This window comes from Pseudomonas sp. P7779 (genome assembly GCF_013386315.1).
Taxonomy (GTDB): Bacteria; Pseudomonadota; Gammaproteobacteria; order Pseudomonadales; family Pseudomonadaceae; genus Aquipseudomonas.
In genome coordinates this window covers 1-54895 of record NZ_JACARZ010000037.1, presented here as the reverse complement: position 1 = coordinate 54895, position 54895 = coordinate 1, and the positions used below count along the sequence as shown (strand labels likewise).

Here is a 54895-nt window from a genome sequence, read left to right as displayed (position 1 = left end):
CACCCGAAAACATTATCGAACGCCTGCAAGGCGCGCAGGTGGCCATCAGCAACAAGATCGCGCTGAATGCCGAGACCCTGGCGGCCTGCCCCGAGCTGAAGCTGATCCTGGTGACCGCCACCGGCACCAACAACGTCGACCTCGCCGCCGCCCGCGCCCACGGCGTTACCGTGAGCAATTGCCAGGGTTACGGCACGCCATCGGTGGCGCAGCATACGATCATGCTGCTGCTGAACCTGGCGACGCGCCTGAACGACTATCAACGGGATGTGCAGGCGGGGCACTGGCAACAAGCCAAGCAGTTCTGCCTGCTGGACTACCCGATCGTCGAACTGGAAGGCAAAACCCTCGGGCTGCTGGGCCATGGTGAATTGGGCGGTGCCGTTGCGCGCCTGGCTGAAGCCTTTGGCATGCGCGTGATCCTGGGTGCGATTCCAGGCCGCCCGGCCCGCGCCGATCGCGTGCCGCTGGATGAGTTGCTGGCGCAGGTCGACGCGCTGACCCTGCACTGCCCGCTCAACGAACACACCCGCGACTTTATCGGTGCCCGTGAACTCGCCTTGCTCAAGCCCGGCGCGTTTATCGTCAACACCGCCCGTGGTGGCTTGATCAACGAACAGGCCTTGGCCGATGCCTTGCGCAGTGGGCACCTGGGCGGCGCGGCGACCGATGTATTGAGCGTGGAACCGCCGGTGAACGGCAACCCGCTGCTGGCTGGCGATATCCCGCGGTTGATCGTTACGCCACACAATGCATGGGGCAGTCGCGAAGCGCGGCAGCGGATCGTCGGCCAATTGATCGAAAACGCTCAGGGCTTTTTCAGCGGCGCCCCGCTGCGTGTCGTCAGTTGATAAACTGCGCCCCTTTTCAAGGAGCAGACCATGGATCCGCGCAGTGAAGTACTGCTTCGCCAGGCCGAACTTTTTCAAGGCGACGTGCTGCTGGTGGGCTTGCCCGCCGACGACCTGCTGGGCCGCCTGCCCAATGCCCATGGCTGGAGCTGGCACGCCGGCGACCAGGCCGCACTGGACGCACGTTTTGCCGAGCGCAGCCAGTTCGGTGTGAACGTGCCCGAGCGTTCGTTCGAGACCGCGGTGGTGTTCCTGCCCAAGTCCAAGGACCTCACCGACTACCTGCTCAATGCCGTGGCGGCGCGTTTGCCCGGCAAGGAGTTGTACCTGGTGGGGGAGAAGAAAGGCGGCATCGAAAGCGCGGCCAAGCAACTGAACCCGTTCGGCAAACCGCGCAAGCTCGACAATGCGCGGCACTGCCAGTTGTGGCTGGTGACGGTGGCCAACGCCCCCGAGCCGGTAGAACTGGAGAGCCTGGCGCAGGTCTTCGAGGTGCCGCTGGCTGAGGGCCCGCTCAAGGTGGTGAGCCTGCCGGGCGTGTTCAGCCACGGTCGGCTGGATCGCGGTACCGCATTGCTGCTGGAGCATCTGGACAAGTTGCCGAGCGGTCACTTGCTGGATTTCGGTTGTGGCGCGGGTGTGCTCGGGGCAGCGGTCAAGCGTCGCTACCCGCATAACACGGTGACAATGCTCGACGTGGATGCCTTTGCCGCTGCCAGCAGTCGCCTGACATTGGCGGCCAATGGCCTGGAAGCCGAGGTGTTGACCGGTGATGGCATCGACGCTGCTCCGATGAATCTGAACGCGATTCTGAGCAACCCGCCGTTCCACGTCGGGGTGCACACCGATTATTTCGCCACCGAGAACCTGCTACGAAAAGCGGCCAAACATCTGGCAAAAGGCGGCGAACTTCGCTTGGTTGCGAACAGTTTCCTGAAGTATCAGCCGCTGATCGAAGAGCATCTTGGGGTGTGCGCAATCAAGGCAGAAGGTCAGGGTTTTCGCATTTACCGTGCCAAGCGCGGCTGAGATCTTTTTCCAAAAGAAGGCTTGCCGAATGGATTTTGCCTAGGCAGAATCCGCTCCGTCCTAGGGGAGTAGTCTCCCACGAGCGCCACGCTCGTCCGGCATACGTCAACATACTTGGTCAACAGGCCATGGCGTATGCGACCCAGGAGTCCGCACAGACGGACCGGGGTTTGACAAGACCTATGACACGAACACCTTACCCGGGGCGGGAAGGCTGTACGTGTCATAGCCGTGTCGACCCGCCCCTGGAACTTACCTGATGCTGGATTCTCTGCTCGTCCCTACCGCAATCGTTGCCTTGGCCGAAATTGGCGACAAGACGCAACTGCTCGCGCTCATTCTCGCTGCACGCTTTCGCAAACCCTGGCCGATCATCGCCGGCATCGTCGCCGCGACCCTGGCCAACCATGCGGCCGCCGGTGCCGTGGGGGCCTGGTTCGGGAGTTTCTTCTCGGATGCGGTGCTGCACTGGATCCTCGCGGCGAGCTTCTGCGCCACGGCGCTGTGGACCCTGGTGCCCGACAAGCTCGACGATGACGAAGCCAGCACTTCCCGCAAGTTCGGGCCCTTCCTGACCACGCTGATCGCGTTCTTCCTCGCGGAAATCGGCGACAAGACCCAGATCGCTACCGTGATGCTCGCGGCGCAATACCCGGAACTGTGGCTGGTGATTATCGGCACCACCCTGGGCATGTTGATTGCCAACGTGCCGGTAGTGCTGGCGGGTAATTTTGCCGCGGACAAATTGCCGCTGACGCTGATTCGTCGACTGGCGGCTACGGCATTCTTCATCCTGGCCATTGTTGCGGTGTACAAGGCCATGCAGAACAGTGGCTGGATCTAAACGCAACCCCATATGGGGGCTGGGCTTTTGTGGGAGCTGGCTTGCCTGCGATAGCATCACCTCGGTGCAACTGACACACCGAGGTGCCTGCATCGCGGGCAAGCCCGACTCCCACACAAGCCGGGCCCCCACATTCAGATTTGCATTTCAGCCTTATAAATCAGGATTTTTTCGCCTGCTGATACAACGGCATCACCTTCGGAATCGCCGCCTGCAACGAGGCGATCCGGCTGTCGGAGGCAGGGTGGGTGCTCATGAATTCAGGTGGCGAGCCTTCCGAAGCCTTGGCCATTTTGTTCCACAGGGTAATCGCCGCGTTCGGGTTGTAACCGGCACGCGCCGACAACTCCAGGCCGATCAGGTCCGCTTCGTTTTCATTGCTGCGGCTGTTGGGCAAGGTCATGCCGTAGTTGGCCACGGTATCGGCCAGCGCCAGGCTGTCCTGACCGAGGCCGAACAACGCACCGGCCCCCTGCTTCGCCATTTCGATACCGTAGGCCTTGGACATGGCTTCGCGGCCGTGTTCACGCAAGGCGTGGGCAATTTCATGGCCCATCACGGCGGCGAGTTCGTCGTCGGTCAACTTGAGATTGTCGATCAGCGCGCTGTAGACAAAGATCTTGCCGCCAGGCCCGCAGTTGGCGTTCATCTCGTCACTTTTGATCAGGTTCACTTCCCACTTCCACTGCGCCGCATCCGGACGGAAGGTGGGCGCCTGGGCGATCAAGCGGTTGGCGATCGCCTGCACGCGCTTGGCGTTGGCGCTGGTCTTGTCCACCAGGCCCTTGCCGCTGGCTTCACCCAGGGTCTGCTGGTAGGACTGCGCATACATCTGGTCGACTTCCTGGCTCGACAACATGCTGAACATGTACTGCTTGCGCTCAACCCCCACGGCGCCGCCGCTGGTGGTGTTGACCGACTGACAACCGGCGAGCAACAAAGCCGCGCCCAACGCACATACCGCCACTGTCTTTTTCATCAACCTGCTCCCTGAAAACATGGCGCGTATCGTAGTCGGCCAATTGTATCGACGCCAGATACAACAGACGTATAGCCACCTGATTTCAGATACATCCCACACTGCCGCAAAAAATTCACAAACGCTGGCAACCATTCCATTTACGACATTCGCCCATCCGGCACAGCCATTTTGAGGTAATGGCCCTCATGTCTCCCCCGCCCGCGGCCGATATACACAAGCAGCCAATCTCCCCCTGCGTTCGGAGCCGTCATGAAGTTCAAGTCGATTCAATTTTCTGTCGCGGCACTGGCCGGGGCCATTGTCCTGAGCGTGGTGGCGGTGTTGGTGCTGTATGCCTTGTTCGCCGGGGCGCGCACCCAGGAGATGGTGCAGGAACGCACCCAGGGTCAATTCGAACAAATCATCGAGCAGCGCCTGACCGCCCTGGCGCAAACCCAGGCGACGCTGATCCAGCGCGAACTCGAAGCACCGCTGGTGACGGCCAAGGGCCTGGCCACCGCCAACGCCCTGATGGGCATGAAAGACGCCAACGGCAACCCGCAACTGGCGGTCTCCCGTGAACAACTGATCAACCTGATCCACGAAACCGTGGTGCGTAACCCGAAGATTCTTGGCGCCTATATAGGCTGGGAAGCCAACGCCATCGACCACAACGATGCTGCCTACGTGAACAGCCCGGTGGTCGGCATCGAAACCAACGGCCGCTTCCTGCCGTGGTGGTTCCGCAATGCCGACGGCAGCCTGGGCCTGGATAAACTGGCTGACGTGGCCGACCAGACCATCCTGTCCACCGGCGTGCGCGCCAGTGAGTACTACCTGTGCTCCAAGGAAAGCAAAAAGCCCTGCGCCATCGATCCGGCCCCTTATAAAGTAGGGAATGCGATGGTGATGCTCGCCTCGTTTATCGAACCAATCATGATCGACGGCACCTTTCAGGGCATCGTCGGCGCCGACCTGTCGGTGAACTTCATCCAGGAAATGCTCACCAAGGCTGATCAGAATTTGTACAACGGTGCTGGCGAGTTGGCGCTGATTTCCAGCAACGGCCGCCTGGTGGCCTACACCAAGGACGCCAGCAAGCTCGGGGAAAAGGCCAGCGACCTGCTGGACAGCAACGAACTGGCCAACCTCGGCCAACTGAAGATCGGCGAGGTGCGCTATGACGTGGACAAGCAACACGGGCATATCGAGCTGTTCCTGCCGTTCAACATCGGCCAGACCGACGCCCGCTGGACCCTGCTCCTGCAACTGCCCCTGAGTGCGGTAATGGCCGACCTGCAGGCGATGCAGCACGACCTCGACGCCCAGCGCAAAACCGATATTTTCGGCATGGCCGTGGCCGGGCTGCTGATCGCCGGCATCGGCTTGCTGGTGATCTGGCTGGTGGGCCACGGCATTGCCCGGCCGCTCAAGCAAATGGTGGCGATGCTCAATGACATCGCCCAGGGCGAAGGCGACCTGACCCGGCGCCTGACCAGTGATCGCGCCGACGAACTGGGGGCGATTGCCAGCGGCTTCAATACATTCCTGGCCAAGTTGCAGGGGATGATTACCCAGGTGGTGAGTTCGGTGCAGAAGGTCAGCGACTCGTCGGAGCACACCGCCGACATTGCGATTCGCACCAACCAGGGCGTGCACAAGCAAATGGTCGAGATCGACCAGGTGGCTACCGCCGTGCACGAGATGACCGCGACCGCACAGGACGTGGCGCGCAACGCCACCCAGGCCGCACAGGCCGCCAGCCACGCTGATCAAGCGGCGAGCCAGGGCATGCAGATTGTGCGCGACACCTCCACCTCCATCGGCGCCCTCGCCGAGGAAATCGGCAAGGCGGTCGGTGTGGTGCAGGCGCTGGCCAAGGACAGCGAGAACATCAATGCCATCCTCACGGCGATTCGCGGGATTGCCGAGCAGACCAACCTGCTGGCGCTCAACGCGGCAATCGAAGCAGCACGGGCCGGTGAGCAAGGGCGCGGGTTTGCGGTGGTGGCCGACGAGGTGCGCAACCTGGCGCAGAAGACCCAGAAGGCTACCGAAGAAATCCAGGCCATGATCCAGCAACTGCAGCAGGGCACCCGCGACGTGGTACGGGTGATGGAAGACAGCCAGAACCGCACCGATGAAAGCGTGCAGCACGCGGCCAAGGCGGCCCAGGCGCTGGAGACCATTACCCGGGCGGTGTCGGTGATCAACGACATGAACACCCAGATCGCCAGCGCCGCCGAGGAACAGAGCGCGGTAGCCGAGGACATTAACCGCAACGTGATCAATATCGGACAGGTGGCCAATGAAGTGGCCGGCGGAGCGGATGAGTCGAGCGCGGCCAGCGCAGACCTGACCAAGCTGGCGGAGCAGCAGCGGCGGTTGATCAATCAGTTCAAGGTTTGAGTCAAGCGGCGCCCTTTCGGGCGCCTTCGCGAGCAAGCCCGCTCCCACATTCGACCGCATTCCTTCAGTTGAAATGCAATCAAATGTGGGAGCGGGCTTGCTCGCGAAGAGGCCGGCCGATTCAACACAACGCTCAACCCGGCGTCAGGCACTCCGGTCCATTCAGCTTCGGATCGTTGACCATATTGGCCAGCACCCGCTCGCGCAACGCGGTGGGTTCACTGGCCAACAAGGCCTGCAAGGTGTGCAGCGGGGTCTCGGGGTTCAGCCAGGCTGCCTGCCCCGCCGCATCCAGAATCAACGGTCGGCGCTGACTCTGCGCCGCCTGGGTCACCACCGCCGTACTCAACCAAACCTGCTCCTGCACCGGATACGCCTCCCAGATCGCCGCAAAGAACAGCGTGCTGCCCTCCCCCGGCGTCAGCCAGTACGGGCGCTTGCGCTGGGTGCCGCGCCATTCGTAGAAACCATTGGCCGGAAGCAGGCAGCGGCGCTGGCGAAACGCTTCGCGAAACATCGGCTGTTCGGCAAGGGTTTCCGCCCGGGCATGGGCCGGTGTACGAGAGAGATCGGTCAGCCAGGGCGGCGTCAGGCCCCAGCGCGCCCGCGCCAGGGTGTGCTGGCCGTCGCTCAGGCGCTGGATCAGCACCGAGTCATTGGGAGAGATGTTCCACTGGGCCTGCTGGTCGGCCGGGAAGCCCGGCAAGGCAGCAAACGCAGGGTTCCAGCGAAACAGGGCATAACGTCCACACATGGGGCAACACGACTCTTGGAGAAACTGGCCGACAGCCTAACAGACCAGCACGTCGGGAAAGCTGTCGGGTTCATCACCGGGCAGTGGTTGCGCACCGTTGTAGGCGGTGATCAGCTCGCGGGCGTAGGCGGCCTGGTCGTTCTCCACCGCCAGCGCCAGCAGGCCATAGATCGGCAGTTCGCCGGTACCCCCGAGCAAATCGCGCCCCACCAGGTGCGCGGTGATGCCCTCGCTTTCGAGCATGCCTTGCAGCAGCTCGCCTTCCATCAGGTTTTCCGGCTCGTAGATTCGCTGCATGGGCGTACCTTTATTCGTTCTCGCTGCGCACGTTGAGCATCCATTCGTCGTCATGAACCTGCAGCTCGAAAACAATGGGCCGGCAGCACACCGGGCAGTCTTCTATATATTCCTGATCACCCCCGGACAGGTCCAGTAACGCCGTGACTACCTCTCCACAATAAGGACATTCGTACGACTCCTCTTCCATCGCGGTCTCCAAGGTGACTTGTGCGTATAATCGCCGGTCTATTTACAGGGCTATTTTTCGTCCCGGTCAATTGCCCGGACCACGCCCTGATATTTATTGTTCCAAACCTTTACTTACCCTAGCCGTTTCTAACAAGAGAGCATGATGGGCGAATTCGATACCATCCGACCTTACAACGACAGCGAAGTCCCGGCAGTGCTGGCCCGACTGTTCAGTGACAAGGCCTTTCTGGACATCCTGACCCACTTTCGCTTCCCGCGCTTTGCCGGCGCCTTCGGCTGGCTGCTCAAGCCGATGATCGCTCATAAACTGCGCCGTGAGTTCGCCGGCGTCACTACCGTGGCCACGCTGCAGGACAAAGTCGAGTTTTACGTCGACCACACCATCGAGCGGGCAACCGACGGCGTGACCTATACCGGCGTGGAGCAGTTCAAGTCCGGCAGCGCCTACCTGTTCCTGGCCAACCACCGCGACATCGTGATGGACCCGGCCTTCGTCAACTACGCCGTGTACCACGCCGGCCTGCCGACGCCGCGCATCGCCATCGGCGACAACCTGCTGCAGAAGCCGTTTGTCAGCGACCTGATGCGCCTGAACAAGAGTTTCATCGTGCACCGCTCGATCACCGGGCGCAAAGAGAAGATGGCGGCCTATCAGTTGCTGTCGGCCTACATCAACCATTCGATTCGCAACGACTGCCAGTCGATCTGGATCGCCCAGGCCGAAGGCCGCGCCAAGGATGGGGATGATCGCACCGAGTCGGCGATCCTCAAGATGTTCCACATGAGCCGCAAGGACGAGCCGTTCGCCGAAGTCATCCAGTCACTGAACCTGACGCCGGTGTCCATCAGCTACGAATACGACCCGTGCGACGCAGCCAAGGCCCGCGAGCTGTACATCCGCGCCACCACCGGCACCTACAGCAAGGCGCCGGGGGAAGATGACGTGAGCATCGCCCTGGGCATCACCGGCTACAAGGGCCGGGTACACGTCAACTTCGCGCCGCCGATCACCGAGGCGTTCGAAGACACCAAGCTGTTGGCGATCGAAATGGACCGGCAGATCCTGGGCGGTTATCGGTTGTTCCCGGTGCATTACCTGGCGTACGCCCAATGGAGCGATGCCGATCCGCAATTGCAGGTACCGACCGCAGCCGAGGTATTCCCGGCGGACGAGTTGGCCAAGGCAAAGGCAGAGTGGGAGCGGCGCTTGAATGCGTGCCCGGCCGAGCATCGGCCGTATCTGGTGTTGCAATACGCGACGCCGGTGAGGAATCAGTACCGGGTCAAGGCCGGGATTGCCCTGTAACCCGGTACCAGCAACAGCGCAAACCCAATGTGGGAGCGGGCTTGCTCGCGAAGGCGGTGGATCAGCCAATCATGTATTGACTGACACCGCGCTTTCGCGAGCAAGCCCGCTCCCACAGTTGTTTTTAGGGTGTTCTTACAATCGGGTACTAAGAAAGGACACCAGCAACGCCAGCCCCAGACAGGCAAACCCCAACCGGTAGAACAGGCGATAGGTACGCTGCGTCAACACGTCCAGATACAGCATCGGCTGATCAATGGCACGCAGTTCGCTTTGCGCGGCAAGGCGGGCCATCGCGCGCTGTTCATGCAGGCGCGTGACAAACAGCAGCCATGCCGCCGGGCAGGCCAGTAACAGGGCAAGGGAATTGAGCAGTAGTGCGGTCAGCGACATCGCAAACCTCGATGTATCAGTGTCTTGGTATCAATCCAGATACAAACCTGAATGATATGCGCCGCCTGCGCGTCATTACTCCTTCCCCATTGACGGCTAATGTATCCAGTAATTTACAGCGTCACCTGAACGTCACCTTAACAAGCCACTCTGTTGCCCTTCGAAAGCCCGGGAGCTTGTCATGTTGCACGCGCAGAACCAGGATCGGCTGTATCTGATTGCCCCAAGCGATGAGCAAGAGGCCCTGGTGGGCGGCCTCGCGTTCAATGTGCAGGACCGCCACTGGCTGGTGTATTGCGCCCTCGGCGGGCATCAACATGCCGACCTGCCGGAGCTGGACTTGCTCACTGGCGTGAGTGTGCTGGACTTTTATGTCGAAACGGCTGCATGAAAACGGCAGGCGTAAAAAAACCGGGCTCAGTGATGAGCCCGGTTTTTTGATCGTTCCCACGCGCCGCAAAGGAATGCCGACTGGGGCGCTCCGCGCCCGCCTGACGGTTACTGCGAGCTGAGCAGCGAACCGATGCTCGGGTCCTTGAACAGGCGCGTCAGGGCATCGCTCAACACGTCGCTGACCAGCTTGGTGTTGGTTTCCTGGTTCGGCGCCATGCCGAAGCGCTGGTCCAGGGATGCGCCGTAACGGCCGCTGTAGCGACGGGTACCGGCAGTCACGTCGGACTTGAAGGTCGCGCCGATGGTGGCTTCAGTCACGTACAGGCCTTCCTTGGGCGACTGATACTTCAGCTCGGCCAGGGTGATGGTCAGTTGTGGCGCACCTGGCGAGTTGGACGGGGTGAAGCCCAACAGGCGCACGGCCGCTTCGGCCTGGGCTTGCAGCTTGGGCAGCACGTCCGCACCGGTCACCGTAATGGCGCTGGTTTCCGGGTACAGGCCGCCACGGGTGCCGAGGGTCGGCGACGGACGACCGTCAACCACACGCACCGACACCGGCTGGCCATGGCCGACAGGCGCCAGCTGGGTGGTGATTTTCGGTTGCGGGCTGAGTTGTTGCGGGCTGTGGGCGCAGCCAACCAGGGTCAAACTGGTCACAGTGATCAAACCGAACAACAGGCGTTGCAACATACTCATTTCTCCAGGACTAGATGCAAACAGGGCGCCAGTATAACGGTGAGCGCTCGCCACTCACCAGAATTCCTGAACGGCGCCTGAACTGTCGGCGAAATTACAATTTTCACACAGAACCGTCACCTCAATGTCATGCCAGACTGCCAACCTTCGCAGCATGTAACGAACCGGGTACACAGCCATGCGCCTTCTCAAATCTTTGTTCTTTTCCCACGCCAGCCATCGCCACTTTGCCCTGCTCGACGCCCAAGGCTGCTGCCAGGCTTTCAAGCAGTGCAGCCTGCCGCCCGTCGGTGAAGGCTGGGTCGAAGTCGAAGAGACCCGCCTGAGCTGGATGCACCGCCCGCTGCCCGCCAGCGCGCGCGTCAGCCCCCGGGTTTCGCAGCCACAGGCACGGCACGCGTTGGCCTCCTGACCAGACTGCTAATAAAAGTCATTAAACACGTCCATTTGCGCGCATTTCTTCGCTACAATCTCCCCCCGATTATAAGGACGTCTCCTGATCGGGCCTCGCAGCATCGCTAATGCACTTGTATTAGCTCCCCCGCACCGCCCACAGAGAGCCGCCCACACAGATCGTGTGAAGCTGGCGAGCTTGCTGTTTTCTCTGCAAACCATCGTCTTTACCCGAATCTGCCAGAGCTGCCATGCGCTCGGCCACTTGAGTTGTTTGCCCGTTTTGCCGCTTGCCGGCAGTGATTTCGGGCCAGGTGCCAGGCTGGGGCAGCCCTTTTTTGAGGTTCACGTCTTCAAAAGAGCGTGAAAAAAACGGGTTTTCACAACTTCACAAGAGTGTGGCGAGCAAATGAATAGTTTTGCGTTTGTACAAGCACCATCAGCGTCTGGAACAGCCCCACCACACAGGACCGAGCACTCCTCAAGAACCGGAGCTTGAAGCCTGTCCGCTACGGATTTGGTTGCACGATCGGACGAGCTTGACCATAAGTCGAATTGCCACAGGCGCCCTTAAATGCGTTCATACGCAGATCAGGCCCGGTCGGCAGCGTCCGCTTGCGATAAATTGCGAAGAATCGGACATGGCGATCCTGGCCGTGGGTAACCTGGGGCATCACGTGAACCGCCCCGTCACTCCTGGCAGCCATGCCGTCAATTTGGTGCTGCAGATTTTGGAGACGCGTTAAATGGCGCATAACGAAGCAGTCGACGTAGTACTGGTAGGTGCGGGCATCATGAGTGCCACCCTCGCCGTACTGCTCAAAGAGCTCGACCCCGGCCTCAAGCTGGAAGTCGTTGAGCTGATGGATTCGGGTGCCGCGGAAAGTTCCAACCCGTGGAACAACGCCGGTACCGGCCACGCCGGGCTGTGTGAGCTGAACTACACACCGCAGGCCGCCGACGGCTCCATCGACATCAAGAAAGCCGTGCACATCAACACCCAATTCGAGGTGTCGAAGCAGTTCTGGGCCTACCTGACCAAGAAAGGCACCTTTGGCTCGTCCAAATCCTTTATCAGCCCCGTGCCGCACCTGAGCTTCGTACAGGGCGAAAAAGGCGTGTCGTTCCTCAAGAAGCGCTTTGAAACCCTCAGCCAGCACCACGCGTTCTCGGACATGCACTACACCGAAGACCGCAGCGAGATGGCCGAGTGGATGCCGCTGATGATGCCCGGCCGCCCACTGGACGAAAAAATCGCCGCCACCCGCGTGATGAACGGCACCGACGTCAACTTCGGCGCCCTGACCAACCAGTTGCTCTCGCACCTGACCAGCGCCCCGGATGCCCAGGTCAAGTACAGCAAGCGCGTCACCGGCCTCAAGCGCAACGGCGCCGGCTGGACCGTGAGCATCAAGGACGTCAACAGCGGCAATTCCCGTGATGTGGACGCCAAGTTCGTGTTCCTCGGCGCCGGTGGCGCGGCCCTGCCGCTGTTGCAAGCCTCGGGCATCGAGGAAAGCAAGGGCTTCGGCGGCTTCCCGGTCAGCGGCCAGTGGCTGCGTTGCGACAACCCGGAAGTGGTCAAGCACCACCAGGCCAAGGTCTACAGCCAGGCCGCCGTGGGTTCGCCACCGATGTCGGTGCCGCACCTCGACACCCGTGTGGTCGACGGCAAGAAATCCCTGCTGTTCGGGCCATACGCCGGTTTCACCACCAAGTTCCTCAAGCACGGCTCGTTCCTTGACCTGCCCATGTCGATTCGTGCCGGCAACATCGGCCCGATGCTGGCCGTGGCTCGGGACAACATGGACCTGACCAAGTACCTGGTCAGCGAGGTGCGCCAGTCCATGGAGCAGCGCCTGGAATCCCTGCGTCGCTTCTACCCTGAGGCAAAAGCCGAAGACTGGCGCCTGGAAGTGGCCGGCCAACGGGTGCAGATCATCAAGAAAGACCCGAAGAAAGGCGGCGTGCTGCAATTCGGTACCGAACTGGTTGCGGCCAAGGACGGTTCGCTGGCCGCCCTGCTCGGCGCGTCCCCAGGTGCTTCGGTGACCGTGTCGATCATGCTGGAACTGATCGAACGCTGCTTCCCGACGAAAGCGGCCGGTGAGTGGGCGGCCAAGCTGCACGAGATCTTCCCGGCTCGGGAAAAGGTCCTGGAGACCGATGCCGAGCTGTATCGCAAGATCAACACGCAGAACAACATCAGCCTGGAACTGGTTGAGCAGAGCAGCGAGACCGAAAGCTACGCTTGAGCGTCGTGACGCAGAGCGTCAGTTGATGCATTCCCACGCAGAGCGCGGGAACGAAAAACGCCCCGAACGGGGCGTTTTTTTTCGTCCGCAACAATCAGCCGCGGGCTTGTTCGATCAGCTCGATGTACTCGGCGGCGTTGCGCTGGTCCTTGATCACTTCAACGAAGGTCAGGCCATGCTCGTCCTTGCCATCGAGGTCCAGGCCGGCTTCCTTGAAGAAAACCAGGAAGCGTTCGAAGTCGTCGATACGCAGGCCGCGGTAGGCCTTGATCAGTTTGTGCAGGGACGGCGAAGTGGCGTCTACCGGCTCGAAATCCAGGAACAGCTTGATTTGCTCGTCGCCGATTTCATCACCAATCACCTGTTTCTTATCTTTACGCATTACCGACTCCAGCCTGCAGACATTTACACGGGAAAAGCAGTTTACCTGCGGCACAGCGGCTTCGAAAGCTACGCGAACCAATGTGGGAGCCGGCTTGCCTGCGATAGCGGTGCATCAGTAACAGATGGGCCAACGGACCCACCGCTATCGCAGGCAAGCCAGCTCCCACATTGACTGTATTTACACCGCCGAATGCGCGTCGGCTGGATTATTTGGCGCGCACCGCCCCGGTGTGCAAATCGGCCCAGATATGGCCGTTGGCGTAAGTGAGGAATTGCACATAGACCGTGTCATTGCGCAACAAGTCGACGATCACCCGATACTGGGTCACCGGATACGACAAGGTCAGGGTTTTGCTTTTGTCGTCGAACACCGGCTTTTTCAGGCTTTTGCTTTCAGCATCAAAGTTGAGGATCACCTGGGCGATGGTCGCGCCTTTGTTCAGGGACTTGCCCTTGAGGCGGATCATCAACGGCGAGGTCACCGGGATCGGCTGCTGGGTGGATTGGCGCTGGTTACCCACCACCACCGAATACTCGGTGACTTGCAGCAATTGCTGCTGGTCCGGGGTTTCGGCGCGCAGGGTCAGGTCGTCGGGCGGCAGGAATTGGCTGTGCAGCGGCGCCGGAGCAGCCGCCAGGGGCAAACTGAGGGTCAGCGCCAGGGCGGCGCAGGTGCGAATCAACAGGCTCATGAACAGCTCCAGACGCAGGGGCCAAGCACGATAGCATGACAACCCTGCGCCTGAATCCCGCTTACATCCCTTTGACGGCGTAGATCCCATTGGCGTTGCGCCAGTAGCCTTTGTAGTCCATGCCGTAACCGAAGATGTAACGGTCAATGCACGGCAGGCCCACGTAATCGGCTTTCAGGTCCGGACGGGCCTTGCGGTCGTGGTCCTTGTCGATCAGCACGGCAGTGTGCACCTTGCGCGCGCCGGCGTGTTTGCAGAAGTCGATGATCGCGCCCAGGGTGTGACCTTCGTCGAGGATGTCGTCGATGATCAGCACGTCGCGGTCGATGAACGAGACTTCCGGCTTGGCTTTCCAGAACAGGTCGCCGCCACTGGTTTCATTGCGATAGCGAGTGGCGTGCAGGTAGGACGCTTCCAGCGGGAATTGCAGGTGGGTGAGCAATTTACCGGCGAAAATCAGGCCACCGTTCATCACGCAAAAGACCACCGGGTTGGTGTCGGCCATTTCACGGGAGATGTGCGCGCCGACCTTGGCGATGGCCTCTTCGACTTGCGCTTCGGTGTACAGGCAGTCAGCCTCGCGCATGATTTGACGGATATGCTCGAGATCAGCGGACATGGCGCTCTCCAAGGGGGTGCTGTGGCAAGAAAAGCGGGCAAAGGTACGCATGTGAGGCCCAACGTTCAAGCCTTAATGGACTAACGTACTAGATGTCTATAGGACAACACCCTCGGATAGATTAATCTAGGCCGGTTTTTTTGCCCGCCGCCGGAGCCTTTCCCCATGCCCATCCGTGAGATCCGCCATCCGCTGATCCGACATAAACTCGGCCTTATGCGCCGCGCCGACATTAGCACGAAGAACTTCCGTGAGCTTGCTCAGGAAGTCGGAGCGCTGCTCACCTACGAGGCGACCAAAGACCTGCCCCTGGAAAACTACGAGATCGCCGGTTGGTGTGGTCCCGTCCAGGTCGAGAAAATCGCCGGCAAGAAGATTACCGTGGTGCCGATCCTGCGTGCCGGTATCGGCATGCTCGAAGGCGTGCTCAGCCTGATCCCGGGTGCCAAGGTCAGCGCCGTAGGCGTGGCCCGCAACGAAGAGACGCTGCAGGCCCACACCTACTTGGAAAAACTGGTACCGGAAATCGACGAGCGCCTGGCGATGATCATCGACCCGATGCTCGCCACCGGCAGCTCCATGGTTGCCACCATCGACCTGCTGAAAAAAGCCGGTTGCAAGGACATCCGCGCCATGGTGCTGGTGGCCGCTCCCGAAGGCATCGCCGCCGTCGAGAAAGCCCACCCGGACGTGTTGATCTACACCGCATCCATCGATGAACGCCTGAATGAACATGGCTACATCATCCCGGGCCTGGGCGATGCCGGCGACAAGATCTTCGGTACCAAGCAGAAGGACGCGTGACCATGCAGGATGAGTTCAACGACCCGCTTTGGCGCCAGATCCTGTCTGGCGCACAGATGCTCTTCGTAGCATTTGGCGCGCTGGTGTTGATGCCGCTGATCACCGGTCTCGATCCAAACGTCGCCCTGTTTACCGCAGGCTTGGGCACCTTGTTGTTCCAGGTGGTTACCGGGCGCCAGGTACCGGTGTTCCTGGCGTCGAGCTTTGCGTTTATCACCCCGATCATTCTCGCCAAGGGCCAGTTCGGCCTCGCGGCGACCATGGGCGGCGTGATGGCGGCCGGCTTCGTTTACACCTTCCTGGGCCTGGCCGTGAAGATCAAGGGCACCGGTTTCATCGACCGGCTGCTGCCGCCGGTGGTGATCGGGCCGGTGATCATTTCCATTGGCCTGGCCATGGCGCCGATTGCGGCCAATATGGCGATGGGCAAGGCCGGTGACGGCAGCGAGTTGATCCACTACCAGACCGCCATGCTGATCTCGATGCCGGCGCTGCTGACCACGTTGATCGTGGCGGTGTTCGGCAAAGGCATTTTCCGCCTGGTGCCGATCATCTCCGGCGTGCTGGTGGGTTTCGCCATGTCGTTCTACTTCGGCGTAGTCGACACCGCGAAGATCGCCGCCGCACCGTGGTTCGCCCTGCCCCACTTCACCGCGCCGGAATTCAACTGGCAGGCGATCCTGTTTATCGTCCCGGTGGCCCTGGCCCCGGCGATCGAACACATCGGTGGTGTGATTGCGGTGGGCAGCGTGACCGGTCGCGACTACCTGAAGAAGCCGGGCCTGCACCGCACCCTGCTGGGTGACGGGATCGCCACCACCGCTGCCGGCCTGTTCGGCGGCCCGCCCAACACGACCTACGCGGAAGTGACGGGCGCGGTGATGCTGACCAAGAACTACAACCCGAAGATCATGACCTGGGCGGCGGTGTTTGCCATCAGCCTGGCGTTTATCGGCAAGTTCGGCGCGCTGCTGCAAAGCATTCCAGTCCCGGTAATGGGCGGGATTCTGTGCCTGCTGTTCGGCTCGATTGCCGCAGTGGGGATGAACACCCTGATCCGCCACAAGATCGACCTTGGCGAAGCGCGCAACCTGGTGATTGTGTCGGTGACCCTGGTGTTCGGGATTGGCGGTGTGCTGGTAGGCACCGGCACTGGCCCGGATGACTTTGGCCTGAAGGGCATCGCCCTGTGTGCGGTGGTAGCGATTGCGTTGAATCTGCTGCTGCCGGGCAATGACGGCTGGAAGAACAGGAAGCCGGATGAGCCGCTGATCTAACTGCCAACGCAAAACCAATGTGGGAGCGGGCTTGCTCGCGAATGCAGTGTGTCATTCAGCACATCAGTGACTGAACCACCGCATTCGCGAGCAAGCCCGCTCCCACATTTTTTTGAGTTTCAGTGTGGCTTACAGCTCGCCCAACGCATCGATCAGCGCCTGGTTCTGCTCCGGCGTGCCAATACTGATCCGCAGGAACTGGGCAATCCGCTCCTGCTTGAAGTGCCGCACAATCACCCCCTGCTCCCGCACCTTGGCCGCCAGCCCGGCAGCGTCGTGCCCTGGATGCCGGGCAAAGATGAAGTTGGCCGCCGACGGCAGTACTTCAAACCCCTTGGCCTGCAGTTGCGCCACCAGCTTTTCACGGCTATCGATCACCAATTTGCAGGTGTTCCGGAAGTATTCGCGGTCTTCAAAAGCGGCGGCCGCGCCGACAATCGCCAGACGGTCCAGCGGGTAGGAGTTGAAGCTGTTCTTGACCCGCTCCAGCGCCTCGATCAGGTCCGGGTGGCCCACGGCCAGGCCCACCCGCAAACCGGCCAGGGAGCGCGACTTGGAGAGGGTCTGGGTCACCAGCAGGTTCGGGTAACGGTCCACCAGGCTGATGGCGGTCTCGCCGCCGAAGTCGATATAGGCTTCATCGACCACCACCACCGAGTCCGGGCTGGCCTTGAGGATTTGCTCCACGGCGTCCAGCGCCATCACGCAACCGGTCGGCGCGTTCGGGTTCGGGAAGATGATCCCGCCGTTGGGCCTGGCGTAGTCCGACACGCGGATCTGGAACTGTTCATCCAGCGGCACTGCGTCGAGGGCAATGCGGTACAGGCCGCAGTACACCGGGTAGAAGCTGTAGCTGATGTCCGGGAACAGCAGCGGCAGGTCGTGCTGGAACAAACCGTGGAAGATGTGCGCCAGGACTTCATCGGAGCCGTTGCCGAGGAACACCTTGCCCGCGTCGATCCCGTAGTACTTGGCCACCGCCTGCTTGAGCAGGTCGCTGTTGGGGTCCGGGTACAAACGCAGATTGTCGTTCAGCTCGGCCTGCATGGCAGCCAGCGCCTTGGGCGATGGGCCGTAGGGGTTTTCATTGGTGTTGAGTTTTACCAGCTTGGTCAGCTTCGGTTGCTCACCGGGCACGTAAGGCACGAGATCCTTGACGAGCGGGCTCCAGAATTTGCTCATGTTTCAGTTCCCCTGCTTATCGTCAACGATGCGGTATTCGGCGCTGCGGGCGTGGGCGGTCAGCGACTCGCCACGGGCCAGCACGGAAGCGGTCTTGCCCAACTCCGACGCGCCCTCTGGCGAGCAGAAGATGATCGACGAGCGCTTCTGGAAGTCATATACGCCCAGCGGCGAGGAGAACCGCGCAGTGCCCGACGTGGGCAGCACGTGATTGGGACCTGCGCAGTAGTCGCCCAGGGCTTCGCTGGTGTGGCGGCCCATGAAGATCGCGCCGGCGTGGCGAATCAGCGGCAGCCAGGCTTGTGGGTCGGCGACGGACAACTCCAGGTGTTCCGGGGCGATACGGTTGGCCACTTCGATGGCCTGCTCCATGTCGCGGACCAGGATCAGGGCGCCACGGCCATTGATCGACTTCTCGATGATCTCGGCGCGCTCCATGGTCGGCAGCAGCTTGGCGATGCTGGCGGCGACCTTGTCCAGGAATTCGGCATCCGGGCTGACGAGGATCGCCTGGGCGTCTTCGTCGTGCTCGGCCTGGGAGAACAGGTCCATGGCGATCCAGTCCGGGTCGGTCTGGCCGTCACACACCACGAGGATTTCCGACGGGCCGGCGATCATGTCGATGCCGACCTGGCCAAATACATGGCGCTTGGCCGTGGCCACGTAGATGTTGCCCGGGCCAACCACCTTGTCGACCTTCGGCACGCTTTCGGTGCCGTAGGCCAGGGCCGCTACCGCTTGGGCGCCACCGATGGTGAACACGCGATCAACGCCCGCGATGCAGGCCGCTGCCAGCACCAGTTCGTTGATTTCGCCGCGCGGGGTAGGCACCACCATGACCACCTCGGTCACGCCGGCCACCTTGGCCGGAATCGCGTTCATCAGTACCGAGGACGGGTACGACGCTTTGCCGCCCGGCACGTACAGGCCGGCACGGTCCAGCGGCGTGACCTTCTGGCCCAGTACGGTGCCGTCGGCCTCGGTGTAGCTCCAGGAATCCTGTTTCTGTTTCTCGTGGTAGCTGCGCACCCGCGCGGCCGCCACTTCCAGGGCTTCGCGCTGGGGCGCGGTGATGCGGGTCAAGGCCAGTTCCAGGCGTTCGCGGGGCAGGATCAGGTCGGCCATGGAGGCGACATCCAGGCCATCGAACTGCCGGGTAAAATCAACCAGCGCCGCGTCACCGCGCTCGCGCACGGCCTTGATGATGTCGAGCACCCGCTGGTTGACCGAATCGTCGGACACGCTTTCCCAGCTCAGCAGATGATCCAGATGATGGGCGAAATCCGGGTCGGCAGCGTTGAGTCGGGCAATTGCAGTGGACGTGGTCATAGCGAGGGCCTCATAGGAATGGCAAAAATGCTCAGGCGCCGAAAGTTAGCAGTCGATCCGCTTGGGCACCTGAGAATTCTGGCTATGAGGCGGATAGACGGGCGCGGCTTGAGACCGCGCGGGTGAGTCAACCGCGGTGTCGAGACTCCACTGCCTTGCGCAGGGTGTCGATCAACGCCTGGATACGGGCGTGCTGCATTTTCATCGAAGCTTTGTTGACGATCAGCCGGGAGCTGATGTCGGCGATAAAGTCCTGGGGCTCCAGGCCGTTGGCGCGCAGGGTGTTGCCGGTGTCGACCACGTCGATGATCTTGTCGGCCAGGCCGATCAGCGGTGCCAGCTCCATCGAGCCGTAAAGCTTGATGATGTCGACCTGGCGGCCTTGCTCGGCGTAGTAACGCTTGGCAACGTTGACGAACTTGGTCGCCACCCGCAGGCGGCCTTTAGGCTCGACGTCACCGACGCGGCCGGCGGTCATCAGCTTGCACAGGGCGATACGCAGGTCCAGCGGCTCGTACAGGCCCTGGCCGCCGTATTCCATCAACACGTCTTTGCCCGCGACGCCGAGGTCGGCCGCGCCATGTTCAACGTAAGTTGGCACATCGGTGGCACGCACGATCAGCAGGCGAACGTCGTCCTGGGTCGTGGGGATGATCAGCTTGCGGCTCTTGTCCGGATTCTCGGTCGGCACGATGCCCGCTTCAGCCAGAAGCGGCAAAGTGTCGTCAAGGATGCGGCCCTTGGACAGTGCGATGGTCAACATGGGAAACGTCAGTCCTTCATCAGGCTATTGCTGTCCGGTCGCAATCGGCGCCAGACACAGATCGAGGCCATTACAGCCTCGACTTGAAACAAATCAGCTAACAGCATACATCGTCGTGTGGCGAGGGAGCTTGCTCCCGCTGGGGCGCGAAGCGGCCCTGATCTTTGTTTAAAAAGACTGGGACTGCTGCGCAGTCCAGCGGGAGCAAGCTCCCTCGCCACAATGACGGTGTCAACAGCCCCGGGAATTAGCCCGGTACGCGGCGGATTTTCGCGCCGAGCATCTGCAGCTTCTCTTCGATGCACTCGTAACCACGGTCTATGTGGTAGATGCGGTCGATGAGGGTGTCGCCGTCAGCGCACAGCGCCGAGATCACCAGGCTGGCGGAGGCACGCAGGTCGGTAGCCATCACTGGCGCGCCCTTGAGCTTCTCGATACCGGTCACGATGGCGGTGTTGCCTTCGACCTGGATCTTGGCGCCCATGCGGTGCAGCTCGTACACGTGCATGAAGCGGTTTTCGAAGATGGTCTCGATCACGGCACCGGTGCCTTCGGCAATCGCGTTCAGGGAAATGAACTGCGCCTGCATGTCGGTCGGGAACGCCGGGTACGGAGCGGTACGCACGTTAACGGCTTTTGGCCGCTTGCCATGCATGTTCAGCTCGATCCAGTCTTCACCGGTGGTGATCTCGGCGCCGGCTTCCTTGAGTTTTTCCAGGACGGCTTCGAGGATGGTCGGATCAGTGTCCTTGACCTTGACACGGCCACCGGTGACGGCAGCCGCGACCAGGTAGGTACCGGTCTCGATGCGGTCCGGCATCACCTTGTAGGTAGCCGAATGCAGGCGTTTCACGCCATCAATGGTGATGGTGTCGGTGCCGGCGCCGGTGATGTTGGCACCCATGGCGATCAGGAAGTTGGCCAGGTCGACCACTTCCGGCTCGCGCGCGGCGTTTTGCAGCACGCTGCGGCCATTGGCCAGGGCAGCGGCCATCATGATGTTCTCGGTACCGGTCACACTGACGGTATCAAAGAAGAAGTTTGCGCCACGCAGGCCGCCTTCCGGCGCCTTGGCCTTGATGTAGCCGCCTTCGACGTCAATGGTTGCACCCATGGCTTCGAGGCCACGGATGTGCAGGTCCACCGGACGCGAACCGATGGCGCAACCGCCAGGCAGTGCGACTTCGGCTTCGCCGAACCGGGCAACCATCGGGCCCAGTACCAGGATCGAGGCGCGCATGGTTTTCACCAGCTCGTACGGTGCGATCAGGGTCTTGATGGTGCGCGGGTCGATTTCGACGCTGAGTTTTTCGTCGATCACCGGCTCGATGCCCATGCGACCGAACAACTCGATCATGGTGGTGATGTCATGCAGGTGCGGCAGGTTGGCCACGGTAACCGGGCCATCGCACAGCAAGGTCGCTGCCAGGATCGGCAGGGCGGAGTTCTTCGCCCCGGAAATACGGATCTCGCCATCAAGACGAGCACCGCCGGTAATAATCAATTTATCCATAAGAATCTCGACGCCTTGGGGGCTCAGGTGCGCTCGGCCCAGGCCGCGCGGCTGAAAAATTTCATAGTGACCGCATGGATGCTGCCATCGGTGATCCACGGGTTCAAATGGGCATAGATCTGCTGCTGACGCTTGACCGGGCTCAATGCCGCCAGTTCATCGCTAATCACGTTCAGCTGGAAATTGCAGCCTTCGCCCTCAACTTCAACATTAGTTTCGGGCAGCTTTCCTTCAAGGAAGCTTTTAACTTCTAGGGCCTGCATGATCAACCTCTATGGGCGCCCAGTGCGCGCGGGTCGCACATCATACAAAAAAGCCCCGCGCCTGCGAACCCCGCATAGCAGGACTCTGACGGGGGGCTTCTTTAATAATGTGTATTAAGGATGCGCCAACAGCTCGGTCAGACCGGAAACCTCAGCGATTTCACGCATGTCTTCGGGCAATGCACGAATGCTCACCGGCTTTTTGACGGCCTGCGCATCGCGCATGAAACACAGCAGCAACGACAAGCCGACGCTGCTGGACTTCACCACCGCCGAGCAATCCAGCACCAGCGCAGGAGCGGTACTGGCATTGATCAGCGCCTGGCCCTGCTTGCGCAGGGCGGGTCCAGTGCTGTAATCCAGCACGCCGCTGAGCAACAGCTCACCGGACTCGCCAAGGCGAATGGCCGACTCGGTCATTGGGCAGGCTTCCCGGCAGCTTTGTCGGTTTCTTCCTTGGCCTTGGCCACTTCACCGGCCCAACCGTTGATGGTTTTGTCCAGGTCGTTGCCATTGCGCTGCATGGCATCCGCGAACTGGTCACGGAACAGCTTGCCAATGTTGATGCCGTTGATGATCACGTTACGCAGTTTCCACTCGCCATTGACCTTCTCGAGCGTGTACTGCACAGGGTAGACCGCGCCGTTGTTGCCCTTGACGCTCATGTTGACGCTGGTGCGGTCACCCGACTCATCCCCGGCAGGGGCGACGGTAATCCCCTGGTTGTTGTACTCCAGCAGGGCGTTGCCGTAGAACTGGAACAAGCCCTTCTTGAAGTTTTCCTGGAATGTCTGCATCTGCGCAGGCGTAGCCTTGCGCGAGTACTTGACGGTCATGATGCTTTTGGAAATACCTTCAGCATCAACAACAGGCCCGACAATCGTGTTCAGCGCGTTATAGAACTGACTCGGGTCCTGCTTGTACTTTTCCTTGTTGGCACTCAGGTCAGCCAACATCTTGTTGGTGGTGTCCTGCACCAGGTCATGCGCAGAACCGCCGGCAGCGGCGTTAGCCATCAACGGCAGTGCCGCGAGCAGTACCAACAGGCCACGTCGCAAAGTAGAGATCATGAACACATTCCTCATTTGGCGTCTTTATTGACGGTATTGAGCAGGAATTTACCGATCAAGTCCTCCAGCACCAACGACGACTGTGTGTCATGAATGGTCGAACCATCCTTGAGCAGGGCAGATTCCCCGCCGACGCTGATGCCGATGTACTTCTCGCCCAGCAGGCCAGCGGTGAGGATAGACGCAGTGGAGTCAGTCGGCAGGTTATCTACCTTCTTGTCCACCTGCATGGTCACACGGCCGGTGAAGCTGTCGCGGTCCAGATCGATTGCCGTGACCTTGCCGATGGTTACACCCGCCATGGTCACTTTAGCTCTGACAGTCAAACCAGCGATATTGTCGAAGTAGGCGTAAAGTTTATAAGTATCGGCGGTGGGGCTGGCCGATAGGCCGCTGACTCGCAGGGCGAGCAACAGTAAAGCCAGGATGCCAGCCAGCAAGAAAAGGCCGACACCGATTTCCACAGTGCGGTTTTGCATCAGAAATCTCCAAACATCAAGGCGGTCAAAATGAAGTCAAGGCCCAGTACCGCCAGTGAGGCGTACACAACGGTCTTGGTGGTGGCGCGACTGATCCCTTCTGAGGTGGGCTCACAGTCATAGCCTTGGAATACGGCGATCCAGGTCACTACAAAGGCGAAGACGATGCTTTTAATGATGCCGTTGAGCACGTCGCCGCTGAAGGTCACGCTGTTTTGCATATTGCCCCAGTAGGAGCCGTCATAGACCCCCAGCCAGTCAACCGCGACCCAGGAACCGCCCCAGATTCCCACCACGCTGAACACCATCGCCAGCAGTGGCAGGGAAATGAAGCCGGCCCACAGGCGCGGGGCAACAATGTACTTGAGCGGATCGACACCGATCATTTCCAGGCTGGACAGCTGTTCGGTGGCCTTCATGTTGCCGATTTCGGCCGTCAGCGCCGAACCGGCACGCCCGGCAAACAGGAGAGCGGTCACCACCGGGCCCAACTCACGCAACAGCGTCAGGGCAACCATCTGCCCAACAGCCTGTTCGGACCCGTAGCTGGAGAGGATATTGAAGCCTTGCAGCGCCAGCACCATGCCGATGAACACCCCGGAGACCACGATGATCACCAGGGACATCACGCCCACGGAGTGCAGTTGCTTGATCAGCAGGCCGAAACCGCCGCCAATACCGCCGCGGCCGAGCAAGGCATGAAACAGGAAAATCGTCGAACGCCCCAGCACACCGATGATATCGATGCCGGAGCGACCGAAACGGCGAACCTTTTCGAGTAATGATGTCTTGCGCATCAGCGCTTCCCCAGAAGATCTGAGCGGTAGTCCGCTGCCGGAAAGTGAAAAGGCACCGGGCCATCGGGATCGCCGGTCATGAATTGGCGAATGCGCGGGTTGTCTGCGTTCATCAGTTCTTCAGGCGTGCCCTGCCCCAGCACCTGGCCATCGCCCACTACATATAGGTAGTCGGCAATGCTCGCGGTCTCGGCCAGGTCGTGGGAAACCACGATACTGGTGATACCCAACGCATCATTGAGCAGGCGGATCAGGCGTACCAGCACCCCCATGGCAATCGGGTCCTGGCCAACGAAAGGCTCGTCGTACATGAGAATCTGCGGGTCGAGGGCGATGGCACGCGCCAGGGCGACACGACGCTTCATGCCTCCGGACAACTCGTCGGGCATCAAATCGATAGCACCGCGCAGCCCGACGGCCTGCAATTTCAGCAACACAATGTCACGAATCATTTCATCGGACAGCTGTGTATGCACCCGCAGCGGGAACGCCACGTTTTCGAAAACATCGAGATCGGTAAACAACGCGCCGCTCTGGAACAGGACGCCCATGTGTTTGCGGGCATCGAACAGGTCACTGCGCGAAAGGGTCGGCAAGTTCTGGCCATTGACCCAGACTTCACCGGCGGAGGGGCGCAATTGCATGCCCATCAGGCGCAGCAGCGTAGTCTTGCCGCAGCCGGAAGGCCCCATGATGCCCGTGACTTTGCCGCGGGGAATGCGAATATCCACATTATTGAAGATGCTGCGCGTACCGCGCTTGAAGGAAAGGCCCTTCAGCTCGACCGCGTAGGCGTTATCGGCACTCATCTAAACTCCTTGGGATGCAGCCTTTCACTCAGACACTTTGTTTTCGACAAATGCTTGCGCCGAATAGACAAAAAGGCCGTGCGGACCGAACTGGCCGCGAACTATATCACTGCTGGTACAGCGCCCCCAAGGCCGGAACAGAGCTTGTTCAGAAACAGGACAGCTAAAAAATCCTGGCTGAGGTTCAATCTCAACCACAGGTGGATTGAATAAAGCCTGACGAACTTGTGTGAGGGAATTGATCATTACCGTTATAATCGCCGACTTTTCGTCAGGCTATACGATTTCAGACATGAGCCAATCCAGCGACCTTATTCAATCCGCACAACGCACCATCCGCCTCGAGCTTGAAGCCGTAGAAGGCTTGCTGGCCCATATCGACGCGGATTTCGTACGCGCCTGCGAGATGATTCTGGCCAGCAAGGGCCGCGTAGTGGTGGTCGGCATGGGCAAATCCGGGCATGTCGGCAACAAGATCGCCGCCACCCTGGCGAGCACCGGGACCACCGCGTTCTTCGTGCATCCGGCCGAAGCCAGCCACGGCGACATGGGCATGATCACCCGGGACGACATCATCCTGGCACTGTCCAACTCCGGCACCACCAACGAAATCGTGACCCTGCTGCCGCTGATCAAGCGCCTGGGTATCCAGCTGATCAGCGTGACCGGCAACCCGGACTCGACGCTGGCAAAAGCCGCCGAAGTGAATTTGAACGTGCACGTTGCCCACGAGGCCTGCCCGCTGAACCTGGCACCGACCTCCTCCACCACCGCTGCCCTGGTCATGGGCGATGCGCTGGCCGTGGCATTGCTGGAAGCCCGCGGGTTTACCGCCGAAGACTTCGCGTTTTCCCACCCGGGCGGCGCCCTTGGCCGTCGCCTGCTGCTGAAAGTGGAAAACGTCATGCACGCCGGCGACGAGCTGCCACAAGTGCCACGCGGCACCTTGCTGAAAGATGCCTTGATGGAAATGACCCTCAAGCGCCTGGGCATGACCGTAATCCTGGAGTCCGACGGGCGGCTGGCCGGGGTCTTCACCGACGGCGACCTGCGCCGCACCCTGGACCGCAACCTCGACATCCAGACCGCCACCATCGACGAAGTCATGACGCCTCACGGCAAGACCGCACGCCCTGACATGCTCGCGGCCGAAGCACTGAAGATCATGGAAGACCACAAGATCCTGGCGCTGGTGGTGGTCGACAGCGACGACCGTCCGGTTGGCGCCCTGAACATGCACGACTTGCTGCGTGCGGGAGTGATGTAAATGACCACCGACCTGTTGCAACGGGGCAAGCACATCAAGCTGGCGATTTTCGACGTCGACGGCGTGCTGACGGATGGCCGCCTGTACTTTCTGGAAGACGGCAGCGAATTCAAGACGTTCAACACCCTCGACGGCCAGGGCATCAAGATGCTGATGGCGGCGGGCGTGCAAACCGGCATCATCAGCGGTCGCAAGACCCCGGTTGTGGAACGCCGCGCACAAAACCTGGGTATTCCTCACCTGTATCAGGGCCGCGAGGATAAACTGGTGGTTCTGGACGAGCTTCTTGGCCAACTCAACCTAAGCTATGAGCAGGTTGCGTACCTGGGTGACGATTTACCCGACCTGCCGGTGATTCGCCGGGTCGGCCTGGGCATGGCCGTGGCCAATGCGGCGGCGTTCGTTCGCGAACACGCCCATGGTGTAACCACCGCCCGCGGCGGCGAAGGCGCCGCCCGCGAGTTCTGCGAGTTGATTCTGCGCGCCCAAGGCAGCCTTGAAGCGGCCCACGCCGCCTACCTATAGAGCGTTTTATGCTGAGTAAAAAGATTCGCAATTTCCTGATACTTGCAGTCATAGCCGCGGTTTTCCTCGCGGTCGGCTACTGGAATATCAGCCCGGAGCGCTTCCTCGACAAGCCGGTTGCACAGGTTGACGAGAGTGCTATCGACTATTACGCCATCAACGCCCACAGCATCCAGTACCTGCCCGATGGCAAGGTCCAGTATGAAATGACCTCCGACAAGGTCGAACACTTGAAGGCATCCGAGGTCACTTTGCTGACCAAGCCGGACATGAACCTGTACCGCGGCGCCGAATTTCCATGGCACGTCACCAGCGAGCGTGGCGAGGTCAACCCGGACGGCACCCAAGTGGAACTGATTGACTCGGTGCGGGTAGCCCGCACTGACGCCAAGAACCGCGACACCATTATTACCAGCAGTCGCATGACCGTATTCCCACAGAAGCAATATGCGCAGACCGAGCAAGACGTTAGAATTGACGGCGCTGGCGGTGTATCGACTGGCAAGGGAATGAAAGCGTATTTGAAAGAAAGCAGGATACACCTGCTATCGAACGTAAGAGGACAGTATGAGGCTCGTTAAAACCCTCCCTATTTTGCTCGGCCTGGGCGCAGCACTGGGAAGCGTGAGCGCCTGGGCTCTGCCGAACGATAGCCAGCAACCGATCCACATTCAGGCTGACGATGCGCAACTGGATGACAAGCAAGGTATCGCGACCTACACGGGCAGCGTGATCATCACCCAGGGCTCGATGAAAGTGACGGGTAACACCGTGACACTGACTCGTACCCCGGCGGGCGATATCGACGTGGTCACTTCGGTGGGCAACCTGGCGTATTTCGAACAACTGCAGAAAGTGGGCGACCCTACGCCGGTCAAAGGCTATGGCAAGACGATCCAGTACCACGCCCAGCAAAACCGCATCGTGCTGATCGACCAGGCCCGGGTCATCAATGACGGCAACACCACCGACGGCGAAAAAATCGTCTACGACACGGTGAAGCAGATCGCCCAGGCCGGCCGTGCTACCGGCTCGAAAATCAGCACGCCGAAGCCGCGTATCGACATGGTTATCCAGCCGAAGCAGAAACCGGGCGCAGCCCAGCCGGCGCCGAAACCCGACGCGAAGAAGGCGAATTAATGGCAACCCTGAAAGCCCAGCATCTGGCCAAAGCTTATAAAAGCCGTCAGGTCGTGCGTGACGTCAGCCTGTCGATCGACAGCGGCCAGATCGTCGGCTTGCTCGGCCCCAACGGTGCCGGCAAGACCACCTGCTTCTACATGATCGTCGGCCTGGTGCAGGCCGATCAAGGCCGCGTCCTGATCGACGACCTGGACGTAAGCCACCAGCCTATGCACGGCCGTGCGCAAGCGGGTATCGGCTATCTTCCCCAGGAAGCATCGATCTTCCGCAAACTGTCGGTTTCCGACAACATCATGGCCATCCTCGAGACCCGCAAGGAACTCGACCGCGCCGGGCGCAAGAAAGAGCTGGAAAGCCTGCTGCAGGAATTCCACATCAACCACATTCGCGACAACCTCGGCATGAGCCTTTCCGGCGGCGAGCGTCGTCGTGTGGAAATCGCCCGCGCGCTGGCCACGGCGCCCAAGTTCATCCTGCTGGACGAACCTTTCGCCGGTGTCGACCCGATCTCGGTCGGCGACATCAAGCAGATCATCCATCACCTCAAGGCCAAGGGCATCGGTGTATTGATCACCGACCACAACGTCCGTGAGACACTCGATATCTGCGAAACCGCCTACATCGTCAACGATGGACAGCTGATTGCCGAAGGTGACTCTGCCACTATCCTGGCCAACGAACTGGTCAAGGAAGTGTATCTGGGTCACGAGTTCCGCCTGTAAACACGGTGGTATCAGGCCATTCGCCATGGAGCGCGGTAGTCAATAAAAACCTCAGTATTTTTATTGTTACCGCGCTCTAGGCAAAGCCCCCGATATCAGGCATATAATTTGCTTATGTTTGGCGCTCACGCGCCCTGTCGTGGATGGCGCATTGCGCCGGCGAATAAGGTGTTAAGCCCCTGCCATGAAACCATCGCTAGTCCTGAGAATGGGCCAGCAGCTGACGATGACACCGCAGCTGCAACAGGCCATCCGCCTGCTCCAATTGTCGACCCTGGACCTGCAACAGGAAATCCAGGAGGCCCTGGAGTCCAATCCGATGCTCGAACGCCAGGAAGAAGGCGACGACTTCGATAATGCAGACCCGCTGGCCGACAACATCGAGCAAAAGCCCAACCCCGACGTACAGGAACCCTCCTATCAGGAAACCGCCCCCACGGTGGATAACCTTGAGGAAGGCGAATGGAACGAACGCATTCCCAACGAACTTCCCGTGGATACCGCCTGGGAAGACGTCTACCAGACCAGCGCCAGCAGCCTGCCCAGCAACGATGACGACGAGTGGGACTTCACCACCCGCACATCAGCCGGCGAGAGCCTGCAAAGCCATTTGCTCTGGCAGCTGAACCTGGCACCGATGTCCGATACCGATCGCCTGATCGCCGTGACCCTGATCGATTGCATCAACAACCAGGGCTACCTGGACGAGACCCTTGAGGAGATCCTCGAGGCGTTCGACCCGGAACTGGACATCGAACTGGACGAAATCGAAGCCGTCCTGCACCGCATCCAGCAATTCGAGCCGGCCGGCATCGGCGCCCGCAACCTCAGCGAGTGCCTGCTGCTGCAACTGCGCCAATTGCCGGCCAAGACGCCTTGGCTGAGCGAAGCGCAGCGCCTGGTCACCGACTACATCGACCTGCTGGGCAGCCGCGACTACAGCCAGCTGATGCGCCGCATGAAGCTCAAGGAAGATGACCTGCGCCAGATCATCGAGCTGGTGCAGAGCCTCAACCCACGCCCGGGCTCGCAGATCGAGTCCAGCGAAGCCGAATATGTCGTGCCCGACGTGATTGTGCGCAAGGACAACGAACGCTGGCTGGTGGAGCTGAACCAGGAATCGGTGCCGCGCCTGCGGGTCAATCCGCAATACGCAGGTTTTGTGCGCCGCGCCGACACCAGCGCCGATAACACCTTCATGCGTAACCAACTGCAGGAAGCCCGCTGGTTCATCAAGAGCCTGCAAAGCCGCAACGAAACCCTGATGAAAGTCGCCACCCAGATCGTCGAGCACCAGCGCGGCTTCCTGGAATACGGCGATGAAGCAATGAAGCCGCTGGTACTGCACGACATCGCCGAGGCGGTGGGCATGCACGAATCAACGATTTCCCGGGTGACCACGCAAAAATTCATGCATACCCCACGGGGTATATATGAGCTGAAATACTTTTTCTCCAGCCACGTCAGCACCTCCGAAGGCGGCGAATGCTCGTCCACGGCGATCCGCGCGATCATCAAAAAACTGGTTGCCGCGGAAAATCAGAAAAAGCCGTTGAGTGACAGCAAGATCGCTGGTTTACTGGAGGCACAAGGCATTCAGGTCGCCCGTCGAACCGTCGCCAAGTACCGCGAGTCCCTAGGGATCGCGCCTTCCAGCGAGCGTAAGCGTTTGATGTGACGGGCGGGCCATAGCGTTCCAGTGGCGGGTATTCCTACCCGCCGCTTTATGCACTGGCAACGAAGGAGAAGCTGTATGCAAGTCAACATCAGTGGACACCATGTAGAAGTCACCCCTCCATTGCGCGAATACGTCGAGCTGAAGCTGAAGAAGCTTGAGGGCCATTTCGACAAGATCACCAACGTGCAGGTCATCATGAAGGTCGACAAGCTTCAGCAGAAAATCGAAGCGACACTTCAGATACCCGGTGGCGAAGTGGTCGCCAATGCCGAACATGAAGACATGTATGCATCAATCGACTTGCTCACAGACAAGCTTGACCGCCAACTTAAAAAGCATAAGGAAAAGCAGCAGAGCCTTCTTCAAGGCACTGGCCGCTAACACTCCCCACCCATGATCCGACTTGAAACCATCCTGACCCCCGGCCGTTCCCTCGTGAACGTGCCGGGCGGCAGTAAAAAGCGCGCCCTCGAACAAATTGCCAACCTGATCGGCCGCGAAGTGCCCGAACTGGATACGCAAGCTGTGTACGAGGCCCTGATCGCCCGTGAAAAGCTCGGCTCCACCGGCTTTGGCAACGGCATCGCCATTCCTCACTGCCGCCTGCAAGGCTGTGAGTCTCCAGTCAGCGCCCTGCTGCACCTGGACGCCCCTATCGATTTCGACGCCATCGACGGCGCGCCGGTCGACCTGCTGTTTGTGCTGCTGGTCCCGCAAGCTGCCACCGATGCGCACCTGGAACTGCTTCGGCAGATCGCCAGCATGCTCGACCGCAAGGACGTACGCGACAAACTGCGTAGTGCCTCAAGCAATGAGGCGCTCTACCAGGTTGTCCTGGATGAACAAAACGGGCATTAATCATGCGCTTGATCATCGTCAGCGGCCGCTCCGGCTCAGGTAAAAGCACGGCCCTCAATGTTCTTGAGGACAACGGCTTCTATTGCATCGACAACCTGCCCGCCGGCCTGCTACCGGAACTGGCGGAACGCGCGTTGATTCATACCGAGCTGGCCCAACCGCTGGTCGCCGTGTCGATCGACGCCCGCAACCTGCCCAGCCACCTCACACGCTTTCCTGAACTGCTCGAAGAAGTGCGGGCCAAGCACATCCATTGCGATGTGCTGTACCTGGACGCCGACGAAGAGACCCTGCTCAAGCGCTTCTCCGAAACCCGTCGCCGCCACCCGTTGAGCAGCCCTCATCGCTCCCTGGCCGAAGCCATCGAGGACGAGACCAAACTGCTGGGGCCGATCATTGACCTGGCCGACCTCAAGATCAACACCACCAGCCTGAACCTGTATCAACTGCGGGATGCGATCAAGCTGCGTCTGCTGAACCAGCCGGAGCCGGGCACGGCGTTCCTTGTCGAGTCGTTCGGTTTCAAGCGCGGCATGCCGGTGGATGCCGACCTGGTGTTCGATGTGCGCTGCCTGCCCAACCCGTACTGGAAGCCGGAACTGCGCGATCAGTCGGGGCTGGACCAGCCTGTGGCCGAGTACCTGGCGGCGCAACCGGATGTCGAGGAAATGTACCAGGACATCTCCAGCTACCTGCTCAAGTGGCTGCCGCGTTTTGCGGCCAGCAATCGGGCTTATGTCACCATCGCCATTGGCTGCACCGGCGGCCACCACCGATCCGTCTACCTGACCGAACGCCTGGGCAAGGTGCTGCAACAAACCCTCAAGAACGTCCAGGTTCGCCACCGCGACCTCAGCTGAAAGGAACACCCCCGCGATGCCCGCTCTGGAAATTGAAATCATCAACAAGCTGGGCCTGCACGCCCGGGCCTCGGCCAAGTTCGTCGGCGTCGCCGGGCAGTTCCCTTGCCAGATCCGCGCCGGGCGTACCCCGGAATCCATGGTCGACGGCAAAAGCATCATGGCCATGATGATGCTGGCTGCGGGCAAGGGCACGAAGATTCATTTGAAGACCGAAGGCGAGCAAGAGCAGGAAGCGATGGATGCCCTGGTAGCGTTGATCAATAATTTCTTTGATGAGGGCGAGTAGGTAATCACCCCTCCCCTGCGTCAGTTGGACAGCAGTTTGCCGTTGAACAGAATCTTCAACGTCTTGACCGTCAGTACGGCCAGGGCGATCGTCAGGAAAGCCAGGATCAGATAGGCAATCGCTTCCAGGATCACGCTTCCTTTGGCATCGGCATATTTCAACGCAGCGTTGCTCAATGCCGCAATCGGAAAGCTGATTGCCCACCAGGCAGGAGAAAAAGGCGCGGCCTGACGGAATACTTTGAATGCCAGCACCCCAAACAGGAACAGGCCAAAGTAGAAGAGCACGCTGGCAAAGTAGTCGACGCTGCCAAAGAAGTTGGTGTAAGCCAGAAAGCCGACTTCAAAGGGGGCGATAAGTATCATCAGCGAAGGTGTCATACCTTTGGCCATCATCGGCTCGTGAACCAGACGTGAAAAAATTCGCGTGAAGAACACCAGCGCAATCACACTCCCTACCGCCATCGCGAACAGATTGAACTCGTATGCCCACGCCATGGGCATGTGGGCACCTGTCACCGCGATGTCGAGCGCCGCCACCCCCGGGATCAGCCAGGCAGGCACCGCATATTGCGACTCCTGATTACCGGACAACAGTCGCGAGAGCACAATTGCCGCCAGGATCATGGTCAGCAGGCTACCCAACATCCAAAGCCCCTGGCTGATCAGGGTGCTAGCTGAACCTACGACTGCCGACAGCAGCAGCAACGCGATCGTCACCGTGCCAAAGAAATTTCCTGATATCGGGTGATTGAACTCGGCTTTGACCGCCGCAGGGTATTTAACCCATTTGGTGAGATACCCCGCCACCAGTGCGATAAACACCAGAATGGCAAACCCACCAATGACCGCTCCGATCATTTGCGCGTAAGCCACATATTCACTGGCAGACTGCCAGGCCAGGCTCAAGCCGGCCAACCCCATCACGGCGCCAAACAAATTGATGGGAAGATTCTTGATGGACCCCGACCGCTCGCTCGATTCGACAGCGAAGGGGGGAAGTGGCGCGTTACAGATGCTCATGCGGGTCTCCGGTTGACGATAAAGCACGTGACGGACAGTGTCGCCTACCTCCCCTCTGTCCTATAGTGTCGCTTAGCGACGATTTCAGCCATTTCCACTACGGAGACCGACACCATGCGAATTGCCCTCCTGGCGTTTCCCCGTGTGCAAATGTTGGATGTCGTGGGCCCTGCCGATGTGTTCGCTGAAGCGGCCAGGCAATTGGGCAATTCCCGTGCATACCGGATCTCGGTCATCGGTACCGTCGCCGGGCAGATCAAGGGAACCAATGGGCTTCGCCTGGCCACGGATGACTCTATCGATACGTTCAAGGGGGCTATCGATACGCTGCTGATCGCAGGAAGCCCCAGCGTGAATGACGTGACACACGACGCCCACCTGCGGGACTGGGTACGCTACCAGGCCACGCGCGTGCGGCGGATAGGCTCGGTTTGCAGTGGCGCTTTTGTGCTGGGGGCTGCTGGTTTGCTGGTCGGGCGACGCGTCACCACGCACTGGAATTCCAGTGCATTGCTGGCCAGGCAATACCCCGATGCCGTGGTCGAACCGGACAGCATTTTTATCCGCGACGGTAACCTGTACACCTCCGCCGGTGTGACGGCCGGTATGGATCTGGCGCTCGCGTTAGTCGAGGAGGACCACGGCCGTGATTTGGCGCTCAGTGTGGCCAGGGAAATGGTGATGTACTTCAAACGGCCGGGCGGCCAGTCACAGTTCAGCGCCCAACTGGCGGCACAGACCGCAGAGCGCACGAACATTCGCCAGATACAGACCTATATCGTCGACAACCTGGCCGCAGACCTGAGCGTGGCATTGCTGGCCCAGCGCGCTGACATGAGCGAACGCAACTTTGCCCGGGTATTCAAGGCCGAGGGTGGATTCACCCCTGCCGAGTTCGTGGAGCTGGCACGTATCGACCAGGCACGGCGGCTGATCGAAGGCTCGAATGTCTCGCTCAAACGCCTGGCCGATCAGGTCGGCTATGCCAATGTTGATGGGTTCCGGCGCGCCTTCGTTCGCCGCCTGGGCGTTACCCCCAGCGACTACCGCAAGCGCTTCTTGTAGAAGCGCGACAGCCTCAGCCCAACGCCGTATCCATCACCATCATCAAGCAAAACCCGATACACAGCCCCAGGCTGGCGAGCTTGTCATGGCCATTGCGCCGCGACTCGGGAATGACTTCGTGAGTCACCACCAGCAGCATGGCCCCGGCCGCCAGCGCCAGCCCCAGCGGCAACAGCACCTGAGCAAGGCTCACCAGCCAGGCACATAGCACCGCAAACACCGGCTCCACCAGCCCTGACGCCGCGCCGATCAGGAACGCCTTGACCCGCGACATCCCTGCCCCGGCCAGCACCAACGCAATCACCAGTCCCTCCGGCACATCCTGCAAGGCAATACCCATGGCGAGGCTGTCGGCATCCGGCATGCCGCCGCCTGCCGAGACACCCACGGCCATGCCTTCGGGAATGTTGTGGGCAATGATGGCGAACACAAACAGCCAGATACGCGGCGGTATCACCGGATGATCCGGACTGCCCACCAGCATTTCCGGGCTCGCGCCGGAGACCTTGCGATCCACCAGATACAGCCCGAACGCGCCCAGCATGATGCCGAAACTGATCAATCCACTGGCGCCCCATGGCGTCAGCCCCAGGCTTTGGGCAGCCGCAATACCCGGCACGATCAGCGAAAACGCCGTAGCGGCCAACATCACCCCGGCACCGAAGCCGAGCAGCGTGTCGCTCACCGCCAATGGCATCCGGCGGATCACCAGTACCGGCACGGCACCCAGGGCGGTGCCGAGCGCGCAGATGGCCCCGCCCTGCAAGGCACGCAGGATGCGCGGTTCCAGGTCAAGCCAGGCCAGCCCTTGGGCCACCAGCAATGCAGTTCCTGCCAATAGCAGCAGCGAGCCAAACGCATAACGAAACATTCGCACGCTGCTGATCGCCAGTGTTTCAGTGCCCATAGTCGGCCTTAGATCTTGTTATAGAGGAGTTTCAGCCCAGCGCAGCCTGGTAGCGGCCGGCAACTTCCGGCCAGTTGATGACGCTGTAGAACGCATTGATGTATTCCGGACGACGGTTCTGGTACAGCAGGTAATAAGCGTGTTCCCAGACGTCCAGGCCGAGGATTGGCGTATTGCCGTTCATCAACGGGCTGTCCTGGTTGCCGCTGCTTTCCACCACCAGGGTCTTTTGCGGCGTCACGCTCAACCACGCCCAGCCGCTGCCGAAACGGGTCAAGGCAGCTTTGGTGAAGGCCTCTTTGAAGGCGTCGAAACCGCCCAACTGCTCGTCGATGGCGTTACCCAGCGCGCCGTCTGGCTTGCCGCCGCCCTTGGGCGACATGACAGCCCAGAACAACGAGTGGTTGGCGTGGCCGCCGCCCTGGTTGATCACCGCCGCCCGGAGTTTTTCCGGCAGTTGCTGGACGCTGGACACCAGTTTCTCCACCGGCCAAGCGGCAAACTCGGTGCCTTCGACGGCTGCGTTGAGGTTGTTGATGTAGGTCTGGTGGTGCTTGGTGTAATGGATCTCCATGGTTTGTGCGTCGATATGCGGTTCAAGGGCATCGTAGGCGTAAGGCAAGGCCGGCAAGGTGTAGGACATATCAATGAGCTCCATAAAAAGGGCTGTTGCGGGTCGACGCATCCGATGGCGCCACGTTGCTGCCCAGCAGGCGGTGGGTACGTGGGTACTCACCGTGATCGCTGATGAAATTCAGCAGTTCGACGTAGGTCTTGCTGCTCTGACGCAGGGCCGCTTCCCGCAATAGCGGGTTAAGACGGGTGTCTTGCATGGTCTGCAACAGGCGCTGGTGAATGGCGCAGAGGTATTCCGCGCTTTCTTCCGGCTGGTTCAGGCGCAAGTGCAGGTCGGCCAGGTTGTGATGGGAAATGACGCAAGCCGCCACCGCTTCGTCGGCATCCGCCCAGCGCTCAAACAACACTTGAGCCAGGGCCAGGGCTTGCAGGTAGGCCTCGCGGGCATCTACCAGCTCGCCCGCCATAAAGCAGCGATTGGCCCGTTCGATCGTGCGTTTCCAGTGCTCCATGGTGAGCCTCCAAAGCAGGGTCGGTGATTACACGCCGCCGGCCGTGAGCTTTTCCGGATCCAGCAGGATTTCCAGTTGGCTGCGGGGCAAGTCGGTATGTTCGAGCGCCACATCAATCACCGGACGGCCTTGTTGATAGGCCTTCTTGGCGATTTCGGCGGCCTTTTGGTAACCGATGATCGGGTTGAGTGCGGTCACCAGGATCGGATTGCGCGACAGCGCTTCCTTGAGCTTGGCTTCGTTGACCTTGAAGCTGGCGATGGCCTTGTCGGCCAGCAGTCGGCTGGAGTTGGCCAGCAACTCCAGGCTGCCGAGCAGGTTCTGGGCAATGATCGGCAGCATCACGTTGAGTTCGAAGTTGCCGGACTGGCCGGCGATGGTAATCACCGTGTCGTTGCCGATGACTTGTGCGGCAACCATGGCGGTGGCTTCCGGGATCACCGGGTTGACCTTGCCGGGCATGATCGAAGAGCCCGGCTGCAGGCCTTCCAGCTCGATTTCACCAAGGCCCGCCAATGGGCCGGAGTTCATCCAGCGCAGGTCGTTGGCGATTTTCATCAGGGACACGGCGGTGGTCTTGAGCTGCCCGGAGACCGCGACGGCCGTGTCCTGGGAGCCGATCAGCGCGAACAGGTTCTTGCCTGGGGTGAACTGGACGTGGGTCAGGCTGCTCAGTTGCTGGCTGAAGCGCGCTGCAAACTCCGGATGCGCATTGATCCCGGTGCCGACTGCAGTGCCACCCTGGGCCAGCGCCTGCAAACTCGGCAGCAGGTCTTGCAGATGACCGATATTGGCCTTGAGCTGCTGCGCCCAGCCATTGAGCACCTGGCTCATGCGCACCGGCATGGCGTCCATCAGATGCGTCCGACCGGTCTTGACGAAACGGTGCACCTCCTCGGCCTTGTGCTCGATCACCTGGACCAGGTGCAGCAGCGCCGGCAGGGTTTGCTCATGCAGCACCAGCGCCGCACTGACGTGAATGGTGGTCGGGATGATGTCATTGCTGCTCTGGCCGCAGTTGACGTGATCGTTAGGGTTGACCGGCTCGCCCAGCAAGCGGCTGGCGAGGGTCGCAATCACTTCGTTGGCGTTCATGTTGGAGCTGGTGCCGGAACCGGTCTGGAAGATATCCACCGGGAAATGCTGCATGAAATCGCCTTCCAGCAAGCCTTGGGCGGCATCAACGATGGCCTTGCCCTGGGCTTCGCTCAGTTGTTTCAGCTCGACGTTGGCTTTAGCAGCGGCAGCCTTGGCCAGAATCAACGCACGAATGAACTGCGCCGGCATGCGCTGGTGGCTGATGGGAAAGTTGTTCACCGCACGCTGGGTTTGTGCGCCATACAAGGCTTCGGCGGGCACTTGCAGTTCGCCCATGCTGTCGCGTTCGATACGGGTGTTACTCATCGGAAGATCCTTGCACCAGGTCAGAAACAGAAATGGAAGGCAGCAATTCGCAGGTCGCCAATTGCCAGGCAAAGGTCTGCCAGCGCTTGAGGCGGCAGGCACAGTGGGAAAGTTTTTCCAGGTCGCGCAACGGGCGCCAGGCCTGGTCCAGGCACATGGACCGCCAGTGCCAGGGCAAGGCGATGTCGGAGGCGGTGTCCAGCAGCAGGCGGAATGAGGTTTCGCCGATGGTCCACGGGTGGGTCGCAGTGCAACAGGCGAGGTACCGGCCTTCGGCCAGATAATGTTCGATCAGGCGGGGCTCGTCGGGAGCAAGGCCGCAACGAATCTGACGACTCATCCAACGCCAGCTTTCCAGGTAGGGATCCTCATGCAGGACAGAACTCATGATCCACACTCATTCGGTAATGATATTTATTATTAAATGATATTGAGAATCAAAACAAGAGCCTGAGGGAATCACTCGGAATTCCAGGCACAAAAAAAGGCGCGCCACCCAATGGGTGACGCGCCTTCTTTATGGCGTCTGTCGGCGGATTAGCTGCCGGCGACTGTCATCTTTTCGATCAACACCGAACCGGTGCGGATGTTGCTGCGCAGTTCCAGGTCATTACCCACCGCGACAATCTGCTTGAACATGTCACGCATGTTGCCCGCGATGGTCACTTCCTGCACGGCGAACTGGATTTCGCCGTTTTCCACCCAGAAACCCGCCGCACCACGGGAGTAATCACCCGTGACCATATTCAGGCCATGGCCCATCAACTCGGTGACCAGCAAGCCACGGCCCATGCGCCGCAACAGCGCCGCCTGGTCTTCATCGCCATGGGTGATGAACAGGTTGTGTACGCCACCGGAGTTGGCGGTGCTTGGCAGGCCGAGTTTGCGACCGGCGTAGGTGCCCAGCACATAGGACACCAGCTCACCGTTCTCGACGAACGGCTTGGCATAGGTGGCCAGGCCATCACCGTCAAACGACGAACTGCCCATGGCGCGCATCAGGTGCGGGCGCTCATCGATGGTCAGCCATTCCGGGAACAGCTTCTGGCCAATCGCACCTTCCAGGAACGACGACTTGCGGTACAGGTTGCCACCGGAAATCGCCCCAAGGAAACTGCCGAACAAACCACCGGCCAGTTCCGCCGAGAACAACACCGGCACTTCACAGGTCGGCACCGGGCGCGCGCCCAGGCGGCTGGCAGCACGCTGCGCGGCACGCTGGCCGATGAGTACCGGGTCCATCAGCAATTCGCCCTGGCGGTTCACGTCGTACCAGTAATCACGCTGCATCTGGCCGTTGGCTTCGGCGATCATCACGCAACTCAGGCTGTGACGCGTCGAGGCATAACCGCCGATAAAACCGTGGCTGTTGCCGTATACGCGGCAACCCTGATGAGTACTCAAGGTGGTGCCATCGGCGTTCTTGATCCGGCTGTCGGCATCGAATGCCGCCGCTTCACAGGTCAGTGCCTGTTCAATAGCCTGTTCCGGGGTGATGTCCCAGGCATGGAACAGGTCAAAATCCTTCAAGTCCCGAGCCATCAGGGCTGCATCAGCCAGGCCGGAGCTTTCATCTTCGGAGGTGTGCTTGGCAATCGCCAGTGCTGCTGCAACGGTTTCGCGAATCGCTTCCGGGCCGCTGGCAGAAGTGCTGGCCGAGCCCTTGCGCTGGCCCACGTACAAGGTGATGCCAAACCCCTGGTCGCGGTTGAATTCGACGGTTTCCACTTCCCGCTGGCGCACCGAAGTCGACAACCCCTGCTCCAGGGACACCGCCACTTCACAGGCACTGGCCCCCTGGCGCTTGGCCTCGGCAATGATCTGCTCGACTTGTTCCTGCAGTGCCGGTAACGCTTGCGGACCGACGCTTTGGGCTGCACTCATGGTTTTCTCCACTCAAATTCTGCTTTCGGTTAAGGCCTTCTAGCGACCGGGCCGGACAAGCGGCCCCCGACTGGTTATCATGGCGGCGTTTCTTTGCGGACTGCCACCATGGTTGATTCTTACGACGACTCCCTCGATGGGGAGAAAAGCAAATCTCAGGTCAAACGCGAGCTGCATGCTCTGGTTGACCTCGGCGAGCGCCTTACAACACTCAAGCCTGACTTGTGTGCAAAACTGCCATTGACCGACGCCCTGCGCCGGGCTCTGAACGATGCGCCCAAGCACACCGCGAATATCGCGCGTAAACGGCACCTCATGTTCATCGGCAAACTGATGCGCGACCAGGACACTGACGCCATTCTGACGTTGCTCGATCAACTCGATGCCTCCACTCGCCAGTACAACGAGCGCTTCCATAACCTGGAACGCTGGCGTGATCGCCTGATCGCTGGCGATGACGCGGTACTGGAGAAGTTCGTCATCGAGTACCCGGATGCCGATCGCCAACAATTGCGCTCCCTGATCCGTCAGGCCCAGCACGAACTGGCGCAAAGCAAGCCACCGGCCTCCAGCCGAAAAATCTTCAAATACATCCGTGAGCTGGACGATAGTCAACGCGGCCTGCGCTGACCCTCTTCCCCGGGTGGCGGCCTTCGCCACCCGAAGCTCCCGTTCTTACGACCCCGTGCCACCCACGGTGATCGCATCGATTTTCAAGGTTGGCTGGCCGACACCCACCGGCACCGACTGACCATCCTTGCCGCACGTCCCCACACCGCTGTCCAGCGACAGGTCGTTACCGACCATCGACACCTTGCTCATGGCTTCCGGGCCGTTGCCAATCAACGTTGCACCCTTGACCGGCGCGGTGATCTTGCCGTCTTCGATCAAATACGCCTCGCTGGTGGAGAACACGAACTTGCCGCTGGTGATGTCCACCTGCCCACCACCGAGGTTGGCGCAGTAGATGCCGCGTTTCACCGAGGCGATGATTTCGGCCGGATCGCTTTCGCCGCCGAGCATGTAGGTGTTGGTCATGCGCGGCATCGGCAGGTGCGCGTAGGACTCGCGACGACCGTTACCGGTGCGGGCCACGCCCATCAGGCGCGCGTTGAGCTTGTCTTGCATGTAGCCCTTGAGCACACCGTTTTCGATCAGTGTGGTGCACTCGGTCGGGGTGCCTTCGTCATCGACGCTCAACGAACCGCGACGCCCGGCCAGGGTACCGTCATCGACGATGGTGCAGAGCTTGGACGCAACCATCTCGCCCATGCGCCCGCTGTAGGCGGAACTGCCCTTGCGGTTGAAATCACCTTCCAGGCCGTGGCCCACCGCTTCATGCAGCAGCACGCCGGACCAGCCAGAGCCCAATACCACCGGCAACGTACCTGCCGGGGCCGGAATTGCTTCCAGATTGACCAGGGCCTGGCGCAACGCTTCACGGGCATACCCCATGGCGCGGTCTTCGGTGAGGAAATAACGGTAGTCGGTACGCCCACCGCCGCCATGGCCACCGCGCTCGCGACGGCCATTCTGTTCAACGATCACGCTGACATTGAAGCGCACCAGCGGCCGCACATCCGCCGCCAGGCCGCCATCGGTGGAGGCCACGAGGATGCGTTCCCACACCCCGGCCATGCTTACGGTGACTTGCTGGATACGCGGGTCCAGGGCGCGGGTCGCCGCGTCCACACGCTTGAGCAGCTCGACCTTTTCGGCGCGGCTGATCACTTCCAATGGGTTATCCGGGGCATACAGCTGGGCCACGTCCTGGGTGCTGAACGCCTGCACCGTGCCGTTTTGCCCGGCACGGGAGATCGAACGCGCTGCACGAGCCGCCAGCCCCAGGGCTTCCAAGGTGATGGCGTTGCTGTAGGCAAAGCCGGTTTTTTCACCGGACTGCGCACGCACACCCACGCCTTGGTCGAGGTTGAAGCTGCCTTCCTTGACGATCCCGTCTTCCAGGGCCCAGGACTCGGAAATCTGCCCCTGGAAATACAGGTCCGCAGCGTCGATGCCTGGCCCGGCCAGATCGCCGAGGACCGTTTGCAAGCTTTCGATGGTCACGCCACCAGGCGCCAGGAGGTGTTCACTGACTGAGGACAACAACTCGCTCATAGGTTTGGCCTTAAATTCATCGTTCTGAAGCAGGTCGCTGTGCGCCCTGCGAGAAAAAGCGCCGGTGGCCCGCCACCGGCATGCGCGTCCGTATCGACGCCTGTTCGCTGCTATCGCGTTCGGCCAACAACACCGCCTCGCCTTGATCCTGTTGTGCCAGCACGCGCCCCCATGGGTCGATGATCGCTGCATGCCCGAAGGTTTCCCTGGGCCCCGGATGCACGCCACCCTGGGCGGCCGCCAGCAGGTAGCACTGGGTCTCGATGGCACGCGCACGAATCAACACATCCCAGTGCGCGGCGCCGGTTACCGCTGTAAAGGCCGAGGGCGCGGTGATCAACTCGGCACCCGCAGCGCGCAATTCGCTGTATAGCTCCGGGAAGCGCAAGTCGTAACACACCGTCAGCCCCAGGCGGCCGACCGGCGTATCCGCAACGACCACCTGGCTACCATGAGCATAGTCATCGGATTCACGATAACGACCCCGGGCATCGGCCACATCGACATCGAACAGGTGCAGCTTGTCGTAGCGGGCAACGATTTCGCCCTGATCATCGATCAGCAGCGAGCAGGCATTGGACTTGGCGTTCGGCTGATCCTTTGGGGGCAGCGGCAAAGTGCCGGCCACTATCCATAAGGTGAGGTCGCGGGCGGTCTGTTTCAACCATGGCAGGATCGGACCTTCGCCCAAGGCCTCGGCGCGACCGATATCGGCCACATCGCGACGGCCCATGGCGGCGAAGTTTTCCGGGAGTACCGCAAGCCTTGCACCGCCCGCCGCCGCTTGCTCCAGCAGGCGCCGAGCCTGAGCCAGGTTGGCCAGCACATCGCTTTGGCTGACCATTTGAATTACCGCAAAGGACATGGGCCCACACTCCAGAAAAGGCATGAGGCCATGCTACTCCACAGGTACTCAGTTTGGCTTTTCAAATGGCTTGTCGAAGGTGATTTTCGGGTCCTTCCACGGGCCTTCTACCTTGTACTGCACGCTGGCGAAACGCGAAACACGGTCGCCAATCAGCTTGTCGATCAGGAACAGCGCCCCGCCAATGGCCGGCGCGCCGACGATCAATGCAGCAATCGGCAGGTTGTTGGTGACCGGCAGCGTCACCAGCAACTTGGCATCGACGCGATCAGCCACCAGGTCCAGGGTGCCGTTGATCTCCAGGTTACTCGACGGGCCGGTCATGGTGATCGGCTCACGGGTTACAAACACGCCGTTACTGGCGGCCAGTAAGCCCTTGACCCGGTCATAACTCAAGCCCTTGCCAAGCAAGTCCGAGAAGTCCAGGCGCAGCCGGCGACCGATGGAGTTGAAGTTCAGCAAGCCAAACACCCGCAGGGCCTGCGCACCGCCGTCCACTTCAACAAACTGGCCTTTGCGGAAACTGGCGTCCAGGCTGCCGGAGAAACGCTTGGGACCTACCCAGGCCGGCGAACCCGGCCAGCGGCCGTCCACGTCCACGTGAAAATCTTCGCTGGTCACGCTCGGCGCAAATCCCCAGCCCTTGAGCACGTCGCCAATGTTCTTGCCATCGAGGCGGCCCTTGTACCAACTGCTGCTGGCACCGGGTGCACCTTCCCAACCGCCGGCGCCCTGGAGCACCATGCCCTTGAGCCCCAGGTTCAGGCTGTTGAACGCCATGCCCCTGGTGGTCGGGCGAACTTTCAGAGACCAGGCACCTACCAGGTCCGGGCCCTGGAACAACTGGGCAATCGAGATATCCAGCGCGGGAATATCCTTGGGATCAACATCAGCCAATGGGTCCGGCGCATTTTCATCCGCCTGCACGGTCGGATCCACCGCAGGCAGCTTCACGTATTGCAGGTTGACTGCAATCGGCGCGCCCTTGGCGTCCGGCAACCCCACGGTACCCTTGGCCTGCTGGCTGTCGAACTGCAAGCCCCAGGCAGCGGGTTTGCGGTCCAGCTGCAAGCTGACCTGGTCGAACTGGGTGCCGAAACCGGTCAGCTTGCCGACCTTGAAATCGGCCCCGCTCAACAACTGCTTGGCACTGCCACCCGGGTCGTTGCCGGCGTAGCGGTCCACGAGCTTTTTCCAGGGGTCGATATCCAGCTCCGACAACACGCCGCGGATTCGCAAGCCCTTGCCGGCCGGCAACACCGCATCGCCATCTCCCAGGAACAGCTCACCCCGGCCGTCGGCGAAATTGTCCGCCGGGGCGGCGAAGGTGAAGCTGCCCAACTCGCCATAATCGAACCAGTAACGGCGCTCCTTACCCTGCAAGGTCATGCGGAACACACTGTCGCGGCCCTGGCTCGCCGGCATGCCGAACGGCGCCGGCAGGTCCACGGCCACGCCCTTGAGGTTGGAGCTGACCATCAACTGGCTGTCGGCGCCATCGAGGTTGAGCTGCAATTGGTAGGGGATATCGCCGGACACCGGCAACGGCTGGCTGACCTTCAGCCAGTCAGTCAGCCGCTTGACGGTCACCTGCCCTTTCGCGGTGACGCGGGTGTTGAGGTCGCCTGGCTTGCCATCGGCGAAAATCTGCGCGGTGATCGGTCGGTCGAAGGCCTGGGCGCTGATGTTCTGGCCACTCAGGCCCTTGGCGCTGTCGAAGCGGAAATCACCCTTGAGCTGGCTCAGGTCCAGCGTAGGCTCGGCCAGTTGCAGGCGGGACTTGTCGGTCTTGAAATCCACCACGATCTTGGGATCGGCGCCCTTGGCCAGGGGAATATCCAGGTCCAGCTTGCCTTGCAGGTCGCCCTCGCCTTTCCAGCCGGCGAAGGTCGAGGCGGTGCCGATCGGCGCTTCCTGAAGGATTTTCAGGCCATCGCCCAGGCCACCGGCAAAGTTGCCGGTGAGCAGCAGGTGGCTGTCCTTGCCTTCGGGGGCGTGGGGAATGTTGACGTAGATATCATTGACCTTGGTGTCGAGCAGCTGGCCCTTGCTGGCCAGGATGCGCACGCCGCTTTCCTCGACAAACACTTCACCCTTGACCTTGCTCACGTGCGGCCAGCCCGGCTGGAATGCCAGCTCGGCATCATGCACCTTGAAGAACAGGCTGATATTGCGCGAGGCAGGCAGTGCGTCGTGGTTCAGCGAGCCTTGGTACTGGAAGAAGCCCTCGTCCACTGCACCCTTGAGAATCGCAGTGCGTAGCCACTCATCGAGTGCCGGGCTCAACACCGCCGGCAGGTATTTGGGGGTGAAGCGCCCATCGCCGTCAACCATACCGACCCGCAGGTCCATGTAGTCTTCCTGGCTATGGTCGAAATGCAGGCGAATCAGGAAGTCGGCGGCGACCTTGCCCTCCTCGCCCAGCACCTTGATATACGGCGCGATCAGGGTGAAGCCTTGCTTGTCGAGCTTCCACGTCAGGCGGGCGTTGGCCTGGATGTACTGCCAGGGCTTGGCGAAGATCGGAAACAGGTGCAAGGAGAAATCCTTGCTGTCCATGCGCAGCTCACCCTTGCCCAGGTCACCGCTGATGCTGCCGCTGACATTGCGGGCTGCCGGCGCGCCGAAGTAAGCGTCGAAACCAATACGGTCGAGGTTGGCCGCGAAGCTCACGCGCTGGTCGGTGGTGTCTTGAGGCCGATAATCCAGCGACACGTTCCGCAGCGTGCCAGTGGCCTTCAGATGATCCAGGGTGGTGGCCACGGCTTCCGGCAAGGGTGCCAAGGCGTGCAGCAATGGCGTGATCGGCGTCAGGTCGAGGCGATCGGCCTGCAGGTTCCAGACTTCCTGGGCCTTGTCGGTGGCCAGGGTTTGCTGCAGTTGCAGGCGCGATTCCCAGCGGGTGTCGCCGAGGTTCATTGCGAGCGAGTCAAACAGCACCTTGAGGCCGCTGTCACTGCGTTGCAGGTACGCAGTGAGGGCCAGGTTCTCAATATGAGTCGGCTTGCGATCGGCATAGCTGCCCTTGAGCTGCGGGGCGTTGAGGCGCACGGCGGCGCTTTGCACGGTGCCCTTGGCCCAGGTCAGCCAGAATTCGCCGCCAGCCTTGAGTTCGGTAAGTTTCCATTGCTGGGTCAGTTTTGCCGGGATCCATTTTGCCCAGTCACTCTGGGGCAAGCTCAGGTAAGCCTCGGCTTCGCCGCCTTTCCACTGGCTGGCGCGGATTCGGGTGCGCAGGTTCAACGCCAGGGGCTGGCCGTCGGGCAGGGTCAGGCGCGCGTCCAGGCGCTGGCGGTTGGCGCCGGTCTGCAGGCTCACGCCGACATAGGTCAAGGTCAGCGGAGCCTGGTCGAACGGCTGCAGCGTCACCTGGCTGTCGAGCAATGAAACCTGCCCGACCATTTGCATGCGCGTCAGCAGTTGTTCGGGATCCAGCGGCTGGTCATCCTGCACCGGCAGGCCTTGCAGCGCCCAGTGGCCGTCCTGGTCTTCCTTCAGGCTGACTTGCAGGCCGCTGACTTCCAGGTGGGCAATGCGCACTTCACGCGCCAGCAGGCTGGCCCAGATATCCGGCACCACTTGCACCTGGTCCAGGCGCAGGGCGCTGCTGCCCTCGCCGACCATCACGTCGTGAGCCAACAATACCGGCGCGAAGCCACTCCAGCGCCCTTCCAGGCTGCCGATGTTCACGGGCATATCCAGCGCAGTACGCGCCTTGGCCTCGATTTCGCCACGGTATTCCGCCACCAACGGCGTCAATTCACGGCCCAGGCTCACGTACACCGCCGCCAATACCAGCAGCAAGGCGCACAGGCCGAGGCCCCAGCGGGTCAATGCGGCAAAAAAGCGTATCAGACGCTCCATGTCAGGCGACCCTCAAAGGCAATAGTCGGACGGCAGATCAAGGCCTGCCCGTCTCGTTGATAAGAACTAACGCGAATCAGAGCAGCACCACGTCATATTGTTCCTGGGAATACATGGTTTCGACCTGGAAGCGAATGGTGCGCCCGATAAAACCCTCCAGCTCGGCTACGTTGCCGGATTCTTCATCCAGCAAACGGTCGACCACCTTCTGGTTAGCCAGGACTCTATAGCCCTCGGCCTGGTAGGCGCGTGCCTCCCGTAAGATTTCCCGGAAAATCTCGTAGCAAACCGTTTCCGGGGTCTTCAACTTACCGCGCCCCTGGCAACTGCTGCACGGCTCGCACAGCACTTGCTCCAGGCTTTCGCGGGTGCGCTTGCGGGTCATCTGCACCAGGCCCAGCTCGGTGATGCCGATGATGTTGGTCTTGGCGTGATCGCGCTCCAGTTGCTTCTCCAGGGTACGCAGCACCTGGCGCTGGTGCTCTTCGTCTTCCATGTCGATGAAGTCGATGATGATGATCCCGCCCAGGTTGCGCAGGCGCAGCTGGCGGGCGATCGCGGTGGCCGCTTCGAGGTTGGTCTTGAAGATGGTTTCTTCGAGATTGCGATGGCCCACAAAGGCACCGGTATTCACGTCGATAGTGCTCATGGCTTCCGCCGGGTCCACCACCAGGTAACCGCCGGACTTGAGCGGCACTTTGCGCTCAAGGGCTTTCTGGATTTCGTCTTCGACCCCATACAGGTCGAAAATCGGCCGCTCGCCCGGGTAATGCTCCAGGCGATCGGCGATTTCCGGCATCAGCTCGGCAACAAATTGCGTAGTGCGCTGGAAGGTTTCCCGCGAGTCGATGCGAATTTTCTCGATCTTCGGGCTGACCAGGTCGCGCAAGGTGCGCAGGGCCAGGCCGAGGTCTTCGTAGATCACGCTGGGGGCGCCAATGGTCTTGATCTGCGCGCCGATCTGGTCCCACAGGCGACGCAGGTAGCGGATGTCCATGAGGATTTCATCGGCACCGGCACCTTCTGCGGCAGTACGCAGGATAAAGCCGCCGGCCTCCTTGATGCCTTCCAGCGCCACGCAGTCACTGACCACCTTTTTCAGGCGCTCGCGCTCGGCTTCATCTTCGATTTTCAGGGAAATACCGACGTGGGCCGTGCGCGGCATGTACACCAGGTAGCGCGAAGGAATCGACAGTTGCGTGGTCAGCCGTGCGCCCTTTGAGCCAATCGGATCCTTGGTGACTTGCACCACCAGGCTCTGCCCTTCGTGCACCAGGGCGCTGATGCTTTCAACCGCAGGGCCTTCGCGCAGGGAGATTTCCGAAGCATGGATAAACGCAGCGCGGTCCAGGCCGATGTCGACGAACGCCGCTTGCATCCCCGGTAACACACGCACGACCTTGCCTTTATAAATATTGCCGACGATCCCGCGCTTTTGGGTGCGCTCGACGTGCACTTCTTGCAGAACACCGTTCTCTACCACCGCCACGCGCGATTCCATCGGCGTGATATTGATCAGAATCTCTTCACTCATGGCTGGGTCTCGTTCAGGCGTTTTCACAATAGTGACCGATCGCTTAAGGCTTGGCGCTGGAATACGGCGTTTAGCGCACGGTAAGGTTTTGCCAACAGGGTATGCCGAATTGGCCCAGCAGTTCTGCGGTTTCGCAGACCGGCAGGCCAACGACGGCAGAGTAGCTGCCATTGAGTCCGGCGACGAACACTGCCGCCAAGCCTTGGATAGCATAGCCGCCCGCTTTGTCCTGGGGCTCGCCGCTGTGCCAATAAGTGGTGGCTTCGTCCGCTGAAATCCTGCGAAAGCGCACACGACTGCTGACCAGCTGCGTTTCGCAACGCTGGCCGTCAATCAGGGCAATGGCCGTCAAGACTTCGTGTTCACGCTCGGAAAGGGCCAGCAACATGGCCAGGGCATCGGCTTGATCCACAGGTTTACCGAGGATCCGGCCGTCGAGGATCACGGCTGTGTCCGCGCCCAGCACACAGGCGCCGGTGGCATCGGCCAAGGTCGCTCGACCGGCCGCAGCCTTGCCGCGCGCCAGGCGTTCTACGTAGGACGCGGGCGATTCATTTGTAAGGGGAGTTTCATCAATGGCGGCGCTGACGACGGTGAACGGCACGCCGATCTGTGTCAGCAGCTCACGCCGCCTCGGGGAGCCCGAGGCCAGATAAAGCGAATTCATGCAGACTCTCCCTGTAGGGTTCGATAACCAGGCAGAGCCTCGCGATCCATTCAATTGATTTTATAGCGACGACGCAATCCACGCAGGCCAAAACTGACCCAGGGCCACAACAGCGCGCTGACCAGCGCGGGCAACACCAGCGCCAGGGTCGGTTGGCGGTTGCCGGTCAAGGCGCTAAGCCACAGCTGTACCAACTGCGCCAGGCCGAAGATCACCAGGATCACCAGGCACTGTTGCCACATCGGGAACATCCGCAGGCGCTGCTGCAATGACAGCACCAGGAAGGTAATCAGGGTCAGGATCAGCGCGTTCTGCCCGAGCAGGGTGCCGTAGAGCACATCCTCCATCAGCCCCAGGCACATGGCCGTGACCATCCCGACCTTGTGCGGCAGCGCCAGGGCCCAGAACGCCAGCAGCAAGGCGAGCCACAGCGGGCGCAGGATCTCCATGAATTGCGGCAGCGGCGAAACGCTGAGCAGCAAGCCGATGGCAAAGGTCAGCCAGACGATCCAGCCGTTACGCGAATGAGTACCGGCCATTATTCTTCCCTCTGCCGAGTGGTTGCCGGGGCCGCGGCCGGTGGTTTGGCGGCGGCGGGCGGTTTGGCAGCGGCAGGTGTTGCAGCCGCAGGCTTGGCCGGACGCGCGCTATGGGCCACAGGCTTGACCGGTGTCGCAACCGGCGCGGCTGGTGTTGCCGGAGCGGCTGCCGGGGCAGCAGGTGCAGCCGGTTTTGGCACGGTGGCCGGAATGATCGGCGCGGTGCCGTTTTGCTTGTCTTCCGCTTCCTGGGCCTGGGCGGCTTCGTTGGCACGCTCTTCCGGGGTGCGGTTGTCACTGAACACCAGCAACAGGTAACGGCTGCGGTTCAATGCGGCGGTCGGCACGGCGCGCACAATGGCGAACGGCTGGCCGGAATCGTGGATCACTTCCTTGACCGTCGCGACCGGGTAGCCTGCCGGGAACCGCTGACCCAGGCCGGAGCTGACCAGCAGGTCGCCTTCCTTGATGTCGGCGGTGTCTGCGACGTGACGCAACTCCAGGCGTTCCGGGTTACCGGTACCGCTGGCAATCGCCCGCAGGCCGTTGCGGTTGACTTGCACCGGGATGCTGTGGGTGGTGTCGGTCAGCAACAGCACGCGGGAGGTATAAGGCATCAACTCCACCACCTGGCCCATCAAGCCACGGGCATCGAGCACCGGTTGGCCAAGGACTACGCCGTCGCGCTCACCCTTGTTGATGATGATGCGATGGGTGAAGGGGTTCGGATCCATACCGATCAACTCGGCCACTTCGACCTTCTCATTGACCAGCGCAGAGGAATTGAGCAACTCGCGCAGCCGAACGTTCTGCTCGGTGAGGGCCGCGAGCTTTTGCATGCGCCCCTGCAGCAGCAGGTTTTCGGTCTTGAGTTTTTCGTTCTCGGCCACCAGTTCGGTGCGGCTGCCAAATTGACTGGCGACACCCTGATAGAGACGCTGCGGCAGGTCAGTGATCCAGTACGTCTGCATCAGGACCAGCGACATCTGGCTACGCACTGGCTTGAGCAGTGTGAAGCGGGCATCGACCACCATCAGCGCAACCGATAGCACGACCAGCACCAACAGGCGCACGCCCAATGAGGGGCCTTTGGAAAAAAGCGGTTTAATAAGCCGCTCCTCCCAGGCAAATGTTTTCTTTATTCATACGGCATCAAACCGGCCTGGATGCAGATTGAAGAAGATAAACGCCAACAGGCAGCACTGCAAAGTGCTGCCTGTGAGCGAAACATGGGCAAACCAGCAAATTCTTATTCGCTGGAGAGCAGGTCCATGGTGTGTTTATCCATCATTTCCAGTGCACGGCCACCGCCACGGGCGACGCAGGTCAACGGGTCTTCAGCGACGATCACTGGCAAACCGGTTTCCTGGGCCAGCAACTTGTCGAGGTCGCGCAGCAAGGCGCCACCACCGGTCAGTACCAGGCCACGCTCGGCGATATCGGAAGCCAGTTCCGGAGGCGATTGTTCCAGGGCGCTCTTCACCGCCTGAACGATGGTGGCCAGGGACTCTTGCAGAGCTTCCAGCACTTCATTGGAGTTCAGGGTGAAGGCACGTGGAACGCCTTCGGCCAGGTTGCGACCGCGAACATCGACTTCGCGAACTTCGCCGCCCGGGTAAGCGGTACCGATTTCCTGCTTGATGCGCTCGGCGGTGGATTCGCCGATCAGGCTGCCGTAGTTGCGACGCACGTAGGTGATGATCGCTTCGTCGAAGCGGTCGCCGCCAACCCGTACGGATTCGGCATACACCACACCATTGAGGGAGATCAGGGCGATTTCAGTGGTACCACCACCGATATCCACCACCATCGAACCGCGCGCTTCTTCAACCGGCAGGCCGGCACCGATCGCAGCGGCCATTGGCTCTTCAATCAGGAACACTTCACGGGCACCGGCGCCAAGGGCCGATTCACGGATGGCACGACGTTCCACCTGGGTGGACTTGCACGGAACGCAGATCAGCACACGAGGGCTGGGCTGCAGGAAACTGTTTTCGTGAACCTTGTTGATGAAGTACTGCAGCATCTTTTCGCAGACACTGAAGTCAGCAATCACGCCATCCTTCATCGGACGAATGGCAGCAATGTTGCCCGGTGTTCGGCCCAACATGCGCTTGGCCTCGGTGCCAACGGCAACGACACTTTTCTGATTACCATGGGTCCGAATGGCCACAACCGATGGCTCATTCAGGACGATACCGCGCTCGCGCACGTAAATAAGGGTGTTGGCAGTGCCCAGGTCGATGGAAAGATCGCTGGAAAACATGCCACGCAGTTTCTTGAACATGGGAAAGGGACCCTAGGCAACGCGTGGGTAAAAAAGTGCGGCAAACTCTAACAACGACAGGGATTTTGGGCAAGGCGCCAATGTGCTAAATTGGCCGACTTTCTGTGCACCAACCCCCACAATCGCGGCCATATGACCGTAGAAATGCGGTAGTGTTCCTACAATCTAACACACGGATAGCTTCCGTTCTGTTTTCCACTGGAGAATCCCATGGCGCTTGAACGCTCCGACGTGGAAAAAATCGCTCATTTGGCCTGCCTGGGCCTCAATGAAGCCGATCTTCCACAGACCACCGCAGCCCTGAACAGCATTCTCGGGCTGGTCGACCAAATGCAAGCCGTGAATACCGACGGCATCGAGCCCCTGGCTCACCCGCTGGAAGCCAGCCAGCGCCTGCGCGCCGACGTCGTGACCGAGCGCAATAATCGCGAGGCTTACCAGTCCATCGCGCCAGCGGTCGAAAACGGCCTGTACCTGGTTCCGAAAGTCATCGACTAAAGGGAAAGAGCCTGCAATGCATCAATTGACTCTGGCCGAGATCGCCCGCGGTCTCGCCGACAAAAAGTTTTCTTCCGAAGAGCTGACCACGACCCTGCTGGCGCGTATCGCCGAGCTGGACCCTAAGGTCAACAGCTTCATCAGCATCACCGAAGAGCTGGCCCTGAGCCAGGCCAAGGCCGCCGACGTACGTCGTGCCAACGGTGAGAACGGCGCCCTGTTGGGTGCGCCGATTGCCCACAAGGACCTGTTCTGCACCCAGGGCATTCGCACCAGTTGCGGCTCGAAGATGCTCGACAATTTCAAGGCGCCCTACGACGCCACTGTGGTCGCCAAGCTGGCCGCTGCCGGGGCCGTGACCCTGGGCAAGACCAACATGGACGAATTCGCCATGGGCTCGGCCAACGAGTCGAGCCACTACGGCGCGGTGAAAAACCCGTGGAACCTCGAGCACGTGCCCGGCGGTTCGTCCGGTGGTTCGGCAGCCGCGGTTGCCGCTCGTCTGTTACCTGTCGCCACGGCCACCGACACTGGCGGCTCGATCCGCCAACCGGCCGCTTTCACCAACCTCACCGGTCTGAAACCGACCTACGGTCGCGTTTCCCGCTGGGGCATGATTGCCTACGCCTCCAGTCTCGACCAGGGCGGCCCCCTGGCACGCACCGCTGAAGACTGCGCAATTTTGTTACAAGGCATGGCAGGCTTCGATCCGCAGGACTCCACCAGCATTGATGAACCCGTGCCGGACTACAGCGCCAGCCTGAATACCTCGATCAAAGGCCTGCGCATCGGCGTGCCGAAAGAGTATTTCAGCGCCGGCCTCGACCCGCGCATCGCCGAACTGGTGCACAACAGCGTCAAGGAGCTGGAAAAGCTCGGCGCCGTGATCAAGGAAATCAGCCTGCCGAACAACCAGCACGCGATTCCGGCCTACTACGTGATCGCGCCGGCAGAAGCGTCCTCCAACCTGTCACGGTTCGACGGCGTGCGCTTCGGCTACCGCTGCGAAAACCCGAAAGACCTCACCGACCTGTACAAGCGCTCCCGTGGCGAAGGTTTCGGCGCGGAAGTACAACGCCGGATCATGGTCGGTGCCTACGCCCTGTCGGCCGGCTACTACGACGCGTACTACCTCAAGGCGCAAAAGATCCGTCGCCTGATCAAGAACGACTTCATGGCTGCCTTTAATGAAGTCGACGTGATCCTCGGCCCAACCACGCCGAACCCGGCCTGGAAGATCGGCGCCAAGACCGGCGACCCGATCGCCGAGTACCTGGAAGACCTGTACACCATCACCGCCAACCTCGCCGGTCTGCCGGGCTTGTCCATGCCTGCAGGTTTCGTCGATGGCTTGCCGGTGGGCGTGCAACTGCTCGCCCCGTATTTCCAGGAAGGCCGCCTGCTCAATGTGGCGCACCAGTACCAGTTGAACACTGACTGGCACACTCGCACCCCTACCGGCTTCTGAGGAGAACACTATGCAATGGGAAGTCGTGATCGGGCTGGAGATTCATACCCAGCTCGCCACCCAATCGAAGATTTTCTCCGGTAGCGCCACCACGTTCGGCGCAGAACCCAACACCCAGGCCAGCCTGGTAGACCTGGGCATGCCCGGCGTGCTGCCGGTGCTGAACCAGGAAGCGGTGCGCATGGCGGTGATGTTCGGCCTCGCCATCGATGCCGAGATCGGCCAGCACAACGTGTTCGCCCGCAAGAACTACTTCTACCCCGACCTGCCCAAGGGCTACCAGATCAGCCAGATGGAATTGCCGATCGTCGGCAAGGGCTACCTGGACATCCCGCTGGAAGACGGCACCATCAAACGTGTCGGCGTGACCCGTGCGCACCTGGAAGAAGATGCCGGCAAGAGCCTGCATGAAGAATTCAACGGCGCCACCGGCATCGACCTGAACCGCGCCGGCACCCCGCTGCTGGAAATCGTTTCCGAGCCGGACATGCGCAGCGCCAAGGAAGCCGTGGCCTACGTCAAGACGATCCACGCGCTGGTGCGTTACCTCGGGATCTGCGACGGCAACATGGCCGAAGGCTCCCTGCGTTGCGACTGCAACGTGTCGGTGCGGCCAAAAGGCCAGGCCGAGTACGGCACCCGCTGCGAGATCAAGAACGTCAACTCGTTCCGTTTCATCGAGAAGGCGATCAACACCGAAGTACGTCGCCAGATCGAGCTGATCGAAGACGGCGGCAAGGTGATCCAGCAGACCCGCCTGTACGACCCGAACAAAGACGAAACCCGCGCCATGCGCAGCAAGGAGGAAGCCAACGACTACCGTTACTTCCCCGATCCGGACCTGTTGCCGGTGGTCATCGAGGACTCGTTCCTGGCTGACGTGCGCGCCACGCTGCCGGAACTGCCACCGCAGAAACGCGAGCGTTTCCAGGCGCAGTTCGGTCTTTCGGTGTATGACGCAAGCGTGCTGGCGTCGAGCCGCGAGCAAGCCAACTACTTCGAAAAAGTCGTGAGCATTGCCGGCGACGCCAAACTGGCGGCCAACTGGGTGATGGTTGAGCTGGGCAGCCTGTTGAACAAACAGGGCCTGGAAATCGACGAAGCACCGGTGTCGGCAGAACAGTTGGGCGGCATGTTGCTGCGGATCAAGGACAACACCATCTCCGGCAAAATCGCCAAGACCGTGTTTGAAGCCATGGCCGCCGGCGAAGGCAACGCTGACGAGATCATCGAAAAGCGCGGCCTGAAGCAAGTCACCGACAGCGGCGCGATTTCGGCCGTGCTCGACGAGATGCTGGCAGCCAATGCCGAGCAGGTTGAACAATACCGTGCGGCGGATGAAGCCAAGCGGGGCAAGATGTTCGGCTTCTTTGTCGGCCAGGCGATGAAAGCCTCCAAAGGCAAGGCCAACCCGCAACAGGTCAACGAACTGCTGAAAAGCAAACTCGAAGGCTAAACGCGGTGAAATGGTCGGAGCAGGACCTCACGTCCAACTCTGACCCCTTGTGGGAGCGGGCTTGTGTGGGAGCGGGCTTGCTCGCGAAAGCGGTGGATCAGTCAGCCTATTCGTTGCCTGACACACTGCATTC

At 60.8% G+C, this 54895-nt stretch carries 59 protein-coding genes, 1 pseudogene and 1 riboswitch (1 of these 61 cut by a window edge); of the genes and pseudogenes, 26 read left to right on the top strand and 34 right to left on the bottom strand.

Annotated elements, in window-relative coordinates; genetic code table 11:
- From HX869_RS12295 to HX869_RS12285, 3 genes are all read left to right on the top strand, one after another.
- Positions 1 to 851: the 3' portion of a 2-hydroxyacid dehydrogenase gene (locus HX869_RS12295; RefSeq protein WP_003216168.1), read on the top strand. The gene continues 115 nt to the left of window position 1, outside the view; only the last 851 of its 966 coding nucleotides appear in the window; its start codon lies beyond the left edge, outside the window; the stop codon is at positions 849 to 851.
- Positions 852 to 881: 30 nt separating this feature from the next.
- Positions 882 to 1880 (top strand): class I SAM-dependent methyltransferase, encoded by a 999-nt coding sequence (locus HX869_RS12290; RefSeq protein ID WP_008434258.1) that lies wholly within the window; start codon positions 882 to 884, stop codon positions 1878 to 1880.
- A 51-nt stretch (positions 1881 to 1931) separates the two neighbouring features.
- A riboswitch (yybP-ykoY riboswitch) is annotated at positions 1932 to 2051 on the top strand.
- Positions 2052 to 2139: 88 nt separating this feature from the next.
- Positions 2140 to 2724 (top strand): TMEM165/GDT1 family protein, encoded by a 585-nt coding sequence (locus HX869_RS12285; RefSeq protein WP_178903137.1) that lies wholly within the window; start codon positions 2140 to 2142, stop codon positions 2722 to 2724.
- Positions 2725 to 2884: 160 nt separating this feature from the next.
- On the opposite strand, the gene HX869_RS12280 is transcribed toward HX869_RS12285, so the two are convergent.
- Positions 2885 to 3703, bottom strand: coding sequence for a M48 family metallopeptidase (locus tag HX869_RS12280; protein ID WP_003216165.1), 819 nt, complete (start codon positions 3701 to 3703; stop codon positions 2885 to 2887).
- A 252-nt stretch (positions 3704 to 3955) separates the two neighbouring features.
- Here HX869_RS12280 and HX869_RS31825 point away from each other — a divergent pair.
- A pseudogene (locus HX869_RS31825) lies at positions 3956 to 5236 on the top strand (HAMP domain-containing protein); the annotation flags it as partial.
- 15 nt (positions 5237 to 5251) lie between these two features.
- A complete protein-coding gene (locus HX869_RS31820; RefSeq protein WP_371132336.1) occupies positions 5252 to 6094 on the top strand; it encodes a methyl-accepting chemotaxis protein in 843 nt (280 codons plus the stop codon).
- A 133-nt stretch (positions 6095 to 6227) separates the two neighbouring features.
- Here the strand turns inward: HX869_RS31820 and HX869_RS12270 are convergent, their stop codons facing one another.
- The 3 genes from HX869_RS12270 to HX869_RS12260 are packed head-to-tail and all read right to left on the bottom strand — an operon-like array spanning position 6228 to position 7335.
- A complete protein-coding gene (locus HX869_RS12270; protein WP_003216163.1) occupies positions 6228 to 6848 on the bottom strand; it encodes an SOS response-associated peptidase in 621 nt (206 codons plus the stop codon).
- Between the two features lie 36 nt (positions 6849 to 6884).
- Positions 6885 to 7145, bottom strand: coding sequence for a putative signal transducing protein (locus HX869_RS12265; RefSeq protein ID WP_017477710.1), 261 nt, complete (start codon positions 7143 to 7145; stop codon positions 6885 to 6887).
- Between the two features lie 10 nt (positions 7146 to 7155).
- Positions 7156 to 7335, bottom strand: a complete 180-nt coding sequence (locus tag HX869_RS12260) for a CPXCG motif-containing cysteine-rich protein (RefSeq protein ID WP_177008734.1) — start codon at positions 7333 to 7335, stop codon at positions 7156 to 7158.
- A gap of 144 nt (positions 7336 to 7479) precedes the next feature.
- Between HX869_RS12260 and HX869_RS12255 the strand changes: the two genes are divergently transcribed.
- Positions 7480 to 8643 carry a 1-acyl-sn-glycerol-3-phosphate acyltransferase gene (locus HX869_RS12255; protein ID WP_029615884.1) on the top strand — a complete coding sequence of 388 codons (1164 nt, stop codon included), beginning with the start codon at positions 7480 to 7482 and terminating at the stop codon, positions 8641 to 8643.
- A gap of 135 nt (positions 8644 to 8778) precedes the next feature.
- On the opposite strand, the gene HX869_RS12250 is transcribed toward HX869_RS12255, so the two are convergent.
- Positions 8779 to 9036 (bottom strand): hypothetical protein, encoded by a 258-nt coding sequence (locus tag HX869_RS12250; protein WP_003216159.1) that lies wholly within the window; start codon positions 9034 to 9036, stop codon positions 8779 to 8781.
- A gap of 181 nt (positions 9037 to 9217) precedes the next feature.
- Here HX869_RS12250 and HX869_RS12245 point away from each other — a divergent pair, with 181 nt between their 5' ends.
- On the top strand, positions 9218 to 9427 hold the full coding sequence (locus HX869_RS12245; RefSeq protein ID WP_008434269.1) for a hypothetical protein: 210 nt from the start codon (positions 9218 to 9220) through the stop codon (positions 9425 to 9427).
- Positions 9428 to 9534: 107 nt separating this feature from the next.
- On the opposite strand, the gene HX869_RS12240 is transcribed toward HX869_RS12245, so the two are convergent.
- On the bottom strand, positions 9535 to 10119 hold the full coding sequence (locus tag HX869_RS12240; RefSeq protein WP_003216157.1) for a YajG family lipoprotein: 585 nt from the start codon (positions 10117 to 10119) through the stop codon (positions 9535 to 9537).
- A gap of 184 nt (positions 10120 to 10303) precedes the next feature.
- Here HX869_RS12240 and HX869_RS12235 point away from each other — a divergent pair, with 184 nt between their 5' ends.
- Together HX869_RS12235 and mqo are read left to right on the top strand one after the other, a co-directional pair.
- Positions 10304 to 10537: a hypothetical protein gene (locus tag HX869_RS12235; protein ID WP_003216156.1), complete on the top strand. Its 234-nt coding sequence runs from the start codon at positions 10304 to 10306 to the stop codon at positions 10535 to 10537.
- A 727-nt stretch (positions 10538 to 11264) separates the two neighbouring features.
- Positions 11265 to 12773 carry a malate dehydrogenase (quinone) gene (gene mqo, locus HX869_RS12230; protein ID WP_003216154.1) on the top strand — a complete coding sequence of 503 codons (1509 nt, stop codon included), beginning with the start codon at positions 11265 to 11267 and terminating at the stop codon, positions 12771 to 12773.
- Positions 12774 to 12867: 94 nt separating this feature from the next.
- Here the strand turns inward: mqo and HX869_RS12225 are convergent, their stop codons facing one another.
- The 3 genes from HX869_RS12225 to HX869_RS12215 all read right to left on the bottom strand — a co-directional run bounded on the left by HX869_RS12225 (position 12868) and on the right by HX869_RS12215 (position 14468).
- Positions 12868 to 13155 (bottom strand): PA4642 family protein, encoded by a 288-nt coding sequence (locus HX869_RS12225; protein WP_003216153.1) that lies wholly within the window; start codon positions 13153 to 13155, stop codon positions 12868 to 12870.
- 208 nt (positions 13156 to 13363) lie between these two features.
- Positions 13364 to 13849 (bottom strand): hypothetical protein, encoded by a 486-nt coding sequence (locus tag HX869_RS12220; RefSeq protein ID WP_008434279.1) that lies wholly within the window; start codon positions 13847 to 13849, stop codon positions 13364 to 13366.
- Positions 13850 to 13910: 61 nt separating this feature from the next.
- On the bottom strand, positions 13911 to 14468 hold the full coding sequence (locus HX869_RS12215; protein ID WP_003216150.1) for a hypoxanthine-guanine phosphoribosyltransferase: 558 nt from the start codon (positions 14466 to 14468) through the stop codon (positions 13911 to 13913).
- Between the two features lie 165 nt (positions 14469 to 14633).
- Between HX869_RS12215 and upp the strand changes: the two genes are divergently transcribed.
- Both upp and HX869_RS12205 read left to right on the top strand, forming a co-directional pair.
- Complete coding sequence (gene upp, locus HX869_RS12210) at positions 14634 to 15272, top strand: uracil phosphoribosyltransferase (protein WP_003216149.1); 639 nt, start codon at positions 14634 to 14636, stop codon at positions 15270 to 15272.
- Between the two features lie 2 nt (positions 15273 to 15274).
- Complete coding sequence (locus HX869_RS12205; RefSeq protein ID WP_087692860.1) at positions 15275 to 16549, top strand: uracil-xanthine permease family protein; 1275 nt, start codon at positions 15275 to 15277, stop codon at positions 16547 to 16549.
- 129 nt (positions 16550 to 16678) lie between these two features.
- Here HX869_RS12205 and hisC read toward each other — a convergent pair whose 3' ends face one another.
- From hisC to HX869_RS12155, 10 genes are all read right to left on the bottom strand, one after another.
- Positions 16679 to 17731, bottom strand: a complete 1053-nt coding sequence (gene hisC, locus HX869_RS12200; protein ID WP_178903136.1) for a histidinol-phosphate transaminase — start codon at positions 17729 to 17731, stop codon at positions 16679 to 16681.
- Between the two features lie 3 nt (positions 17732 to 17734).
- Positions 17735 to 19060, bottom strand: coding sequence for a histidinol dehydrogenase (hisD, locus tag HX869_RS12195; protein WP_008434283.1), 1326 nt, complete (start codon positions 19058 to 19060; stop codon positions 17735 to 17737).
- Between the two features lie 127 nt (positions 19061 to 19187).
- Positions 19188 to 19823 carry an ATP phosphoribosyltransferase gene (hisG, locus tag HX869_RS12190; protein WP_003188599.1) on the bottom strand — a complete coding sequence of 212 codons (636 nt, stop codon included), beginning with the start codon at positions 19821 to 19823 and terminating at the stop codon, positions 19188 to 19190.
- Positions 19824 to 20070: 247 nt separating this feature from the next.
- On the bottom strand, positions 20071 to 21336 hold the full coding sequence (gene murA, locus HX869_RS12185; RefSeq protein WP_003216140.1) for a UDP-N-acetylglucosamine 1-carboxyvinyltransferase: 1266 nt from the start codon (positions 21334 to 21336) through the stop codon (positions 20071 to 20073).
- A 23-nt stretch (positions 21337 to 21359) separates the two neighbouring features.
- Positions 21360 to 21599 (bottom strand): BolA family protein, encoded by a 240-nt coding sequence (locus tag HX869_RS12180; protein WP_008434291.1) that lies wholly within the window; start codon positions 21597 to 21599, stop codon positions 21360 to 21362.
- A gap of 114 nt (positions 21600 to 21713) precedes the next feature.
- Positions 21714 to 22019, bottom strand: coding sequence for a lipid asymmetry maintenance protein MlaB (locus HX869_RS12175; protein WP_003216137.1), 306 nt, complete (start codon positions 22017 to 22019; stop codon positions 21714 to 21716).
- On the bottom strand, positions 22016 to 22669 hold the full coding sequence (locus tag HX869_RS12170) for a phospholipid-binding protein MlaC (protein ID WP_003216135.1): 654 nt from the start codon (positions 22667 to 22669) through the stop codon (positions 22016 to 22018). The genes HX869_RS12175 and HX869_RS12170 overlap by 4 nt, the downstream gene beginning before the upstream one ends.
- 11 nt (positions 22670 to 22680) lie before the next feature.
- A complete protein-coding gene (gene mlaD / locus HX869_RS12165) occupies positions 22681 to 23148 on the bottom strand; it encodes an outer membrane lipid asymmetry maintenance protein MlaD (RefSeq protein WP_003216133.1) in 468 nt (155 codons plus the stop codon).
- Positions 23148 to 23945: a lipid asymmetry maintenance ABC transporter permease subunit MlaE gene (mlaE, locus tag HX869_RS12160; protein ID WP_178903135.1), complete on the bottom strand. Its 798-nt coding sequence runs from the start codon at positions 23943 to 23945 to the stop codon at positions 23148 to 23150. The genes mlaD and mlaE overlap by 1 nt, the downstream gene beginning before the upstream one ends.
- Positions 23945 to 24754, bottom strand: coding sequence for an ATP-binding cassette domain-containing protein (locus HX869_RS12155; RefSeq protein WP_003216128.1), 810 nt, complete (start codon positions 24752 to 24754; stop codon positions 23945 to 23947). The genes mlaE and HX869_RS12155 overlap by 1 nt, the downstream gene beginning before the upstream one ends.
- Positions 24755 to 25046: 292 nt before the next feature.
- Here HX869_RS12155 and HX869_RS12150 point away from each other — a divergent pair, with 292 nt between their 5' ends.
- The 10 genes from HX869_RS12150 (at position 25047) to HX869_RS12105 (ending at position 32096) form a co-directional block, all read left to right on the top strand.
- On the top strand, positions 25047 to 26021 hold the full coding sequence (locus tag HX869_RS12150; protein WP_003216126.1) for a KpsF/GutQ family sugar-phosphate isomerase: 975 nt from the start codon (positions 25047 to 25049) through the stop codon (positions 26019 to 26021).
- The gene (locus HX869_RS12145; protein ID WP_087692862.1) at positions 26022 to 26546 is read left to right on the top strand and encodes an HAD family hydrolase; all 525 of its coding nucleotides are present in this window, start codon (positions 26022 to 26024) and stop codon (positions 26544 to 26546) included.
- Positions 26547 to 26554: 8 nt separating this feature from the next.
- Positions 26555 to 27127: an LPS export ABC transporter periplasmic protein LptC gene (lptC, locus tag HX869_RS12140; protein ID WP_003216122.1), complete on the top strand. Its 573-nt coding sequence runs from the start codon at positions 26555 to 26557 to the stop codon at positions 27125 to 27127.
- Positions 27114 to 27686 carry a lipopolysaccharide transport periplasmic protein LptA gene (gene lptA, locus HX869_RS12135; RefSeq protein ID WP_023659193.1) on the top strand — a complete coding sequence of 191 codons (573 nt, stop codon included), beginning with the start codon at positions 27114 to 27116 and terminating at the stop codon, positions 27684 to 27686. The genes lptC and lptA overlap by 14 nt, the downstream gene beginning before the upstream one ends.
- Positions 27686 to 28411 (top strand): LPS export ABC transporter ATP-binding protein, encoded by a 726-nt coding sequence (lptB, locus tag HX869_RS12130; RefSeq protein ID WP_003216119.1) that lies wholly within the window; start codon positions 27686 to 27688, stop codon positions 28409 to 28411. The genes lptA and lptB overlap by 1 nt, the downstream gene beginning before the upstream one ends.
- 184 nt (positions 28412 to 28595) lie before the next feature.
- Complete coding sequence (locus HX869_RS12125) at positions 28596 to 30089, top strand: RNA polymerase factor sigma-54 (protein ID WP_003216117.1); 1494 nt, start codon at positions 28596 to 28598, stop codon at positions 30087 to 30089.
- 75 nt (positions 30090 to 30164) lie between these two features.
- On the top strand, positions 30165 to 30470 hold the full coding sequence (gene hpf / locus HX869_RS12120; protein ID WP_003216115.1) for a ribosome hibernation-promoting factor, HPF/YfiA family: 306 nt from the start codon (positions 30165 to 30167) through the stop codon (positions 30468 to 30470).
- A 12-nt stretch (positions 30471 to 30482) separates the two neighbouring features.
- Entirely contained in the window at positions 30483 to 30947 is a 465-nt protein-coding gene (gene ptsN, locus HX869_RS12115; protein ID WP_003216114.1) for a PTS IIA-like nitrogen regulatory protein PtsN, read from the top strand.
- 2 nt (positions 30948 to 30949) lie between these two features.
- Positions 30950 to 31807: an RNase adapter RapZ gene (gene rapZ, locus HX869_RS12110; RefSeq protein WP_003216111.1), complete on the top strand. Its 858-nt coding sequence runs from the start codon at positions 30950 to 30952 to the stop codon at positions 31805 to 31807.
- Between the two features lie 16 nt (positions 31808 to 31823).
- Positions 31824 to 32096 carry an HPr family phosphocarrier protein gene (locus HX869_RS12105; RefSeq protein ID WP_003216108.1) on the top strand — a complete coding sequence of 91 codons (273 nt, stop codon included), beginning with the start codon at positions 31824 to 31826 and terminating at the stop codon, positions 32094 to 32096.
- Between the two features lie 20 nt (positions 32097 to 32116).
- On the opposite strand, the gene HX869_RS12100 is transcribed toward HX869_RS12105, so the two are convergent.
- Positions 32117 to 33118, bottom strand: a complete 1002-nt coding sequence (locus tag HX869_RS12100) for an SLAC1 anion channel family protein (RefSeq protein WP_178903134.1) — start codon at positions 33116 to 33118, stop codon at positions 32117 to 32119.
- A 114-nt stretch (positions 33119 to 33232) separates the two neighbouring features.
- On the opposite strand from HX869_RS12100, the gene HX869_RS12095 reads away from it, so the two are divergent.
- On the top strand, positions 33233 to 34183 hold the full coding sequence (locus HX869_RS12095) for a GlxA family transcriptional regulator (protein WP_008434308.1): 951 nt from the start codon (positions 33233 to 33235) through the stop codon (positions 34181 to 34183).
- A gap of 13 nt (positions 34184 to 34196) precedes the next feature.
- Here the strand turns inward: HX869_RS12095 and HX869_RS12090 are convergent, their stop codons facing one another.
- From HX869_RS12090 to pmbA, 6 genes are all read right to left on the bottom strand, one after another.
- Positions 34197 to 35090: a ZIP family metal transporter gene (locus HX869_RS12090; protein ID WP_087692866.1), complete on the bottom strand. Its 894-nt coding sequence runs from the start codon at positions 35088 to 35090 to the stop codon at positions 34197 to 34199.
- Positions 35091 to 35121: 31 nt separating this feature from the next.
- A complete protein-coding gene (locus HX869_RS12085; protein ID WP_003216101.1) occupies positions 35122 to 35733 on the bottom strand; it encodes a superoxide dismutase in 612 nt (203 codons plus the stop codon).
- 1 nt (position 35734) lies between these two features.
- Positions 35735 to 36178 carry a hypothetical protein gene (locus HX869_RS12080; RefSeq protein WP_003216099.1) on the bottom strand — a complete coding sequence of 148 codons (444 nt, stop codon included), beginning with the start codon at positions 36176 to 36178 and terminating at the stop codon, positions 35735 to 35737.
- Positions 36179 to 36205: 27 nt separating this feature from the next.
- Entirely contained in the window at positions 36206 to 37582 is a 1377-nt protein-coding gene (locus HX869_RS12075; protein WP_008434316.1) for an aspartate ammonia-lyase, read from the bottom strand.
- Entirely contained in the window at positions 37575 to 37970 is a 396-nt protein-coding gene (locus HX869_RS12070) for a FagA protein (protein ID WP_102369905.1), read from the bottom strand. Before HX869_RS12070 ends, HX869_RS12075 begins: the two co-directional genes overlap by 8 nt.
- A gap of 149 nt (positions 37971 to 38119) precedes the next feature.
- Positions 38120 to 39466 (bottom strand): metalloprotease PmbA, encoded by a 1347-nt coding sequence (gene pmbA / locus HX869_RS12065; RefSeq protein WP_003216094.1) that lies wholly within the window; start codon positions 39464 to 39466, stop codon positions 38120 to 38122.
- A gap of 108 nt (positions 39467 to 39574) precedes the next feature.
- Here pmbA and yjgA point away from each other — a divergent pair, with 108 nt between their 5' ends.
- Positions 39575 to 40096, top strand: a complete 522-nt coding sequence (gene yjgA / locus HX869_RS12060) for a ribosome biogenesis factor YjgA (protein WP_003216092.1) — start codon at positions 39575 to 39577, stop codon at positions 40094 to 40096.
- A gap of 45 nt (positions 40097 to 40141) precedes the next feature.
- Here yjgA and tldD read toward each other — a convergent pair whose 3' ends face one another.
- From tldD to mreB, 8 genes are all read right to left on the bottom strand, one after another.
- Positions 40142 to 41584: a metalloprotease TldD gene (gene tldD, locus HX869_RS12055; RefSeq protein WP_010170608.1), complete on the bottom strand. Its 1443-nt coding sequence runs from the start codon at positions 41582 to 41584 to the stop codon at positions 40142 to 40144.
- Between the two features lie 16 nt (positions 41585 to 41600).
- Positions 41601 to 42449 (bottom strand): carbon-nitrogen hydrolase family protein, encoded by an 849-nt coding sequence (locus HX869_RS12050; protein WP_008437218.1) that lies wholly within the window; start codon positions 42447 to 42449, stop codon positions 41601 to 41603.
- Between the two features lie 48 nt (positions 42450 to 42497).
- Positions 42498 to 46313, bottom strand: coding sequence for a YhdP family protein (locus HX869_RS12045; RefSeq protein WP_178903133.1), 3816 nt, complete (start codon positions 46311 to 46313; stop codon positions 42498 to 42500).
- Between the two features lie 76 nt (positions 46314 to 46389).
- Entirely contained in the window at positions 46390 to 47847 is a 1458-nt protein-coding gene (gene rng / locus HX869_RS12040; RefSeq protein WP_003216085.1) for a ribonuclease G, read from the bottom strand.
- Between the two features lie 70 nt (positions 47848 to 47917).
- Complete coding sequence (locus HX869_RS12035) at positions 47918 to 48514, bottom strand: nucleoside triphosphate pyrophosphatase (RefSeq protein ID WP_003216083.1); 597 nt, start codon at positions 48512 to 48514, stop codon at positions 47918 to 47920.
- Between the two features lie 50 nt (positions 48515 to 48564).
- A complete protein-coding gene (gene mreD, locus HX869_RS12030) occupies positions 48565 to 49053 on the bottom strand; it encodes a rod shape-determining protein MreD (protein WP_003216081.1) in 489 nt (162 codons plus the stop codon).
- Entirely contained in the window at positions 49053 to 50162 is a 1110-nt protein-coding gene (gene mreC / locus HX869_RS12025; protein ID WP_080673268.1) for a rod shape-determining protein MreC, read from the bottom strand. The genes mreD and mreC overlap by 1 nt, the downstream gene beginning before the upstream one ends.
- A gap of 140 nt (positions 50163 to 50302) precedes the next feature.
- Positions 50303 to 51340 (bottom strand): rod shape-determining protein MreB, encoded by a 1038-nt coding sequence (gene mreB, locus HX869_RS12020; RefSeq protein WP_002555108.1) that lies wholly within the window; start codon positions 51338 to 51340, stop codon positions 50303 to 50305.
- A 210-nt stretch (positions 51341 to 51550) separates the two neighbouring features.
- On the opposite strand from mreB, the gene gatC reads away from it, so the two are divergent.
- Genes gatC through gatB form a run of 3 tightly spaced genes read left to right on the top strand, consistent with a single transcriptional unit; the run spans position 51551 to position 54762 of the window.
- The gene (gene gatC, locus HX869_RS12015; protein ID WP_003216077.1) at positions 51551 to 51838 is read left to right on the top strand and encodes an Asp-tRNA(Asn)/Glu-tRNA(Gln) amidotransferase subunit GatC; all 288 of its coding nucleotides are present in this window, start codon (positions 51551 to 51553) and stop codon (positions 51836 to 51838) included.
- Positions 51839 to 51854: 16 nt separating this feature from the next.
- A complete protein-coding gene (gene gatA, locus HX869_RS12010; RefSeq protein WP_178903132.1) occupies positions 51855 to 53306 on the top strand; it encodes an Asp-tRNA(Asn)/Glu-tRNA(Gln) amidotransferase subunit GatA in 1452 nt (483 codons plus the stop codon).
- A gap of 10 nt (positions 53307 to 53316) precedes the next feature.
- Positions 53317 to 54762: an Asp-tRNA(Asn)/Glu-tRNA(Gln) amidotransferase subunit GatB gene (gatB, locus tag HX869_RS12005; protein ID WP_003216073.1), complete on the top strand. Its 1446-nt coding sequence runs from the start codon at positions 53317 to 53319 to the stop codon at positions 54760 to 54762.
- Positions 54763 to 54895 lie beyond the last annotated feature (133 nt).

Excerpts from the sequence above, each read along its gene's own strand:
- HX869_RS12290 (WP_008434258.1), top strand. The coding sequence starts at position 882 with ATGGATCCGCGCAGTGAAGTACTGCTTCGCCAGGCCGAACTTTTTCAA.
- HX869_RS12285 (WP_178903137.1), top strand. The coding sequence starts at position 2,140 with ATGCTGGATTCTCTGCTCGTCCCTACCGCAATCGTTGCCTTGGCCGAA.
- HX869_RS12280 (WP_003216165.1), bottom strand. The coding sequence starts at position 3,703 with ATGAAAAAGACAGTGGCGGTATGTGCGTTGGGCGCGGCTTTGTTGCTC.
- HX869_RS31820 (WP_371132336.1), top strand. The coding sequence starts at position 5,252 with ATGATTACCCAGGTGGTGAGTTCGGTGCAGAAGGTCAGCGACTCGTCG.
- HX869_RS12270 (WP_003216163.1), bottom strand. The coding sequence starts at position 6,848 with ATGTGTGGACGTTATGCCCTGTTTCGCTGGAACCCTGCGTTTGCTGCC.
- HX869_RS12265 (WP_017477710.1), bottom strand. The coding sequence starts at position 7,145 with ATGCAGCGAATCTACGAGCCGGAAAACCTGATGGAAGGCGAGCTGCTG.
- HX869_RS12260 (WP_177008734.1), bottom strand. The coding sequence starts at position 7,335 with ATGGAAGAGGAGTCGTACGAATGTCCTTATTGTGGAGAGGTAGTCACG.
- HX869_RS12255 (WP_029615884.1), top strand. The coding sequence starts at position 7,480 with ATGGGCGAATTCGATACCATCCGACCTTACAACGACAGCGAAGTCCCG.
- HX869_RS12250 (WP_003216159.1), bottom strand. The coding sequence starts at position 9,036 with ATGTCGCTGACCGCACTACTGCTCAATTCCCTTGCCCTGTTACTGGCC.
- HX869_RS12245 (WP_008434269.1), top strand. The coding sequence starts at position 9,218 with ATGTTGCACGCGCAGAACCAGGATCGGCTGTATCTGATTGCCCCAAGC.
- HX869_RS12240 (WP_003216157.1), bottom strand. The coding sequence starts at position 10,119 with ATGTTGCAACGCCTGTTGTTCGGTTTGATCACTGTGACCAGTTTGACC.
- HX869_RS12235 (WP_003216156.1), top strand. The coding sequence starts at position 10,304 with ATGCGCCTTCTCAAATCTTTGTTCTTTTCCCACGCCAGCCATCGCCAC.
- mqo (WP_003216154.1), top strand. The coding sequence starts at position 11,265 with ATGGCGCATAACGAAGCAGTCGACGTAGTACTGGTAGGTGCGGGCATC.
- HX869_RS12225 (WP_003216153.1), bottom strand. The coding sequence starts at position 13,155 with ATGCGTAAAGATAAGAAACAGGTGATTGGTGATGAAATCGGCGACGAG.
- HX869_RS12220 (WP_008434279.1), bottom strand. The coding sequence starts at position 13,849 with ATGAGCCTGTTGATTCGCACCTGCGCCGCCCTGGCGCTGACCCTCAGT.
- HX869_RS12215 (WP_003216150.1), bottom strand. The coding sequence starts at position 14,468 with ATGTCCGCTGATCTCGAGCATATCCGTCAAATCATGCGCGAGGCTGAC.
- upp (WP_003216149.1), top strand. The coding sequence starts at position 14,634 with ATGCCCATCCGTGAGATCCGCCATCCGCTGATCCGACATAAACTCGGC.
- HX869_RS12205 (WP_087692860.1), top strand. The coding sequence starts at position 15,275 with ATGCAGGATGAGTTCAACGACCCGCTTTGGCGCCAGATCCTGTCTGGC.
- hisC (WP_178903136.1), bottom strand. The coding sequence starts at position 17,731 with ATGAGCAAATTCTGGAGCCCGCTCGTCAAGGATCTCGTGCCTTACGTG.
- hisD (WP_008434283.1), bottom strand. The coding sequence starts at position 19,060 with ATGACCACGTCCACTGCAATTGCCCGACTCAACGCTGCCGACCCGGAT.
- hisG (WP_003188599.1), bottom strand. The coding sequence starts at position 19,823 with ATGTTGACCATCGCACTGTCCAAGGGCCGCATCCTTGACGACACTTTG.
- murA (WP_003216140.1), bottom strand. The coding sequence starts at position 21,336 with ATGGATAAATTGATTATTACCGGCGGTGCTCGTCTTGATGGCGAGATC.
- HX869_RS12180 (WP_008434291.1), bottom strand. The coding sequence starts at position 21,599 with ATGCAGGCCCTAGAAGTTAAAAGCTTCCTTGAAGGAAAGCTGCCCGAA.
- HX869_RS12175 (WP_003216137.1), bottom strand. The coding sequence starts at position 22,019 with ATGACCGAGTCGGCCATTCGCCTTGGCGAGTCCGGTGAGCTGTTGCTC.
- HX869_RS12170 (WP_003216135.1), bottom strand. The coding sequence starts at position 22,669 with ATGATCTCTACTTTGCGACGTGGCCTGTTGGTACTGCTCGCGGCACTG.
- mlaD (WP_003216133.1), bottom strand. The coding sequence starts at position 23,148 with ATGCAAAACCGCACTGTGGAAATCGGTGTCGGCCTTTTCTTGCTGGCT.
- mlaE (WP_178903135.1), bottom strand. The coding sequence starts at position 23,945 with ATGCGCAAGACATCATTACTCGAAAAGGTTCGCCGTTTCGGTCGCTCC.
- HX869_RS12155 (WP_003216128.1), bottom strand. The coding sequence starts at position 24,754 with ATGAGTGCCGATAACGCCTACGCGGTCGAGCTGAAGGGCCTTTCCTTC.
- HX869_RS12150 (WP_003216126.1), top strand. The coding sequence starts at position 25,047 with ATGAGCCAATCCAGCGACCTTATTCAATCCGCACAACGCACCATCCGC.
- HX869_RS12145 (WP_087692862.1), top strand. The coding sequence starts at position 26,022 with ATGACCACCGACCTGTTGCAACGGGGCAAGCACATCAAGCTGGCGATT.
- lptC (WP_003216122.1), top strand. The coding sequence starts at position 26,555 with ATGCTGAGTAAAAAGATTCGCAATTTCCTGATACTTGCAGTCATAGCC.
- lptA (WP_023659193.1), top strand. The coding sequence starts at position 27,114 with ATGAGGCTCGTTAAAACCCTCCCTATTTTGCTCGGCCTGGGCGCAGCA.
- lptB (WP_003216119.1), top strand. The coding sequence starts at position 27,686 with ATGGCAACCCTGAAAGCCCAGCATCTGGCCAAAGCTTATAAAAGCCGT.
- HX869_RS12125 (WP_003216117.1), top strand. The coding sequence starts at position 28,596 with ATGAAACCATCGCTAGTCCTGAGAATGGGCCAGCAGCTGACGATGACA.
- hpf (WP_003216115.1), top strand. The coding sequence starts at position 30,165 with ATGCAAGTCAACATCAGTGGACACCATGTAGAAGTCACCCCTCCATTG.
- ptsN (WP_003216114.1), top strand. The coding sequence starts at position 30,483 with ATGATCCGACTTGAAACCATCCTGACCCCCGGCCGTTCCCTCGTGAAC.
- rapZ (WP_003216111.1), top strand. The coding sequence starts at position 30,950 with ATGCGCTTGATCATCGTCAGCGGCCGCTCCGGCTCAGGTAAAAGCACG.
- HX869_RS12105 (WP_003216108.1), top strand. The coding sequence starts at position 31,824 with ATGCCCGCTCTGGAAATTGAAATCATCAACAAGCTGGGCCTGCACGCC.
- HX869_RS12100 (WP_178903134.1), bottom strand. The coding sequence starts at position 33,118 with ATGAGCATCTGTAACGCGCCACTTCCCCCCTTCGCTGTCGAATCGAGC.
- HX869_RS12095 (WP_008434308.1), top strand. The coding sequence starts at position 33,233 with ATGCGAATTGCCCTCCTGGCGTTTCCCCGTGTGCAAATGTTGGATGTC.
- HX869_RS12090 (WP_087692866.1), bottom strand. The coding sequence starts at position 35,090 with ATGGGCACTGAAACACTGGCGATCAGCAGCGTGCGAATGTTTCGTTAT.
- HX869_RS12085 (WP_003216101.1), bottom strand. The coding sequence starts at position 35,733 with ATGTCCTACACCTTGCCGGCCTTGCCTTACGCCTACGATGCCCTTGAA.
- HX869_RS12080 (WP_003216099.1), bottom strand. The coding sequence starts at position 36,178 with ATGGAGCACTGGAAACGCACGATCGAACGGGCCAATCGCTGCTTTATG.
- HX869_RS12075 (WP_008434316.1), bottom strand. The coding sequence starts at position 37,582 with ATGAGTAACACCCGTATCGAACGCGACAGCATGGGCGAACTGCAAGTG.
- HX869_RS12070 (WP_102369905.1), bottom strand. The coding sequence starts at position 37,970 with ATGAGTTCTGTCCTGCATGAGGATCCCTACCTGGAAAGCTGGCGTTGG.
- pmbA (WP_003216094.1), bottom strand. The coding sequence starts at position 39,466 with ATGAGTGCAGCCCAAAGCGTCGGTCCGCAAGCGTTACCGGCACTGCAG.
- yjgA (WP_003216092.1), top strand. The coding sequence starts at position 39,575 with ATGGTTGATTCTTACGACGACTCCCTCGATGGGGAGAAAAGCAAATCT.
- tldD (WP_010170608.1), bottom strand. The coding sequence starts at position 41,584 with ATGAGCGAGTTGTTGTCCTCAGTCAGTGAACACCTCCTGGCGCCTGGT.
- HX869_RS12050 (WP_008437218.1), bottom strand. The coding sequence starts at position 42,449 with ATGTCCTTTGCGGTAATTCAAATGGTCAGCCAAAGCGATGTGCTGGCC.
- HX869_RS12045 (WP_178903133.1), bottom strand. The coding sequence starts at position 46,313 with ATGGAGCGTCTGATACGCTTTTTTGCCGCATTGACCCGCTGGGGCCTC.
- rng (WP_003216085.1), bottom strand. The coding sequence starts at position 47,847 with ATGAGTGAAGAGATTCTGATCAATATCACGCCGATGGAATCGCGCGTG.
- HX869_RS12035 (WP_003216083.1), bottom strand. The coding sequence starts at position 48,514 with ATGAATTCGCTTTATCTGGCCTCGGGCTCCCCGAGGCGGCGTGAGCTG.
- mreD (WP_003216081.1), bottom strand. The coding sequence starts at position 49,053 with ATGGCCGGTACTCATTCGCGTAACGGCTGGATCGTCTGGCTGACCTTT.
- mreB (WP_002555108.1), bottom strand. The coding sequence starts at position 51,340 with ATGTTCAAGAAACTGCGTGGCATGTTTTCCAGCGATCTTTCCATCGAC.
- gatC (WP_003216077.1), top strand. The coding sequence starts at position 51,551 with ATGGCGCTTGAACGCTCCGACGTGGAAAAAATCGCTCATTTGGCCTGC.
- gatA (WP_178903132.1), top strand. The coding sequence starts at position 51,855 with ATGCATCAATTGACTCTGGCCGAGATCGCCCGCGGTCTCGCCGACAAA.
- gatB (WP_003216073.1), top strand. The coding sequence starts at position 53,317 with ATGCAATGGGAAGTCGTGATCGGGCTGGAGATTCATACCCAGCTCGCC.